This is a genomic window from Azospirillum sp. A23, assembly GCF_042938965.1.
GTDB classification, from domain to species: Bacteria; Pseudomonadota; Alphaproteobacteria; order Azospirillales; family Azospirillaceae; genus Azospirillum; species Azospirillum melinis.
Genome location: NZ_CP170667.1, coordinates 2,392,191 through 2,447,791, shown reverse-complemented (window position 1 = coordinate 2,447,791; position 55,601 = coordinate 2,392,191). Strand labels below are relative to the sequence as shown.

Below are 55,601 nucleotides of genomic sequence, written 5' to 3'. Positions count from 1 at the left end.
CGTCGCCGACGGCGCCACCATCCCCTATCCGCCGAGGACCGCCAACCTGCATCACGAGATCGAACTGGTGGTGGCGATTGGGACCGGCGGCCGCGACATTCCGGTCGACCGGGCGCTGGAGCATGTGTTCGGCTATGCCGTCGGGCTCGATATGACCCGGCGCGACCTGCAGAACGCGGCCAAGAAGGAAGGCAAGCCCTGGGATATGGGCAAGGGCTTCGACCAGTCGGCTCCCTGCTCCGCAATCCGCACCGTCGCCGACATCGGCCACCCGGCCAAGGGTGCCGTCACGCTGGAGGTGAATGGCGAGCCGCGGCAGAAGGGCGACCTGTCCGACCTGATCTGGTCGGTGGCGGAGACGATCTCCTACCTGTCCGGGCTGGTCGAACTGCAGCCGGGCGACCTGATCTACACCGGCACGCCGGAGGGTGTCGGCGCGGTGGTGGCCGGCGACGTGCTGGCCGGTGCGGTCGAGGGCGTCGGCACCCTGACCCTGACCATCGCCTGAGCCGCCGCCGATGCGCATCGCGACCTGGAACATCAATTCGGTCCGCATGCGTCTGGACCTCCTCCTCCGCCTGATGGAGGAGGAGCAACCGGACGTGATCTGCCTGCAGGAAACCAAGGTGGTGGACGCCGACTTCCCGCTCGGCCCGCTGGCGGAGCGCGGCTATGTCCACGCCCACATCCACGGGATGAAGAGCTACAACGGCGTCGCCATCCTGTCGCGCCTGCCCTTCTCTTCGCACGACGTCCAGCACTGGTGCGGCAAGCAGGATTGCCGCCACGCCCTCGCCCATCTGCCGGGAGGGATCGAGCTGCACAGCGTCTACATCCCGGCGGGCGGGGACATCCCCGATCCGGCGGTGAACGACAAGTTCGCCCACAAGCTCCAGTTCCTGGACGAGATGACCCACTGGCTCAGCACGGAACGGACGCCCGACCGTCCGATGGTGCTGGTCGGCGACCTGAACATCGCGCCCCTGGAGCAGGATGTCTGGAGCCACAGGGAACTGCTGTCGGTGGTCTCCCACACGCCCATCGAGGTCGAGAAGCTGGCGGCGATGCAGGCTTCGGCCGGTTGGGTCGACGCTCTGCGCCGCTTCGTTCCGCCGGAGGAGAAGCTCTACACCTGGTGGAGCTACCGGGCGAAGGACTGGGCCGCCTCCAACCGCGGCCGGCGCCTGGACCATATCTGGGTGACGCCGCCGCTCGAAGGCGCGCTGAAAGGCATCAAGGTGCTGCGCGATGCCCGCGGCTGGGAACCCAAGCCGTCGGACCATGTGCCGGTGATCGTCGATCTGAATGTCTGATGGCTGACTGCCTGACGGGGGGGGCGGTCGCGCCCCCTCGCTCCGGTAAAGCCTTACTTGAGCAGGCCGATGTTCAACCGCAGCAGTTCCGGCGTGCCGTCCCTGGTCAGCCGGAACAGGTGGGCGCAGCCGTTGTGCAGTTCCTCCGCCGGGTCGTCGCGCATGTCCCAGCCGGTGGCGAGCGAATAGAGTGCGCGCAGGATGCCGTTGTGTGCGACGGCACCGGTCGGATGACCCTCCGCCGCCAGATCGGCGAGCCAGGAGCGCAGGCGGTCTTGCACCTCGCGCGGGCTTTCACCGCCGGGTGCCTTGAAGTCCAGCCCCAGCCGGTCGTGGCGGACCGGCATGCGGCCGTCGGCCCGCAGATCCTCGGTGCGCTGGCCTTCCCACTCGCCCCAATCCATCTCGACGATCCGCGGTTCCGGTCTGGGATCGAGGCCGAGCAGCAGGGCGGTTTCCCAGGCCCGGCGCTTCGGGCTGGCGACCCAGCGCAGTCCGGCCGACTCGGACGGCAGGCGGTAGCGGGCGACCCGTGCGCGGCCGGCGTCGGACAGCGGCTCGTCGATGCTGCCCTGGATACGCCCTTCGGCGTTCCAGGCGGTCGGGCCGTGGCGGAGGATCAGCAGGGTGGTCATGACGGTACCGGGACGCGGATGACGGCGGGGATGCGCCGGCAGTTTAGCGCTTCGCCGTCTTCTGCACCGGCATTTCCTTCACCTGGGCCAGGGCCACGCGGACGCGCGACAGATCGGGCGGCGCGAGGGCGGCCGACTTCCCCGGAGCCTTGGCCGGCTTGGCCGGAGGTTTGCCCGCTTTCGCTCCCGCATCGGCCAGTTGGACGCGGCCCTTGCCGACGCTCTTCTGGGCCAGCGCCTGGGCCCTGGCGCGGGCACGGGCCTGCGCCTCCAGGATCTGCGGAGCGCGCGGATCGCCGGTCTTCGGCGTCCAGGTGCGGAAGGGGCCGGTGTCGACATGGACATGGCCGGTGTGGGCGTACATCGCGTAGCCGCCGCGCTGCATCGCCGCCGCCTCCTCCGCCAGACGCGACGGCGGGATGCCGGCGATGGAGAAGTCGGCCGCCTGTCCGCGCATGTGATAGGAGTTCTCGGCGACGTTCGGGTTGGTGCGGGCGAGGCTGGCGTTGCTGGCGCTCGACCGGTAGCCCGACGTGATGCGGATCGGCGACTCAGGGAGAGCGCCGACACGCTGGCGTAGTTCCACCAGCATGTCGACCAGGGCCGGATCGACCGGGATCACCTCGTCGCTGCGGCGGTCGCGGAACAGGACGGCGATCTCGCGCATCGCGGCCGGATCGTATCCGTCGCCGGGACGCCAGTAGGTGACGGACGTCGTCTCGCCGCTGGCGGGATGGTGCAGCACCACGCTGCGCGGGTCGCCGTCCAGCTTCGCGCTTTCCAGCGGCGGTGTGGTGGCGCAGCCGCCAAGCTGCGTCGCGACGGTCAGCACGGCAAGCATCCCCAAGGCACGACCGGTCATGCGCATCGCTTTCCCCCGAGCTTTGCACGCTTCAACGACCCCGCCCGCCCCAATCAAGGCGGGGTTGCACACCGATCTAATACCAAGATTGTCACAGGAGGCCAGTGTGACAAAGCAACCTGTGGCGTATTGAACACGCTCAAGCGCTTTTGCTCAGTAGATCGGATTGTTGAGGATTCAACCGGTAAGAACTATGCCGGTTCTTAGAGGGACAACTCCATCCCTTCGCGGGCGACCAGCGAACCGGGGCGCATCGCCTCCGCCTCTGCCGCAATGACGTCCAGCGCGTCGTCGGTGCGGGCGGGATCGTGGTGGAAGATCACCGCGCGGCCGACCCCGGCGGCCTCGGCCAGCCGCAGGCATTCCTGCCAGGTCGAATGGCCCCAGCCGACGCGCGACGGGTATTCGGCGTCGGTGTAGGTGCTGTCATACACCATCAGATCGGCACCGCGCAGCAGGTCCAGGATCACCGGATCGCGGCCCTCGGACGGATGCTCGGTATCGGTCAGGATGCACAGGCTGCGGCCGCCATGCTCCACCCGGTAACCGGTGGCGCCGTCGGGATGGTTGAGGCGGCAGGTGCGCACCACGACATCCGGTGCCAGCTCCAGCGTCTGCCCAGCCTGGAAATCGCGGAACTGGCAGTCGGCGCGGAAGATCTCGACCGGCACCGGGAACAGCGGTGCCGTCATCATGTCGGCCAGCACGGTGCGGAAGGGCCGCTCCGGCGGCAGATGGCCGGCCCACAGCCGAATCCGGCTGGCCGGATCGAAGGCCGGGGCGAAGAAGGGCAGGCCGCTGATGTGGTCGAGATGGCTGTGGGTTAGCAGCAGGTCGATGTTCACCGGTCCGCCCTCGCGCGACAGCGACTCGCCCAGCGGCCGGATGCCGGTGCCGCAATCGAAGACGATGTGGGTGCCGCCGCAGCGAACCTCGATGCAGGCGGTGTTGCCGCCATAGCGCACGGTTGCCGGGCCGGGCGATGCGATGCTGCCGCGCACCCCCCAGAAGCGCATGACAAAGGGGGAGACGCCGCCGGCCCCGTCCTGGGCTGGCGGTTGCGCGGGATTGATGGTGGAACGAACGGTCATGACGGCGCCATCGTGGCTGCCAAGCTTGTCCAAGTCTAGTAAATCTCTCCCGCCCTTTTCTCTTCCGGGCGACTCCCACGGATGGCGGCCAAGGCTTTCGAACGCGGCCTGTCGCGAGTCGCCACCCTACGAAGGGCATCTGTCCAAACCCATAAGATGTGGTAGGTTGGGGCCTCGTCGCGTGGTGCGCGGCATGACTTCTCCCAGGTCCCCGCGCGGGTGGGGACCGGCTCCGGCGGAACCCGACGCGGATGGATCCTGACAAGCTCGCCAAAGTCCTCGCCATGGCCGAGTCGGAGCATCAGGGCGAGGCGCTGTCCGCACTGCGCGCCGCCCGTATCATGCTGTCCCGTGCCGGGCTGTCCTTCCGCGATCTGGCGGAGCGCGCACGCACGCCGGTGCCGCCCGCTCCCGAACCGCCGCCGACCGTCCACCCGTCCGAACCCGCCCCCGCGCCGGCTCCGCCGCCGCCGCCGGACGAGCTGGTCCGCGGTCTGCGCCGGCAGGTGAAGGATCTGGAGCTGGAACTCGCCACCCTGCGCCGGCAGCTCGACAAGGCCGCGGGCGACGCCGACCGCCAGCGCGAGGAGGCCGACCGCTGGCGCACCCTGGCGCGCGAAACCGCGGAGAAGCTGTGGGACATGGGCAAGGCGCTGGAGCGCAAGCACTCCCGCCATGCCGACACCGACAAGCGGCGCGCCGTTCTGGAACTGCTGCAGGATCCCGGCAGCGCGCTGCTGTCGGATCGCGAGATCGCGCGCCGGGTCGGCGTTTCGCCGCATGACGTTGCCCATTGGCGCCGCCGGATGGCGATTGTCGGGCGCAAGCTGCGACTGCTGCCGGTGGTGCCGCGCGGCCGCGGGCTCTGGGTCGGTCCGTCTGCCTGCGGCCTGGGTGCCGCCCGGCTTAACCACCAGACGAAGTCTTATTCCAAACCCAATGCCAAGCCTCAGGCGGGCGAGCGTCACCGTTGGCTGGGTTTCTCCGGCGAGGTCACCATTGCCGAACGGGGAAGCCGGCGGGGGCTGGCCCCCGTCGGACGGTGAGCGGCGGCCTCAGTCGGTCGGCGGCCCCAGTTGATCGGTGGCTAGGGCACCAGACGATAGCCGCCGGGCTCCGTCACCAGGATGCGGGCATTCGACGGATCGGCCTCGATCTTCTGGCGCAGGCGGTAGACGTGGGTCTCCAGCGTGTGGGTGGTGACCGCGGCGTTGTAGCCCCAGACCTCCCCCAGCAGGGTTTCGCGCCCGACCACCAGATCGCCGGCACGGTACAGGTATTTCAGGATCGCCGTTTCCTTCTCGGTCAGGCGGATCTTGCGGTTGGCGGCCTCGTCCAGCAGCAGCTTGGCGCCGGGGCGGAAGCTGTAGGGGCCGATGGCGAAGACCGCGTCCTCCGTCTGCTCGAACTGGCGCAGCTGGGCGCGCAGTCGGGCGATCAGCACCCCCAGGCGGAAGGGCTTGGTCACATAGTCGCTGGCGCCGGACTCCAGACCCAGGATGGTATCGGCATCGCTGGCCGACGCGGTCAGCATGATGACCGGGCAGCGCACACCCTCGCGCCGCAGCAGCTTGCACACGTCGCGCCCGTCCATGTCCGGCAGTCCGACATCGAGCAGGATGGCGGAAAAGCCGATTCCCGCCCCGGCCGCCGCGCGGACCGCCTTCAGTGCGCCGGCGCCGTCGCCCGCCTCCTCGGTCTCGACCTCCTCCAGCAGCCGCAGCTGCTCTGCCAGCGACTGGCGCAGGGCGGTGTCGTCATCGACCAGGAGGATGCGCTTTGCGATGGTCATGGGCTGTATGGGGGCTGCACGGGGCTGCGGCACGGGACTGGGAGGCGGATGCCGTCGGCGGCAGTGCCGGGGCCGCGCCTTAGTAGCATGGCGCCGGTGGATTGTCGTGATGGCTTGTGGCGGGAGGGGCAGCGGCCCTCGCCGAGGCACTCAGAGGACCGCCAGCAGTGCCGCCGCCCCCTCCGCATTCGGGTCGGCACGGACGATCCGGTCGGGCTGAACGCCCAGTTCCCGCACGGTGGCGGCGACCGCGTCGTCCGGCACCGCGATGCGGCGCATCAGCGCCAGCGCCCCCTGTTCCAGATTGCGGCGGGCCGCGGCCTCGTCGGTGGGCAGCGCGGGGTCCGCCCAGTGCAGGCGCTCGACCAGCGCGGTGAAGCGCAGGCGTCGGCTGTCGGCCGTCAGGCTGGCGGCGAGATTGGCCAGGGCGTTGCCGTCCAGCAGGACCGGAGCGCCGTCGGGCAGCCGTGCCAGCGCGACGTCGGCCGCCAGGATCGCCGACGGATCGACCTGCGGGTGCGGGCCGGGCAGGGCATGGATGGTGATGCCGGCCCCGGCGGCGCGCAGAGCTTCGACCATGCGGCGGCCATAGGCGTCGGCCGGAAGATCGGCAGGCATCACCAGATGCACGGAGGCGGGCTGGTCAGGGGGCGTCGAACGGGTGGTCACGGGGGAGGGCTCCCGGTTGAAGGGCTGTGGCTGTCATCCTAACGCCCGCGGTTCCGGCGGCGGAGCACCCCGTTGGAGGTGCCGCCTCCGTCCGGCATTCTGTCCCGATCCGGTCTCAAAGGGCTTCTGGGCCGGGCAGGCTGGCGGGATCGTTGCGCCTTCGGCAACGGTGTGGCGCGCGGGAATCGCTGGACAGGGGCGCGCCACCTGCGCTTTGCTTCGCCCGCCGAACGCACCATGTCCCGTTTTTCGCGCCGGAGCCGGCGCACCCGCTACGCAAAGCCGCTGACGATGCAAGCCGAACACTCCTCCGCCACCACCACGGTCAACCTGTCCGCGCCCGCGGCAGCTCCCAAAGCGGCTCCGATCGACGAGGCCGCCGTGCGCGCCGTCGACCGGGCTCTGGCCGCCCTGCGCCGGGGCGAGGTGGTGGCGATCGAGACGGCCGACGGTACCGTCGGCGCCGCGGTCTCGGTGGAGTCGGTGGCGCTCGATACGGTGGACCGGCTGAAGGCGCTGACCGGCGGCACTCCCCGGCTGGCGGTCACCCGCCGCCGCGCCGTCGTGCTGGGGCTGGCCGCCGCCGGAGCGGCGCAGCCGGCGACCGACATCGCCGACGATCAGGCGCCCGGTGCGGCGGAGGCGTTCGGCGCCATGACCCTCGACCGGCCCGACGGGTTGACGGCCGACCAGGCCCATGCGCTGGCCGATCCCGAACAATATCCGCAGGCCCAGGATGCGCTGCCGGCTGGCTTGACCGCCACCGAGGCCTGCCCCGGCAGCCGCGAGGCCGCCGCGGTGGACCTCGCCCGGCTGGCCCGCCTGCTGCCGGCCGCCATCACCGCCGACCTGCCGTTGCCGGTGTCTGGTGGGCCGGTTTCCGGTGGGGCGGTCCCGGGTGAGGCAGCGGTCAGCGCCGCGGAGTGGGCGGCGGAGCATGACCTGCTGCTGGTGCGGGCGTCGGACGTCGCCGATTACCGCGTGCATGTGGTGCGGACCCTGCGCCGCGTCGCCGATGCGCGGGTGCCGCTGGTCGGGTCGGAGAACACGCGCATCTACGCCTTCCGCCCGGCCGACGGCGGGCCGGAGCATCTGGCCATCGTCATCGGCGAGCCCGATCCGACGCAGCCGGTGCTGGCCCGCCTGCACTCGGAATGCTTCACCGGGGACCTGCTGGGGTCGCTGCGCTGCGACTGCGGCGACCAGTTGCGCGGCGCCATCGCCGAGATCGCCCGGCAGGGCAGCGGCGTGCTGCTGTATCTGGCGCAGGAGGGGCGTGGCATCGGGCTGGTCAACAAGCTGCGCGCCTACCGCATCCAGGACCGTGGTTTCGACACGGTGGACGCCAACGAAATCCTCGGCTTCGAGGCCGACGAGCGCGTCTATCTGCCGGCGGCGGAGATGCTGCGGCAGCTTGGCTTCGACTCCGTTCGGCTGATGACCAACAACCCGGAAAAGCTGCGCCAGCTCGCCCGCTGTGGCATCGCCGTGGTGGAACGCGTGGCCCACATCTTCCCCGCCAACGGCCACAACGAGGCCTATCTCCGCACCAAGGCGGAACGCAGCGGTCACATGTTCTGAGCCTTCAGCCCAGCTTGAGCCGGTGAGGCAGGAATCGCCATGCCGGCCCGGCAGTTCTTGCCGCCCCTCTTACTGTTCATGCGGGGCTGGGAATCGGATTCCGGGTGCGACCGTCCGGATCCTCCCGAAACGGGTGATTCCGCCCCGGTTCGGGCATGGGGGCTTGGCACGGCGTTTGCTGTACCTGCCGTGACCACCGAGCCGGGAGACCGCCCATGGCCATCGACGCCACCACCATCGACAGCAGCGCCGTTCAGCGTCCGTTGCCGCGCGAGAAGGCGTCGCCGGTCATCAATGACGGCCACAATGGCGGTCCGGTGGAAATCCAGGGCGACATGTCCTTCTGGGACTTCCTGGACATCATCAACCCGCTGCAGCACATCCCGATCGTCAGCACCGTCTATCGCGAGATCACCGGCGACACCATCCAGCCGTCCATGCGGATCATGGGCGACATGCTGTATGGCGGCGTGATCGGCGGCATGGCCTCCATCGCCAACGCGGTGATGGAACAGGCGACGGGTCAGGATGTGGGTGAAACGGTCATGGCCTCGCTCGGCTTTGGGGGAGGTGACCATCCCGCCGCCTCCACCGCCGTTGCGGACGCCTCGGGGGGGCCGGCGGCGTCCGGTTCCCCCGCGGAGCCGCAGCAGGCGCCTGCCGCCGGGCTTGCCGCGGCGCTGGCCGCCGCCAAGCCGGCCGACCTCGCCTCCGCACCGTCGCCGGCTCCCGCCGCCACCGGACAGCCGATCCGGCTTGCCGCCGCGTCGCCGGCTGCTGCCAAAGCCGCATCCGCAGACGCCTCGCCGGCCCTCACCGCGCAGCTTGCCGCCGGCGCCGCCCCGCACCCCAGCAAGATGCCGGCGCGCGACACCCCGCTGGCGAGTTCGGCCCTGGCGAAGCACAGCGCCCCCCGCTATGCGGCGCCGGTACCGGGAGCGGTGACAGCCTCCGCCCGCGCCATCGGTGCCACGGCGGCCAATGGCGGCCAGCCGCAGGCCGGCGCGGGGCAGCCGGCCCCCGCCCAGCCGGGCGATGCCGCGCCGGCCGCTTCACCGGTTGCCGGATCGGCTCCGGTCACGCCGGACATGCTGTCGGAGACGATGATGCGCAATCTGGCCAAGTATGAGCAGTCGCGCAAAGCGGCGCAGGCGGCCACCAGCACCACGCGGGTTTCGGGATGAGCATCGAGATCGGTGTGACGCCGGATCGCCCCGGCACCGAGAAGGTCGGACCCGGCGGCGTCGGTCCGGTCACCACCGGCCGCCTGCGCTGGCCGGGCGGGGAGGCGCCCTGCGTGCTGGGCCGCGGCGGTGTCCGCCCCGACAAGCGGGAGGGCGACGGCGCCACCCCCGTCGGCCGGTTCCCGCTGCGCCGCGTGCTGTGGCGCGCCGACCGGCTGCCGCCGCCGGAGACCGGGCTGCCGCTCCACCCCATCGCCGAGCAGGATGGCTGGTGCGACGCGCCGGAGGATCCCGCCTACAACCGGCCTGTCGTCCGCCCCTATCCGGCCAGCCATGAGGAGATGTGGCGGGACGACCACGTTTACGACATCGTGGTGGTGATGGGGCACAATGACGACCCGGTGGTGCCGGGAATGGGCAGTGCCGTGTTCCTGCACCTCGTCCGCCCCGACCGGACGCCGACTGCGGGCTGCGTCGCGCTGGCGCCCGAGGACATGCTCCGGCTGCTGAAGGATTGCGGGCCGGGCAGCGCGCTCAGCGTTGCCGACCCGGGTGCCTGATGCTGCTGTCGAACCCCGGGCCGGGCCTTATTGGGCCGGGTAGGGACGCGCACCGAAGATCGCCGTGCCGACCCGCACATGGGTGGCGCCGAAGCGGACGGCGGTTTCGTAATCTCCGCTCATGCCCATGCTGATCTCCGGCAGACCCAGCCGTCGCGCCATTTCGGCCAGCAGGGCGAAATGCATGGCCGGCTCCTCGTCCACCGGCGGAATGCACATCAGCCCGGTGACCGGCAGCCCCAGCCGGTCGCGGCAGTCGGCCAGGAAGGCCTCGACCTCCGCCGGGGCGATTCCAGCCTTCTGCGGCTCCTCGCCGGTGTTCACCTCGATCAGGCAGCGCGGCCGGCGGCCGGACTTCGCCATTTCCTCCGCCAGCGCCTCGGCCAGCTTCAGACGGTCCAGGGTCTGGATCACGTCGAACAGGGCGACGGCGTCCTTGACCTTGTTGGTCTGGAGCGGCCCGATCAGATGCAGTTCCAGGTCGGGGAAGCGCTCCTTCAGCGCCGGGAACTTGCCCTTGGCCTCCTGCACGCGGTTCTCGCCGAACACGCGCTGGCCGGCGGCAAGCGCTTCCTCCACCGCGTCGGCCGGATGAGTCTTCGACACCGCGATCAGAGTGACGGCGTTCTTGTCGCGCCCGCAGGCGGACTCCGTCTCCGCAATGGCACGCCGCACCGAGTCGAGCCGTGCCGTCACGCTGTCCGCAACCGTGGAATCGCCTGCTTCGGCGCCGGTTTGCGTATCTTTGCCAGTGCCCTGCGTCATCGTCATGGCCGCCCCCAATCCGGTCGCTGCGGGTGTACAGCGCTTCCGCGGCGTGTTAGCGGACGGTCCGCGGAAACGCAAGCGCCCCAAGCGACCATGCCCGACGCATCCACATCGCCGGCGGATCGCCGGCGCGGGTATCGTCATCGTTTTGCATATCGAGGAGACCTCCGCATGCGGAGTCCGTTTCGTTCCCTGCTCTCCGCCCTGACGCCGGCCGTCCCTGCCGGCCTGCTCGCCGCCGCAGTGGCCGTCTGGTGCGTCGCCGTTCCCGCCAGCCCCGTCCATGCCGAAGAGCATCCGAAGCAGGCCCCCAAGGCCGCCGCCCCGGCGAAGCCCGGTGCCAAGCAAAGCAAGGCCAAGGTCATGCTGGGGTCGCCGATGACCAAGGTCCGCTTCAGCGAGCCGGCCTACCCGCTGACAGACGACGGCACCTATCGCAGCTTCATGGACAAGGTCCTGGACGAATACGGCCGCCGCTGCGTGCGGCAGGAACAGTTCGGCTGGGAGGTCGCGAAGGACGATCAGGAGCGGCTGGACTACATCTTCCAGGGGACCATGGCGAATTACGGCCGCATGGGCTACCTGCTGGGTGAGATCCATCCCAAGTCCGTCACCGATTCGGAGACGATCGTCTTCCTCGGCGACCGCGACAAGGAGCGCTACCTGCTGGTCTGGACGCCGCTGGAGTCGTCGGTGCTGTTCATGCTGTGCGACACAACCGACAAGGACGGCAAAACGGCTCCCAAGAAATAAGCCGGTCCCGGAAAACGACGAAGGGCGACGGATTGCTCCGTCGCCCTTTTCTTATCCGCCGTTGGAACCCTGCCGCTCAGAAGGCGAAGCGGGTATCCCACAGCACGATGTTGGTGTCGTTGTTCACGCCGCCGACCTTGTTGTCGAGATAGCTGTATTCCAGACCCGTGGTCAGGCCCGGCGCAACGGTGTAGGTCACACCGGCCTGCCAGACGTGGGCGCGGGAGTTCAGGCCGGCGAAGTTGCTGTCGATGCCCTTCGCGTCAGTGTAGGTGGCGGCCAGGATCACCGAACCGAAATCGTAGTTGGCGCCGACGATCCAGACCTGCTGGTCGTCCACGCCGCGGGTGCCCTTGGCATAGCCGCTGTCGCCGCTGAAGGCGTAGCTGCCGCCGACCTTGAAGCCGGCGTAGGATACGTTGGCGCCGACATGGACCGAGGACAAATCCTCAAGCTGGCTGGCCGCTTTGGCGAACTGATAGGCGGCGCTCGCCTCCAGGCCGAAACCGCCGAACTCGCCCTTGTAGGTGGCCTGGACCTCGCCCATGTCGCGATAAGCGGTGCTGTTCTTGCGACGGTTGATGTCGGTGTTGCTGCTGCCATAAACCGGCGTGTAGGCAGCGCCGACCTGGAAGCCGGCGAAGCTCGGCGTCAGGTAGATGATCTTGCTGCTGGCGTCTCCCGACTCCAGCGTGCGCAGGCTGCCCAGCGCATAGGGCGCGCCGTTGGCGTTCGCGTAATAGTTCAGGAACTGCGCGTCCGGCGAACCTTCGATGCCTTCGACGTTCGGGCCGATGATGCCGTATTCGTCCGACAGGCCGTTGATCACGCCGGCCTGGATGGTGCCGAAGCCGCCATTCACGAACATGAATGCACGGTCGCTGTCCGTGCTGCGGTTGTTGTTTGTGCCGCCGGCGGCGCGCAGACGCAGGCGCGCGCCGTATTCCAGGCCGTTGTCGGCCTTGGCCGTCGGGGTGATGGTCAGGCGGAAGCGGTTGGCGAACTCGGTCTTGCGCAGGCCGGTGTTGTCGTCCTGGTCGACATAGGCGCCCTGGAAATAGGCGTCGCCGCCCAGCAGGATGTCGAACTTGGACTGTGCAGAAGCGGTGCCGCAGCCGGCGGCGAGAGCAACGGCGGCGCAGCCAATGACGAGAGAACGCTTCATGGATGTCATCCTCGGTGCATGCGTCCCGTCAGATTGGGACGCGAGCGGTATCTTGTGACCCCAGACTTAGTCCTGCCACCGGCACTCCGACAAGTGGCGGCAGGGATGGAAGTCACCTCATTCCGAGAACAGTGGCGTGAAAAACACGGGACTCCGGATCATGTAAATGCATATATCAAATACTTGCCGATTTATTGGGTGTCGAGGTCAGCAGTTCTGTGCCAAGGGGTTACCCATTTCGGATGGGTTCAGGCGTGAGCCTGTTCTGCACGCTCCGGGCTGTTTGTCGACTGGGAAATGAACAAAAAAAAGAGGCGGCGGATTTCTCCGCCGCCTTCACGTTTGCTGCCAGGAACCCGTCCCTTAGAAGGAGAAGCGGGTGTCCCACAGGACGATGTTGGCGTCGTTGTTGCGGCCGCCGGACTTGTTGTCGACGTAGCTGTATTCCAGACCCGTGGTCAGGCCCGGAGCCACGGCGTAGGTCACGCCGCCCTGGTAGACGTGGGCGCGGGCGTAGTCAGCCGCGGAGAAGGCACCGGTGCCGACGTTGGCGCCCTTGGCGTCGGTGTAGGTGGCAGCCAGGATGACCGGGCCGATGGTGTACTGGGCACCGACCAGCCAGACCTGGTTGTCGTCGACGCCGGTGTGGCCCTTGCGGTAGCCGCTGTCGCCGCTGAAGGCATAGCTGCCGCCGATGGCGAACGGACCGAAGGTGACGGTGGCGCCGGTGTGGACCGACGACAGGTCTTCGAAGCCGGTCGGGGCCTGGGCGAACTGGTAGGCAACGCTGGCTTCCAGGCCAACGCCGCTGAAGGCGCCCTTATAGTAGGCCTGAACTTCACCCATGTCGTTGTAGGTGACGTTCTTGCGGCGCTCGATGTTGGTGTTGCTGCTGCCGTAGGTCGGGGTGTAGGCGGCGGTCAGCTTGAAGCCGGCGAAGCTCGGGGTCGAGTAGACGATCTTCGTGCTGGCGTCGCCCGACTCGAGCGTGCGCAGCGAACCGACAACGTACGGCAGCGAGGTCACGCCGTAGTAGTTAAACACCCAGCCGTCCGGGCTGCCCGAGATGCCGTCGACGTTCGGGCCGATGACGCCCGAGTCGTCCGACGGGCCGTTGACGACACCGGCCTGGATCGAACCGAACGAGCCGTTCACGAACATGTAGGCGCGGTCGGCGTCGGTCTGGCGGTTGTTGTTGGTGCCGCCCGAGGCGCGCAGACGCAGGCGGGCGCCGTATTCCAGGCCGTTGTCAGCCTTGGCCGTCGGGGTGACGGTCAGACGGAAACGGTTGGCGAATTCGGTCTTGCGCAGGCCGTTGTCGTTGTCCTGGTCGACATAGGCGCCCTGGAAGAAGGCGTCGCCGCCCAGCAGGATGTCGAACTTCGACTTGGACTGGGCCGAGGCGGTGCCGCAGCCGGCGGCGAGGGCAACGGCGGCGCAGCCGATGACGAGAGAGCGCTTCATGGATTATCCATCCTTATGCGTACGCCCCGTTTTGGCCGGGAGCGGTCGGTTGTCTTTGTAAGCAAGACTTAACCGCTCTCCAATTACTCCGGCAAGAGGCAAACTGCGGCGCGCTTTCGCATTCGCAACACAGTTGCAACAAAAACACACTCATAACTGGTTGGAATGATTAAAAAATCCTAGAGTGGCTGAATTCTGCTCTTTGGTTGGGCTGAAAATCAGGCGGCTTGCCTAGAAAGTTGGCAAGGGAAAGGCGTGGGCAAGAAAAAAGGCGGTGGCCGAAGCCACCGCCTTTTCCATCCGTTGCCGGACGTTCGATCGAAAGATCGATTAGAACGCCAGGATCGAGCGGACCAGGACGACGTCGCCCTTGTCGTCGCGGAGCGAGGCGTCGTTGTCCAGCTTGAAGTGGTCGTACTGAGCCTGGACGGTCAGACCCGGAGCGACGGTGTAGCCGACACCGATTTCGTAGACCTGCAGCTCGCGGTCGCCGGCGGTGAAGAACGAACCGGCGTCCTTGCCGTTCTTGTAGTTGGCGCCGACAACGATCGGGCCGGCGGTGTACTGAGCGCCGACAACCCAGTTGCGGGTGTTCTCGGTGGCAACGCCCGGACGCTTGTTCTGGCCCGACTTGCCGTAGTCGATGTAGCCGCCGCCGATGGCGAAGCCGGCGTAGCCAACCTGAGCGCCAGCCTGCCAGGCGTTCAGATCCTTGTAGTTGGAACCGACGACGTCGTCGACGGCGCGGCCCCAGTTGTAGCCGGCGCTGGCCTTAACGGTCACGCCGCCGAAGGTGTTGTTGTAGTTGGCGCCGACTTCGACGATGTCGGTGTAGGTGCCAGCGCCGCCAGCGGCGAACGTGCCAACCGGCTTGACGCGGTTGACGTCGGTGGCCGAGCTGTCGTTACGCGGGGTGTAGCTGGCGCCGATCTGCAGGCCGGCGAAGCGCGGCGAGAAGTACACGATCTTGGTCGAGTTGGCTTCCGCCACCAGCGACTGGGTGATGATCGTGTTGCCGTTGGTGACGGTGCTGGCGGCGCCGCTGTTCAGACCGTTGGCGGTCGTGCCGATCCAGGCCGGCAGGGCGTCGTAGATGCCGAGCGGCAGGTAGTCGAGCGGGGCGGTCGTATAGGTCTCGTCGTTGAACGAGTTGGTCACGCCGAGGCGGACCTGACCGAAGGAGCCCTGCGCGAAGATGTAAGCGCGGTCGGCGTCGGTGTTGCGGGCGTTGTTGGTGCCAGCGTTGGCACGCAGACGCATACGCGCACCGTACTCCAGGCCGTTGTCGGCCTTGGCGGACGGGATGATGTTGATGCGCATGCGGTTGCGGAATTCGGTCGAACGCAGGCCGGAGTCCAGATCCTGATCGACGTAGCCGGCTTCGAAGTAGGCGTCGCCGCCGATCTTGACTTCGAACTTGGCCTGGGCGTTGGCAGCGCCAGCGCCGAGGGCGAGAGCGGCGGCGGCAGCGCCGGCCAGCAGATAACGGGTCATGATTTTTGCCTCCATCCTGGCAGCAGATGTTTCAGCCTGGTTGACGTCCTGGCTGAGACTTTCGTACGCACCCCCGCCCTCGCCAGCAAGCGGCAAATCTCCGGGATTGCTGCATTGGGGGGACAGTGTGTCGCACGGAGCACACTAAGAAGGACCCCCTTGGCGAGCCCGCCGCAGTGCAACCCGGCAGGCTTCGCCTGTTGTCGTCCTGTTGTGACGGGGCGGGGCAAAGACGCTTCCGCTGTTGCGTGGTGCCGTCCACTTATGGTCTGTTCACCGGCATTCCGCGCGTGACTCGCGCGCGGCAACCCCTTTTCTAAACCGGGTTCCCGACCATGCGCCGTTCGACCGCCCTTCGCCTTGTCCCTGTACTGCTCGCGGCTTCCGTCTCGATCGCCGGCTGTGCGAGCTGGGGCGGCAAGACCGAAACCGTCGAAGAGCAGATGAAGAACAAGGACTACAAGTTCGGCAGCCTGCTCGGCACCGACGGCGGTCTGAACCTGTTCGGCAAGAACAAGCGTGGCGGCGACCAGGACACGGCCGGGGGCATCGGCGTGAACAGCTTCCTGTGGCGCGCCTCGCTCGACACCCTGTCCTTCATGCCGATCGCCTCGGCCGATCCGTTCGGCGGCGTGATCCTGACCGACTGGTACACCCCGCCCGATTCGCCGAACGAACGGTTCAAGGTCAACCTCTACATCATGGACCGCCAGCTGCGCGCCGACGGCGTCCGGGTGTCGGTGTTCAAGCAGCAGCGGACCGGCAACGACTGGCGCGACATCACTGTCGGGCCGGAAACCGCCGGCACCCTGGAGGACGCGGTGCTGACCCGCGCCCGCCAGCTTCGCGTGGCGCAGAACGCCGCCGCCCGCTGACACGGCCGGCCGGTCCGGGCCGGTATCCCGACCTTTCGAGCATCTGGTACAACGGAAAACGGCGTCGCGCTCATGTCGCGTTACAATGTCAAGGAAACCGAGGCGAAGTGGCAGGGCGTGTGGGACAGCAAGGGCTGTTTCACCGCGCGCGAGGACGCCTCCCGGCCCAAATACTATGTGTTGGAGATGTTCCCCTACCCGTCGGGGCGCATCCACATGGGCCACGTCCGCAACTATACCATCGGCGACGTGATCGCGCGCTTCAAGCGTGCCAAGGGCTTCAACGTCCTGCACCCGATGGGCTGGGACGCCTTCGGCCTGCCGGCCGAGAACGCCGCGCTTGAGAAGAAGGTCCATCCCGCCGCCTGGACGCGCGAGAACATCGCGACCATGCGCGGGCAGCTGAAGACGATGGGCCTGTCCATCGACTGGGACCGCGAAATCGCCACCTGCGACGTGGAGTATTATCGCCACGAGCAGAAGATGTTCCTGGATTTCCTGAAGGCGGGCCTCGCCTACCGCAAGGAATCCTGGGTGAACTGGGACCCGGTGGACAACACCGTCCTCGCCAACGAGCAGGTGATCGACGGCCGCGGCTGGCGCACCGGCGCGCTGGTGGAAAAGCGCAAGCTGTCGCAGTGGTTCCTGAAGATCACCGCCTATGCCGAAGACCTGCTGAAGGGCCTGGAGACGCTGGACCGTTGGCCCGAGCGCGTCCGCATCATGCAGGAGAACTGGATCGGCAAGTCCACCGGCGTCCGCTTCCGCTTCAAGATCAAGGGGCGCGAAGACGATCTGGAGGTTTTCACCACCCGCCCGGACACGCTGTTCGGCGCCTCCTTTGCCGCGATCTCCCCGAATCACCCGCTGGCGGCCGAGCTGGCCGCGTCCAGCCCGGAACTGGCCGAGTTCATCGCCGAGTGCAACCGGCTGGGCACCAGCGAGGAAGTGATCGAGACGGCGGAGAAGCGCGGCTTCGACACCGGGCTGACGGTCGTGCATCCCTTCGATCCGTCCTGGGAGCTGCCGGTCTACGTCGCCAACTTCGTGCTGATGGAATACGGCACGGGCGCCATCTTCGCCTGCCCGGCGCATGACCAGCGCGACCTGGATTTCGCCCGCAAGTACGGTCTGCCGGTCCGCCCGGTGGTGATCCCGGCCGATGCCGACCCGGCTGCCTTCGAGGTCGGGACCGAGGCCTACACCGGTCCCGGCGTGCTGCGGAACTCCGCCTTCCTCGACGGACTCGACACCGAGTCGGCGAAGGAGGAGGCCGGCAAGCGGCTGGAGGCGGCGGAGCAGGGCGAGCGCACCACCCAGTACCGCCTGCGCGACTGGGGCGTGTCCCGCCAGCGTTATTGGGGCTGCCCGATCCCGGTCATCCATTGCGAGTCGTGTGGCATCGTTCCGGTCCCTGACGACCAGTTGCCGGTCGTGCTGCCGGAGGATGTGACCTTCGACAAGCCCGGCAACCCGCTGGACCACCATCCGACCTGGAAGCACACCGGCTGCCCCCAGTGCGGCAAGCCGGCGCTGCGCGAGACGGACACCTTCGACACCTTCATCGAGTCGTCCTGGTATTTCGCCCGCTTCTGCTCGCCGAAGACCGAGGATGCGGCCTTCACCCGCGAGGCGGTCGATTACTGGCTGGGCGTCGACCAGTATATCGGCGGCATCGAGCATGCGGTCCTGCACCTGCTCTACAGCCGCTTCTGGACGCGCGCGCTGAAGACCTGCGGCTACCTGAACCTGGACGAGCCGTTCACCGGCCTGTTCACCCAGGGCATGGTCAACCACGAGACCTACAAGGACTCCGGCACCGGCGCCTGGCTGGCCCCGACCGACCTGACGAAGAACGACAAGGGCGACTGGGTCCGGGCCGACACCGGCGCGCCGGTCAATGTCGGCCGCGTCGAGAAGATGTCGAAGTCCAAGAAGAACGTGGTGGATCCGGCGCACATCATCGGCACCTACGGCGCCGACGCCGCCCGCCTGTTCATGCTGTCCGACAGCCCGCCGGAGCGCGATCTGGAATGGACCGAGGCCGGCATCGACGGTGCCTGGCGCTACATCAACCGCCTGTGGCGGATGATGACCGAGGCGGATCTGCCGGCCGCCGGCACGCCGAAGCCCGAGTCGCTCGGCCCGAAGGCCGAGGCTGCCCGTCGCCTGGTCCACAAGACCATCGCCGGCGTGTCTGAGGATCTCGACAAGTTCCGCTTCAACAAGGCGGTCGCCCGGGTTCGCGAGCTGTCCAACGCGCTCGGCGAGCTGGACGGCAAGGGCGACGGCGAAGGCTGGGTCCTGCGCGAGGGCTTCGAGTCGCTGGTCCGTCTCGTCGGTCCGATGATGCCGCATCTGGGCGAGGAGCTGTGGGCGCAGCTGGGCCACAGCAGCCTGCTGGCCGACCAACCCTGGCCGGAGGCCGACCCCGCCCTGGTGGTGGAGGACAGCGTCAAGGTCGCGGTCCAGGTCAACGGCAAGCTGCGCGCCACGCTGGAGCTGCCGCGCGACATGGACAAGGATGCGGCGGAGCAGGCGGCGCTTGCCGACGTCAACGTCCAGCGCGCCATGGACGGCAAGCCGGCGCGCAAGGTCATCGTCGTCCCGAACCGGGTGATCAATGTCGTCGTCTGATCCCAGATCGATCCGCCAGGGCCCGTTCCGCCGGAGCCCGCTCCGTCGGGCCCCGCTCCGTCAGGTCATGGCGCGGGGGCTTTTCGCCCTCGCGCTCGGCCTGTCCGCCGTGTCGCTGTCGGGCTGCGGGTTCCAGCCGCTCTATGGCGGCAAGGGCATCGGGGCCGCCGCATCCGAGCGGCTGATGGAGGTCGACATCGCGTCGATCCCCAACCGGGAAGGGCAGAAGCTCCGCAACCTGCTGATCGATAACTTCTATCCGTCGGAGCGGCCAGGAAATCCGCGCTACCGTCTGGATGTGTCGCTGTCGGCGTCGGAACAGAAGCTGGCCTTGCAGAAGGACGCCACCGCGGTACGCGCCCAGCTGCTGGTCAACGCCCCCTACCGGCTGACCGACACCCAGACCGGGCAGGTGGTGTTCCAGTCCAGCTCGCGCTCGATGGTCAGCTACAACACGCTGGAGCAGCATTACGCCGCCATCGCGACGGTGCAGAACGCCTATGATCGGGCGCTCGAAGACATCTCCAACGACATCACCACCCGCGTCGCCATGTTTCTCGGCCGCGGGTCCTGACCGGCCGGGGATGCACGGGTGAAGCTCCAGCCCAAGGCGATCGACGGTTTTCTGCGCAGCCCGGACCGCAAGGTTCGGGCGGTGCTGCTTTATGGCCCCGACTCGGGGCTCGTCCGCGACCGCGCCCAGACGCTGGGCAAGATGGTGGTGCCGGACCTGTCCGATCCCTTCCGCGTCGCCGAGTTCCAGGGGCGCGCTATCGCCGACGATCCGGCTCGGCTGGCGGACGAGGCGGCGGCGATCTCCTTCACCGGCGGCCGGCGCCTGATCCGCGTTCGCGATGCCGAGGACAACGCCACCGCCGCCTTTACCGCCTTTCTGGAAAATCCGCCGCCGGGCGACAGCCTGGTGGTGGTCGAGTCGGGCGACCTCTCGGCCCGATCCAAGCTGCGGCTTCTGTTCGAGGGAGACGATGCCGCCGCCGCCATCCCCTGCTATGTCGAGGAGGAGGCGTCGCTCGGCCGCGTCATCGCCGACATTCTGCAAGGCCATGGGCTGACCGCCGATCCCGACGTGCTGAGCTTCCTGGCCGGCAATCTCGTCGGCGACCGCATGGTGGCCCGCGGCGAGGCGGAAAAGCTGGCGCTCTACATGGGCAGCGAAAAGCGCGTGCGGCTGGAGGATGCCCAGGCCTGCATCGGCGACAGCGCCGCCCTGTCGATGGACGAGCCGGTGTGGGCGGCGGCGGAGGGCGACTTCGCCACGCTCGACCGTTCGCTGGCGCGCCTGTTCGCCGAGGGCACGTCGCCAGTGCCGATCCTGCGCGGCGCCCAACGCCATTTCCAGCGGCTGCAACTGCTCACCGCCCAGGTCGCTGCCGGCAAGTCGCCGGAGGCCGCCGTCGAGTCGCTGCGCCCGCCGGTCTTCTTCAAGCTGAAGACCCGGCTGGTCAGGCAGGCGCGCCACTGGTCGCCCAACCATGTCCGGCAGGCGCTGGAACGGCTGGTCGATGCCGAGGCCGACTGCAAGCGCACCAACATGCCGGACGAGACCCTGTGCGCCCGCGTGCTGTTCCAGCTCGCCTCGCTGGGAGCCCGGCGCTGAAGCATGGCGCTGACTTGACCGTTGGGGGCGGCGCGCTATCTGGCGGAGCATGAGCGACGCCACCTACACCGCGCCACCGCCCGCCCCCTTCCGGGTCCGCTGGTGGCAACCCCTGCTGTTCTGGGTCATCGTCAATGCCTGGGGCTTCGTCGAGCGGGGCGGACAGCCTTTCGCCGGACACCATCCGTCGCCCCTGCAGCCGCCGGGCTGGGTCTTCCCGGTGATGTGGTTCACGTTGAATGTGTTCCAGATCTGGGGCGACATCCGCCTGATCGACCCGGCGCGGCCACTCCGCAGCCGCGGGCTTCTGATCGGCCTCCAGGCGGTGACCTGGGTGATCTACGCCACCTTCAGCCTCGTCTATTTCACGCTGGGCAGCTCGATCCTCGCCGCGGCCTGGACGGTGTGCTTCTTCGTCATCACGTCGATCTGCATCGCGCTGGTGGGGCGGGACGACCGAAGCATCGCGCTGATCTGGACGCCGCTGATCTTGTGGACCGGTTTCGCCTCGGTGGTCGGCATCCACAACGCCCTCATCAACCCCGATCCGCTGTTCGGGACTCCGGCCCTTTGGGGATAATACCCGGATAAAAACCTTGCGCGGAATATCACCCGGATATAACCAGTCGGGACTGATAACCTGCGGGGGAGCGAAGACTATGGCGGCCACGGCTGGGAAAGAGAATCGCAAGGCGGCGCTGGCCGCCTACAAGGAGCGCAAAAGCGTGGCCGGCGTCTTCGCCGTCCGTTGCGGGGCCGCCGGTGCGGTATGGATGGGCGGCGCGCCGGACCTCGACAAGATCCAGAACCGCCTCTGGTTCCAGTTGAAGATGGGCGGTTGTCCGCACCGCAGCCTGCAAGCGGCGTGGAGCACCCATGGCGCCGAGTCGCTGGCGTTCGAAATCGTCGAGCCGTTGGAGGATGAAGAGCTTGCCTTCGCCCGCGCCGCCGCCCTGAAGGGGCGGGTCGCCCATTGGGTCGCGGCTTTGCGGGCGGAAGCGATCTGAGGGCGGGCGCTCAGCCGCGGTAGTCGTGAACGCGGCCGGTGAAGTCGGTCACGCGATAGCCGCCCTCGCCCTGCTCCTCGATCCAGGCCGGGGCGGCCGGGGCTTTGCCATGGCCGCCGGGAATGTCGAGCACGTAGGTCGGCTGGCACAGGCCGGACAGTTTCCCGCGCAGGCCGGTCACCAGCGCCTGACCCTCCGCCAGCGTCGGGCGGAAATGGCTGGTGCCGGCGGCAAGGTCGGGATGGTGCAGGTAATAGGGCTTCACCCGGTTGCGCACCATCCCGCGGAACAGAGCCTCCAGTGCGGCATGGCTGTCGTTGATGCCCTTCAGCAGCACGGTCTGGCCGACCAGCGGGATGCCGGCCTCGACCAGCCGGGCGAGGGCCGCCCGCACCGGCGGGGTCAGTTCGTCGGCATGGTTGATGTGGACGGCGACCCAGGTGGCGAGGTCCGGGGCGGTCAGCGCCTCCACCAGTTCCGGCGTGACACGGTCGGGATCGGCGGCGGGGATGCGGCTGTGCAGACGGACGACACCGACATGCGGCATGGCCGACAGCGCCTGGACGATCCCACGCAGCCGGCGCGGCGACAGCAGCAGCGGATCGCCGCCGGTGACGACGACCTCCCACACCTCCTCGTGATCGCGGATATAGGCCAGAGCGGCCTCCATCTCGTCGGGGGTCAGCGCCTCGCCGCCCGGGCCGACCATCTCGCGGCGGAAGCAGAAACGGCAATAGACCGCGCAGGCGTGCAGCGGCTTCAGCAGCACCCGGTCGGGATAGCGGTGGACGATGCCCTTCACCGGGCTGCGCGCCACGTCGCCGATGGGATCCTCGAGTTCCTCCGGCGTGCTGTACGCCTCGGCCGGGGAGGGGACATACTGGGCATAAAGGGGATCCTGCGGATCCATGCGTCCGGCCAGCGTCTCGCGCAGGTACGGGGTCAGCGCCACGGCATAGCGGTCGGCGACCGTACGCACGGCATCGCCGGCCTCCGGTGTCATCAGCCCGGCGGCCACCAGATCGGAAACGCTGTGCAGGGCCTTCATCGCTCTTTCCCGCTTCGACGGAATGGGTCATGTAGGAAAGCGACCGCTCTTACTCCTGCGAGACCCATGCTGTCGACTCTTCCCCGCCTGATCGGCCATCGCGGCGCCAAGGAAAGCGCCCCGGAAAACACCCTCGCCTCGATCCGCGAAGCCGCCCGCCAGGGCGCCCGCTGGGTCGAGGTGGACGTCATGCTGACCCGCGACCAGCGCCCTGTGCTGATCCATGACGACACGCTGGACCGCACCACCACCGGCAGCGGCGCCGTCCCGCTGCTGGAACTGGCGGATTTGCAGACGCTCGACGCCGGGCGCTGGTTCGATGCCGCCTTCGTCGGCGAGCGCGTGCCGACGCTGGAGGAGGCGGTGGCGCTGGTCCATGACCTGGGCCTTGGCCTGAATCTGGAGATCAAGCCCTATCCGGGGCATGAGGAGATCACGGCGGAGGTGGCGCTGAACACCCTGCGCCCGCTGTGGCCATCCGACCGGCCGCTTCTGCTCTCCAGCTTCGAGGTTCCCTGCCTGGAGGTGGCGCAGCGGCTGTGGCCGGAGATCCCGCGCGGCTATCTGCTGTGGGACCCGCCGGCAGACTGGGCTTCCATCGCCGACCGCATCGGCGCGGCGACGCTGAACGTCCACCAGGACCGCCAGACGGCCGACAGCGTGGCCGAGTACCGCGCCACCGGCCGGCCGGTGCTGGCCTACACCGTCAACGACGCGGAACGGGCCCGGACGCTGTTCGGCTGGGGCGTGTCGGCGGTCTTCACCGATGCGCCCGGCCGGCTGGCCGCCGAACTGGCGCATGATGCCTGATGGGGAGCCCGATGATCCGTCGGTGGACCGGTCGATACGCTGACGCTTCCGTTCGCGACTGCGGCAATTCGTGAACGTTTTTTGCGCGAGGGGATGAATCCGCTCGTCGGGCGCGCCAATTCCTCATATATAGAACCGCACTGGCGATCCCGCCGGAACCCACGCGGATTCCGGCGGAGCTTTTCGTCGTCCGGTAGTCCGCCGCTTTGGTCCGGCGTCCCACGGGATGCCACGTTCGGTCTTTGGAGGGTTCGTTGAAGGCGTTGAAGCCGTTGCCGATGTCCGGCCGGGAGGTTTTGCCGCTCGTCGAGGGTGGCAAGGGTATTGCCGTTTCCAACGGCGAAAGCTCCGGCGCCTGGGCGGCTGCCGGCGGGATTGGCACCTTCTCGGGTGTCAACGCCGACAGCTATGATGAGAACGGCAACCTTCTGCCGCAGATCTATAATGGCAAGACCCGGCGCGAGCGCCATAACGAGCTGATCGCCTTCGGCATCGAGGGCGGCATCGCCCAGGCGCGCATCGCGCACGAGACGTCGAACGGCCAGGGCCGTATCCACATGAACGTCCTGTGGGAGATGGGCGGCGCCGAGCACATCCTGCATGGCGTGCTGGAAGGCGCCCAGGGCATGATCCACGGCGTCACCTGCGGCGCCGGCATGCCTTACAAGGTTGCCGAGATCGCCGTGAGCTACGGCGTCCATTACTATCCGATCGTCTCGTCGGCCCGCGCCTTCCGCGCCTTGTGGCTGCGCGCCTACCACAAGTTCCGGGAACATCTCGGCGGCGTGGTGTACGAGGATCCGTGGCTGGCCGGCGGTCACAACGGCCTGTCCAACTCCGAAGACCCGCAGAAGCCGGAGGATCCGTTCCCCCGCGTCCTGGCCCTGCGCCAGATGATGAACAGCTTCGGGCTGAACGACACCCCCATCGTGATGGCGGGCGGTGTCTGGTGGCTGTCGGAGTGGGAGGATTGGATCGACAACCCCGACCTTGGGCCTGTCGCCTTCCAGTTCGGCACCCGTCCGCTGCTGACCCAGGAGAGCCCGATCTCCATGGCGTGGAAGCGCAAGCTGGTGGCGCTGCAACCGGGTGACGTCTTCCTGAACCGCTTCTCCCCCACCGGCTTCTACTCGTCGGCGGTGAAGAACCCCTTCCTGCTGGACCTGATGGCCCGGTCCGAGCGTCAGGTCGCCTACCTGTCCAAGCCGGTGGGCGAGCATTCGGCCGAATTCCCGGTCGGTCCGCGCGGCCGCCCGGTCTACGTGACCGAAAGCGACAAGCAGCGTGCCGAGGGTTGGCTGTCCCAGGGCTTCACCACCGCTCTGAAGACGCCGGACAGCACGCTGGTCTTCGTCACGCCCCAGCAGTCGGAAAAGATCCTCCACGATCAGGTCGACTGCATGGGCTGCCTGTCGGCCTGCGGCTTCTCCAACTGGGCGCAGAACGAGGAAGGCACGACGGGCAAGCGCGCCGATCCGCGCTCCTTCTGCATCCAGAAGACGCTCCAGGCGGTCAGCCACACCGACGACTGCGAAAACCAGTTGATGTTCGCGGGGCACAACGCCTACCGCTTCGCCAGCGATCCTTATTACAACGACGGCTTCATCCCCACGGTGAAGCAACTGATCGAACGGATCGCCACCGGCTATTGACCGGTCGCATCCACCGGATGGACAAGGCCGTCGGCGGGAAACCGTCGGCGGCCTTTGCATTGGGCCATTACGGGCATTCATCCGGTTTGGGCGGCTCTCCCAACCATGTCTCCATTGACGTCGCTGCGACAATGGCTTGCGTGAGCTTTCCGAATGGTTTTACTCTTAAACAGAATGCGGCCTAGTGCCGCGGTCCTGTTTTGGACTCCGTGTCCGATCCCACTGTCGACAGTACGGGTGCCTCGCCCATGATGACCGCCGAACGCCCCTTCAAGCGAGCCCTCGACCGGCTGAACGGCGCCGGACTGCGCCCGACCCGCCAGCGCCTCGGCCTCGCCCGCATGCTGTTCGAAGGTTGCGACCGGCATGTCACGGCGGAGCAGCTGCACTGCGAGGCGCTGGCCGCCGACCTGCCGGTGTCGCTGGCGACCGTCTACAACACGCTGAACCAGTTCACCACCGCAGGGCTTCTGCGCGAGGTGGTGGTGGAGGCGGGAAAATCCTACTTCGACACCAACACCAGCGACCACCACCATTTCTTCGTCGAATCCACCGGCCGGCTGGAGGACATCCCCGCCGACCGGCTGACGGTGCAGAACCTTCCGGCCGCCCCCGCCGGCACCCGCGTCGCCCGCGTCGACGTTATCGTCCGCCTGATCGAGGACGACGTCTGATCCTGCCCCCTTGCCGATTGTCCGGTGCTCAGCCCTCGTCTGGCTGCGCCGGAGCGGGGGCGCGGTCGACGAAGGGCCAACGGATGAAGGCGAAGGCCCAGACCGCCAGGACGTTGAGGTAGGGGAACAGCAGCAGCAGGATCCACAGCGGGCTGCGCCCGGCCTTGGCCAGAACCCAGCCGCCGGCGATCAGCATGTACATCGTGACGATGGAGCCGATCAGCAGTTCCCAGAAGCCGAGCTGGATCACGGTTTCCGTCATGCCGTCCTCCGTGCCTTGACCTTGCGCGCCTGCCGTGCCGGCAGCACCGGCCATCGGCTGTGCGCCATCACGCCGATGGGCACCACATGCCCGAGCGGCACCAGGGAGAACAGGGCCCACAGCGGCGAGAAGCCGGCCCGCCGCAGGATGCGCGACAGCGGCCAGACGATGGCGACCTGGAACAGCATCAACCCCAGGAGCGGCCCCTGGGACAGGCTATCGATGAAATCCTGCAGCATGCCCGACGGGATCCTCCTTCACATCGTCACCGGGCAGAGAAGCGCGGGCTGCGGGCTTTGTCGAGGCAAACTTTTCCCCAAGCTCTTCCCCCAAATCCTTCCCATGCACGACAGCCGGCCCCCGCATCTCTGATCCTGCCCGGATCAGGGGTAACCGAACGTGAAACTGCCCGCGCCGGCATGCTACAGTTCGTCGCGTCCGGCCGTTCCGGCTTGACGCCTCTCCAGCATTCAGACGCGGCGGACCATTTCCTTTGACGGATCTCTCCGAACCGGACGGTGGCGCACGCGGGACGTGGTGGCGCTTATCCTCTCTGCCGCCCGTCGCCGCGATGCGCATCGGCCTGCTTGTGGCGGTGGTCGCCGGTTTCTGGCTGGTCGCCTACGCCGACCTTGAGCGGGCGCGCGACCGGGCGATCCAGGATGGTCTGCGCCAGACCGCCAACCTCTCGACCCTCCTGGAGGAGGACGCCCGCCGCGTCATGGTCGTGGCCGGCTATACCCTGCGCGGCATGACGGAGAGCGGGCAGATTCCCGCCTACCTGCTGGGCGAAGCGCCCGATGCACCCGGCATGGACTCCGGACCGGGCTTGGCACTGCGGACCCTGCTGATCGTGGAGCCGGACGGGCGTGTCCGGCAATCTACCGGCCTGGACGCTCCGGCATCGGTTGCCGGAACCCCGCTGGCCCAGGCGGCGGCCGGTAGGTCGGCGTCCTTCATCGGACCCTATCAGGATCAGGGCGGCGGCTGGCGTGCGGCAATCGTCCGACCGCTGGCCGACGGCAGTGGCGCGGCGGTGGGGCTGCTCGACCTCGACCGCTTCGCCCGGCTTTACGCGACACAGAACATCGGGCCGCGCAGCATCATCCTGCTTTATGGCGAAGACGGGGTGGTCCTCGCCCATTCCCGGTTCAGCGCGCCTCTTGACCAGAACCGCGCCATCTTCGCCAATATCCTGCCCCGCCTGCCCGCGGGTGAGGCCGCGCGGACGCTGTCCGGCTTCGACCCGACCGAGGGTCGCGAGCGGATCGGCACCGTCCGCCGCGTGGGGGGGCTGCCCTTCTACGTCTATGTCCGCCTCCGGACCGACGACGTCCTGGCCGGCTGGTACAACGACCGCTGGAAGCGCGTCGTAGAAACCGCCGCGGTGTCGGTGGTGGTGGTGCTGCTGGCCTGGCTGGCGCTGCGGCAACTCGGTCGGCTGGAGACGACGACGCAGGCATTGCGCGCCAGCGAACGGCGCTCGCAGGCGCTGTTCGACAGCAGTTTCCAGATCATGGGACTGCTGTCGCCGGACGGCCGGGTGCTGGCGCTGAACCGGCCGGCCTGCGCCCTGGCCGGCCTGCCCGCCGAAGCGCTGGTCGGACACCGCGCCTGGGAGTTCCGCGGCTGGGCCCGCACGGACGAACTGGCGGCGGCTTTCCGCCAATCCATCGAAAAGGCGGCCTCGGGGCGCTTCGTCCGTTACGAGACCGATGTGGTCGCCGACGGGCTCACCCGCGTGATGGATGTGACGATCAAGCCGGTCTATGACGACGGGGGCGTCGTCACGGTGCTGGTGGTCGAGGCGCGCGACATCACCGAGCGGGTCGAGGCCGCCGAAAGGCTTGCCACGGCGCTCGATCAGGCGGAGGCCGCCAACCGGGCCAAAAGCGCCTTCCTGGCGACCATGAGCCACGAGCTGCGCACGCCGCTGAACGCCATCATCGGCTTTTCCGACATCATGCTGCACGAGCTGTTCGGTCCGCTGGGCAGTCCGCGCTATCGCGACTATGCCCGCCATGTGCAGAACAGCGGCCGCCACCTGCTGGACCTGATCAACGACGTGCTGGACATGTCGAAGCTGGAGGCCGGGCGCTACACGCTGGATGAAAGCTGGATGGAGCCGGCCGAGGCCATCGAGACCTGCCGGGCGCTGACCGCGGTGCCGGCCGATGTCGGTGGGGTGACGCTGGCGGTCGAATGCCCCCCCGACCTGCCCAATCTGCTGGCCGACGAGCGTGCCTTGCGCCAGGTGCTGCTGAACCTGCTGTCGAACGCGGTCAAATTCACTCCCCGCGGCGGCCGGGTGACGGTGAGTGCGGTGCGGGAAGGGGATGGCAGGATCGCCATCACCGTGCGCGATACCGGCATCGGCATCGCCGCCGACGCGCTGGCCCGCATCCTTGAGCCGTTCCAGCAGGCCGACAGCAGCATCTCCGGGCGGTTCGGCGGCACCGGGCTGGGCCTGTCGATCTGCCGCGACCTGATGGCCCTGCATGGCGGAAGCCTGTCCATCAACAGCGAACCGGGCCGCGGCACCGCCGCCACCATCCGCTTCCCCGTCGACCGTACTGGCCGGCCGGTTGCAGTGGATGGGCTGCCGGCGTAAGCCTGTCGGCGAGCAAGAGCATCGAAAGGCGGACGAGATGATCGGGAATGACGGGAAGCCGGTGTCCAAGGAGAAGCTGCGCGAGCACATCGCCGCCTACAACGGCCAGTCGCGCGGCTCCAAGGAATTCGCGGCGATCCCCCGCGCGCTGGTCACCATTCTGGACGGGCTGAAACCGGGTAAGACCGGCTATGTCAAATGCCTGGACGGGCAGGTCCAGCTGTCGCGCCGCAAGGACAACAGCGTCTCGGCCGGCTGACAACGGACCGGCTGACAACGGGAAGGCGTCCTTCCCCGGGTCTGGGGAAGGACGCCTTCCATTGAAGCGTCAGGCCGTTGGACCGTCAGGCGATCAGTGCTTGGCCGCGGCGGCGGCACCGATGCCGGTCTGGGAGCGGACGAACTGGTCCTCGAAGGCCTCGCGCTCGGCGCGGGCCGACGCGCTGCTGTCCAGCTTCGAGACGACGATGGTTACGAGGAAGGCCAGCGTCATCGAGAACAGGGCCGGCTGTTCGTAGGGGAAGATGGGGGCCGGGTTGTTCAGCACCACGACCCACACCGCGTTCGACAGGACCACCAGCGTGACGGCGGAGATCAGGCCGGCGATGCCGCCCGCCAGCGCGCCGCGCGTGGTCAGGCCTTTCCAGTACATCGACAGGATCAGCACCGGGAAGTTCACCGATGCCGCGACGCCGAAGGTCAGGCCGACCAGGAAGGCGACGTTCTGCTTCTCGAAGGCGATGCCCAGCACGACAGCCAGCACGCCCAGCACCAGCGAGGCGATCTTGGACACGCGCATCTCCTCGCGCTCCGTCGCTTCGCCCTTGCGGATGACACGGGCGTAGAGGTCGTGGGCGATGGCGGACGCGCCGGCCAGCGCCAGGCCCGACACCACCGCCAGGATGGTGGCGAAGGCGACCGCCGACAGGAAGCCCAGGAACAGGTCGCCGCCCAGCGCCTTGGCCAGATGCATCACCGGCATGTTGCCGCCGCCGATCAGCTTGCCGCCGACCTTGCCGCCTTCGAAGAACTGCGGGTCGGTGCCGACGATGGTGATCGCCGCCATGCCCAGCACGCAGACGAGCAGGAAGAAAAAGCCGATGAAGCCGGAGGCGTAGAAGACCGACTTGCGGGCCTCGCGCGCATTGGGGACGGTGAAGAAGCGCATCATGATGTGCGGCAGGGCGGCGGTGCCGAACAGCAGGCCCAGCGACAGCGACACTGCCGACACCGGGTCGGCCAGCAGCGTGCCCGGCCCCATAATCTTCACGCCGTCCTTGTGCGAGGCGATGGCGCTTTTGGCGATGGCCTCCAGGCTGAAGCCGAAGCGCGACAGCGCCAGGAAGGCCAGGACCATGCCGCCGCCCAGCAGAAGCACGGCCTTGATGATCTGCACCCAGGTGGTGGCGATCATGCCGCCGAAGGTGACATAGACCACCATCAGCACGCCGACGACGATCACCGCGACGTTGTAGTCCAACCCGAACAGCAGCTTGATCAGCTGGCCGGCGCCGACCATCTGGACGATCAGGTAGAAGCACACCACCGTCAGCGAGCCGATGGCGGCGAAGGTGCGGATCTTGCCCTGGTCCAGCCGGTAGGATGCAATGTCGGCGAATGTGAAATGGCCGAGGTTGCGCAGCCGTTCGGCCAGCAGGAACAGGATGATCGGCCAGCCGACGAAGAAGCTGATGGTGTAGACGAAGCCGTCATAGCCCTTGGCGAACACCAAGCTCGACAGGCCGAGCAGCGTCGCCGCCGACATATAGTCGCCGGCAATCGCCAGACCGTTCTGGAACCCGGTGATGCCGCCGCCCGCGGTGTAGAAATCGGAGGTGGACCGGGTGCGGCTGGCCGCCCAATAGGTGATGCCCAGCGTCATCAGCACGAAGGCGATGAACATGCCGATGGCCGACAGGTTGATCGGCTGCTTTTCCAGCTGACCGACATCGCCGGCGGCCAGTGCCGGCACAGCGGCCAGGGTGGCGAACAGGGAGACGGCAGCTGTCGCGAGGAGGATCCGGCGGGCGGTCATTGCAGCGTCTCCCGCGTGATCTCGTCGGTCAGGTCCTGGAAGCGGCCGTTGGCAAAATGGGAATAGACGCCGGTCAGCAGCCAGGACAGGATGATGATCGCGGCCCCGATCGGGAAGCCGACGCTGAGCGACGACTCGTCGGACATCGGCTTGTGCAGCAGGCCGGGCGCGAAGGCGACCACCATCATGAAGGCGTAGTAGCCGACCAGCACGACGGCCGACAGGACCAGGGCCAGCCGGCTGCGCTGGCGCACCAGCTCGTGGAATTTGGGGTTCCGGCGAACCCTCTCATAGACAGGAGTGTTGGCGGGGGAGTGCATGTTTCCTCCAGACGCTGAACGTCCTTGGTTTGCCCCGACCCGAATTGATGGGCTAGGCTTATGTCCTTCCGGCTAACAAAACACTGTTTCGCAAATTTCCCGGAAATATGACGAATTGTTTCAATGCAATTCAGGTAACAATCTCACCGATTCGCGTTGAGCCTCAGCGGTGAAGCTGGAATGATGGCGGGGATTCCACCGATCCCCGCATCCCGCCATCCCCGCCCGGAAAATGATCCGTTCGCCCCTGTTCCTCCGGCTGTTCTCGGCGATCCTAATCTCGCTCGGGCTGTTCTCCGCGGCGGCCTACGTCTTCTCGGTCCCCTTCATCGAGGAGAAGGCCTACGAGATCGAACGCGACGCCAGCCGGACCATCCTCGACAACGTGTTCGAACTGGTCAGCCGCATCCGCGGCGGGCTGGAGGAGCAGCGGGTGGCGACCGTCGACTCCTACAAGACCCGGCTGCGCGACGTGCTGGAACTGGCCGTCGGCTATATCGAGCATGTCTATGCCCGCGCCGACCGCGGCGAGATCACGATGGAGCAGGCGCGGCGCGAGGCGATGGAGGGGCTGCATGCCTTCCGCTACGGCAACGGCGACTATGTGTGGGCCATCGGCTACGATTCGGTGATCCTGTCGCATCCCTCGCCGGACTATCAGGGGCGTAAGGCCGACGATCTGCGCGACAATCTGGGCCGCCACATCCTGCCCACCATCGTCGCCACCGCCAAGCGCGAGGGGGAGGGGTTCCAGACCTATCCGTGGTGGCGGCCGAACGGCGACGAACGGGCGCCGAAGCTCAGCTTCTTCAAGGATCTGCCCAGGCGCGGCATCATCGTCGGCACCGGCGCCTATCTGGCCGACGTCGACGCCGAGGTGGAGCGGCGCAAGGCTGACGCCATCGAGGATCTGCGCCAGGCCCTGCGCAAGCTGCGCATCGCCCGCACCGGCTATCTCTACATCTTCGATTCGGCGAACCGGATGATCATCCACCCGAATTCGAACATCGAGGGCACCGTCTTCGGCGACCGGCTGAACTCCGCCACCGGCCGTCCCATCGCCGAGGATCTGAAGGTCGCCGCGGCGATGGGAGAGCCGCTGACCTACCTGTGGGACAAGCCCGACGATCCCGGCAACTACGCCTACGAGAAGATCAGCTGGGTCCGGCATTTCGAGGGGTTCGACTGGTACATCGCCTCGTCGGTCTATGTGGACGAGCTGCGGCGGTCGTCTGTGGTGCTGGGCAACCGCATCCTTGCCATCGGCATGGCGCTGATGGCAGCGGGAAGCCTGCTGGGCTACATCGCGGTCGGGCGGTTGGTGCGGCCGCTGCGCCGGCTGGCCGACACCGCGGTGCAGGTGAGGGCCGGCGACCTCGGCGCTCAGAGCGGCATCCGCCGCGGCGACGAGATCGGGCTCCTGGCCTCCGCCTTCGACGGCATGGTCCGGCAGTTGCGCGACACCGTCGCCACGCTGGACAGCCGGGTACGCGACCGCACCGCCGCATTGGCGGAGGCGGAGACCCGGCAGCGCGTGATCCTGGATGCGATCCCCGCCTGCATCGCCGGGCTGGACCGTGACGGCCGGCTGACCTTCGCCAATTTGCGCTGGGCCGAACTGGTCGGGCGCGACAAGGCGGCGGTCATCGGCCGCGATCTGGCGTCGGTCGTCGGCCGGCGGGCGATGGCGGCCCTCGCCCCCCACCTCGACCGCTGCCTGTCGGGGGAGGTGGTGACCTTCGAATATGCCTTCCCGCGCCATGGCGGCACCATGGTGACCAAGACCACGCTGATCCCGCATCGTGGCGAGGGGAGGGGCGAGGGCCGGGAAGAGGAGGGCGCGGTCACCGGTCTGTTCGTCCTGACCCTCGACGTCACCGACGAGAAGCAGACCGAGCGCCAGCTGGTGGAGGCGCAGCGGCTGAAGGCGGTCGGACAGCTGTCCGGCGGGCTGGCGCACGACTTCAACAACCTGCTGTCGATCATCATCGGCAACCTGTCGGCGGCGCGCGAGCGCTACGCGGCGGTGGAGGGGCTCGACGCCTATCTGGAGCCGGCCCAGCGCGCCGGCCGGCGCGGTGCCGACATCACCGCCCGCCTGCTCGCCTTCTCCCGTCAGCAGCCGCTGAAGCCGGAGCCGATCGAATTGTGCGGCCTCTTGCGCGACATGGCCGTTCTGCTGCGCCGGTCCTTCCCCAGCTCCATCGCCATCGGCGTGCCGGGGGAGGGGCGGGAATGCTGGACCATCGCCGACCAGACCCAGCTGGAGAACGCGCTGGTCAACCTCGCCATCAACGCACGCGACGCCATGCCGAACGGCGGGCGGCTCGACATCGCCGTCGGCATCCGCAAGGTGGAAGGCGACCAGTCCTTCGACGAGCCGGTCCGGCCCGACGATTATCTGGAGATCCGCGTCACGGACACTGGCACCGGCTTCACGCCGGAGGCGCTGGCCCGCGCCGTGGAGCCCTTCTTCACGACCAAGGCCCTCGGCTCCGGCCTGGGGCTGTCGATGGTCTACGGCTTCGTCAAGCAGTCGCGCGGCTATCTGCGCATCGACAGCCGGCCGGGAGAAGGGACCGCCGTCACCCTGCTGCTGCCGCGCGCCGAACCTGTGCCCCGCTCTCGGGAGGCCGATCCGGCGGCGGCGGCCGAACCGCAGCCCGGAGGCTGGTCCGGCCAGCTGGCGCTGGTGGCGGAGGACAATGACGATGTCCGGCAAGTGATGCGCCAGCAACTGGTCGACCTCGGCTTTTCGGTGGTGGAGGCGGCGAGCGGCGACGAGGCGGCGGATTTGGTGGAGCAGATCGACGGGTTGTCTCTGCTGGTCTCCGACATCGTCATGCCCGGCTTGTCCGGTGTGGAGCTGGCGCGGCGCGCCCGGCTGCTGCGGCCGGCCATGCGGGTGGTTCTGGTCAGCGGATTCGCTGTCGAGTATGGCGACGTCCCCGCCGATGCCGTCATACTGCGCAAGCCATGGGACAAGCGGGAGCTGGTGGCGGCCATCGGCCACGCCGCCGAACCCGCGCCGGCCTGGTAGGGTTGGGCCAACAGAACGCACCCAATAGAACGCACCTGGAAAAAGCAGGGCGACGAGTGCCGAGGGGAAACGCGCGTGGGACAGAAGAAGCGCATCTATGTGATCGAGGACGAGGCCAACATCCGGCGGCTGGTGACGGAGGTGCTGGAGAGCTACGGCTATGAGGTGACCGGCTGGGCCAACGGGCGGGAGGCGCGGACGGCGATCCAGCGCCTGGCCCCCGACCTCTGTCTGGTCGATCTCGGCCTGCCAGACATGGATGGGCTGACCCTGGTGCGCGAGCTGTGGGAGGATGTGCGCTTCGGCGTCATCATCCTGTCCGGGCGCGGCGGCACCTCCGACCGGGTGCTGGGGCTGGAGCTTGGTGCCGACGATTACATCGTGAAGCCGTTCGAGCCGCGGGAACTGGTCGCCCGCGTCAACAGCGCCATCCGCCGCCGCGAACAGCTGGCCGGCGCCACCGCCGCAGCGGAGACCGCGCGGGCGCGTTTCGGTCCCTGGGTGTTCGATCTCGGCAACCTGACGCTGACCGCCGACGACGGCCGGCAGGAGAGCCTGACCGCAGCGGAAGCCTCGCTTCTGCTCATGCTGCTGAAGGCGCCGAAGCGCGTGCTGTCGCGCGAGCATTTGCAGGGCCCGGATCAGGATCGCGACGATTTCCCCTACGACCGCAGCATCGACGTCCGCATCTCGCGCATCCGCAAGAAGATCGAGGAGGATCCCCGCGCGCCGCGGCTGATCAAGACGGTCTATGGCGCCGGCTATCTGTTCGCCGGCGACGTGAGCTGGTTGCGCTGAAAGTGGCGCCACCCCTGCGTTTGCGCCGCAACAACCTCAATAACAATTGGTCATAATCCTGAGAAAGTTGCGCAAAGCTGATCTGGTACAGGCTGTTTCCAACACCGCCGTGCCCAATGTCGGCGCGCAACAAAGAACCCCTGGGGAGAACGGTCCGATGAGTGAAACTGCCGCCGCAGCCGATGTCCGCGTCAATCCGTACGAGCGCGATCTCGGCCGCAATGCCGCCAATTTCGTCGCCCTGACGCCGCTGACCTTCCTGGAGCGTGCCGCCGCGGTGTGGCCCGACCGGCTGGCCGTCGTCCATGGACCGGTGCGCCGCACCTGGGCCGAGACCTTCGTCCGCGTGCGCCGTCTGGCCGCGGCGCTGGCCAATCTGGGCATCGGCACCGGCGACACCGTCGCCATGCTGGCCGCCAACACGCCGGAACTGTTCGAGGCCCATTTCGGCGTGCCGCTGGCCGGTGCCGTGCTGAACGCCGTCAACACCCGCCTGGACGCCGAGGCCATCGCTTTCATCCTGAAGCACGGCGAGGCGAAGATCCTGATCGTCGACCGCGAGTTCTCCGGCGTCGCCAAGAAGGCGCTGGCCCTGCTCGACGCGCCGATCCCGGTGGTGGACATCGACGATCCGACCTATACCGGCGGCGAGCTGATCGGCGACCGCGATTACGAGTCCTTCATCAGCGATGTCGGTGCCGAGCATTCCTGGACCCTGCCGGCCGACGAATGGCAGGCCATCGCGCTGAACTACACCTCCGGCACCACCGGCAACCCGAAGGGCGTCGTCTATCACCATCGCGGTGCTTACCTGAACGCGGTGTCGAACGCGCTGTCCTGGAACATGGGCGATGCGCCCGTGTATCTGTGGACGCTGCCGATGTTCCACTGCAACGGCTGGTGCTTCCCCTGGACCATCGCGGTCACTGCCGGCACCGCCGTCTGCCTGCGTCAGGTCCGCCCCGACACCGTTCTGAAGCTGATCCGCGACGAGCGGGTAACCAACTTCTGCGGCGCGCCCATCGTCCTCAACATGCTGAACAATGCCCCGGCCGAGCTGAAGCAGGGCATCGAGCAGACGGTCAAGGTGATGGTCGCCGGCGCTGCCCCGCCCGCCGCCGTCATCGCCGGGATGGAGCGCATGGGCTGGGAAGTCACCCATGTCTACGGCCTGACCGAATGCTACGGCCCGACCGTGGTCTGCGTCTGGCACGACCGCTGGGACGGCCTGTCGCTGGACGAGAAGGCGGCGATCAAGGCGCGCCAGGGCGTGCGCGGCCCGATGCTGGAGGCGGTGATCGTCGCCGATCCCTTCACGCTGGAGCCGGTGCCGAAGGACGGTCGCACGATGGGTGAGATCATGATGCGCGGCAACAACGTCATGAAGGGGTATCTGAAGAACCCCAAGGCGACCGAAGAGGCCTTCGCCGGCGGCTGGTTCCACACCGGCGACCTCGCTGTCTGGCATGAGGACGGCTATGTCGAGATCAAGGACCGCTCGAAGGACATCATCATCTCCGGCGGTGAGAACATCTCCTCCATCGAGGTGGAGGATGTGCTCTACAAGCATCCCGACGTACTGGAGGCGGCCGTCGTCGCCCGCCATGACGAGAAGTGGGGCGAGACGCCCTGCGCCTTCGTCACGCTGAAGGACGGCGCCACCGCAACCGAAGCCGACATCATCGCCTTCTGCCGGTCGCACATGGCCCACTTCAAGTGCCCGCGCACGGTGGTGTTCGGCCCGCTGCCGAAGACCTCCACCGGCAAGATCCAGAAATACGTCCTGCGCAAGCAGACCGAGGGGCTGTAAGGGGCGCTTTGCCCCACCCTGACCCTTTTTCCGCACATCGGCCGAAGCGCGCTCCTCCGTCCCCTGTCCAACGGGGAAGGAGGGGTGAGCAACGCCCTTCCATGCCTGCACGCCGCCCATTTCCAAAGGGACCCGCGCCATGAAGATCCTCTGCGCCGTGAAGCGCGTCGTCGACTACAACGTCAAGATCCGGGTGAGGACCGACCAGTCCGGCGTCGAGACGTCCAACGTGAAGTTCTCGATGAACCCCTTCGACGAGATCGCCGTCGAAGAAGCCGTGCGCCTCAAGGAAGCCGGCAAGGCGACCGAGATCGTGGTGGTCTCCGTCGGCCCGACCCAGGCGCAGGAGACGCTCCGCACCGCTCTCGCCATGGGCGCCGACCGCGCCATCCTGGTGCAGACCGACGTGACGACCGAGCCGCTGGCCGTCGCCAAGGTCCTGAAGGCGCTGGTCGAGAAGGAGGCCCCCGGCCTCGTCATCCTCGGCAAGCAGGCCATCGACGACGACTGCAACCAGACCGGCCAGATGCTGGCGGCATTGCTCGGCTGGGGCCAGGGCACCTTCGCCTCGAAGATCGCCGCCGGTGACGGCACGGTCGCCGTGACCCGCGAGATCGACGGTGGGCTTGAGGTCGTGTCGTTGAAGCTGCCGGCGGTGGTGACCGCCGACCTGCGCCTGAACGAGCCGCGCTACGCCTCGCTGCCCAACATCATGAAGGCGAAGAAGAAGCCGCTGGAGACCGTCACGCCGGACAGCCTCGGCGTCGACGTCACGCCGCGTCTGAAGACGGTGAAGGTCGCCGAGCCGCCGAAGCGTCAGGCCGGCATCAAGGTGCCGGACGTCGCCACCCTGGTCGACAAGCTGAAGACCGAGGCGCGGGTGATCTGAGCGCCGGCCCCGTGCCAGCACTCCCCGCACCCCGCCCGACAGAGGAGCCGCCCCATGCCCATCCTGATCCTTGCCGACCACGACAACGCCAGCCTGAAGCCCGCCACCGCCCATGCGGTGACCGCGGCATCCAAACTCGACGGCGACATTCATGTTCTGGTCGCCGGCCGCAACGCCGCCCCGGCCGCGGAGCAGTCCGCCAAGCTGGCCGGCGTCGCCAAGGTGCTGCTCGCCGACGATGCCGCCTATGAACACGCCCTGGCCGAGCCGGTCGCGGCCCTGCTGGTGTCGCTCGCCTCCGGTTACAGCCATGTCCTCGCCGCCGCCACCTCGGCCGGCAAGAACGTGCTGCCACGTGCCGCGGCATTGCTGGATGTCGCGATGATCTCCGACATCACCGCCGTGGTTGCCGCCGACAGCTTCGAGCGGCCGATCTATGCCGGCAACGCCATCGCCACCGTGCAGTCGGCCGACCCGGTGAAGGTGATCACCGTCCGCACCACCGCCTTCGCGGCGGTCGCCACCACCGGCAGCGCCACGGTCGAGAGCATCGCCGCCGTGGCCGACCCCGCCCTGTCGGGCTTCGTCTCGGCCGAACTGTCGAAGTCGGAGCGTCCGGAGCTGACCTCGGCCCGCATCGTCATCTCCGGCGGGCGCGGCATGCAGTCGGGCGACAACTTCCACCTGTTGGAGGGGATCGCCGACAAGCTGGGGGCCGCGGTCGGTGCGTCGCGCGCCGCCGTGGACGCGGGTTTCGTGCCGAACGACTATCAGGTCGGCCAGACCGGCAAGATCGTGGCGCCGGAGCTGTACATCGCCGTCGGCATCTCGGGTGCGATCCAGCATCTGGCCGGCATGAAGGACAGCAAGGTCATCGTCGCGATCAACAAGGATGAGGAGGCGCCGATCTTCCAGGTCGCCGATTACGGCCTCGTCGCCGACCTGTTCAAGGCCCTGCCGGAGTTGCAGCAGGCCGTTTGATCCCGTCCATTCTTTCCGTTACCCGAAGAGGTCCCCCATGACCGCCGCCGCGATCCCCTACACCCCGCCGCTGAAAGAGATCCGCTTCGTCCTCGACCACCTCGCCGGCATGGCCGAGGTGGCGGCTCTGCCCGGCTTCGAGGATGCCAGCCCCGACATGGTGGACAGCATCCTGGGCGAGGCGGCGAAGATTGCCGAGAACGTCCTGGCGCCGCTGAACCGCATCGGTGACGTGCAGGGAGCCCGGCTCGACGCCGACGGCGTCGCCCGCACGGCGGAGGGCTGGGGGACGGCATGGCAGGCTCTGGTCGAAGGCGGCTGGAACGGGCTGCCCTTCGACCCGGCGCGCGGCGGCATGGGTTTGCCCAATCTGCTGAACACCGCGGTGCAGGAGATGTGGCATTCCGCCAACATGGCCTTCGCACTCTGTCCGATGCTGACTCAGGGGGCGGTGAACGCGGTTCAGCTCTATGGCTCTGAGGCGCTGAAGGATCTCTATTTGCCCCGGATGATCTCGGGCGAGTGGACCGGCACCATGAACATCACCGAGCCGCAGGCGGGCAGCGACCTCGCCGCCACGCGGTCGCGCGCGGTGCCGAACGGCGACCATTACCTCGTCACCGGGCAGAAGATCTTCATCACCTACGGCGACCATGACCTGACGGAGAACATCGTCCATCTGGTGCTGGCCCGCCTGCCCGATGCGCCTCCGGGCGTGAAGGGCATCAGCCTGTTTGTCGTGCCGAAGTTCCTGGTCAACGCCGACGGCAGCCTGGGTGGCCGCAATCAGGTGAAGTGCGTGTCGCTGGAGCACAAGCTGGGCATCCACGGCAGCCCGACCGCCGTGCTGTCCTTCGGCGACGAGGGCGGGGCGACCGGCTTCCTGGTCGGCGAACCGAACCGCGGCCTGGAATACATGTTCGCCATGATGAACCATGCCCGGCTGAACGTCGCCATGCAGGGTCTGGCGATTGCCGAGCGCGCTTATCAGCAGGCGCTTGCCTATGCCCGCGACCGCGTGCAGGGCAAGCCGCTGGGCTGGACCGAGGGCCAATCGAAGGGCATCGTCAACCATCCCGACGTCCGCCGCCTGCTGATGGGCATGAAGGCGCGGATCGAGGCGATGCGCGGCATCCTCTACACCGCCGCCGCCGCGGTCGATGTGGCGCACCACCATGCCGACGAAGCCACCCGCGGCCGCGCCGCCCTGCTGGTCGATCTGCTGACTCCCATCGCCAAGGGCTGGTGCACCGAGACCGGCCAGCAGCTGGCGTCGGACGGCGTGCAGGTCCATGGCGGCATGGGCTTCATCGAGGAGACCGGCGCCGCCCAGCACCTGCGCGACGCCCGCATCACCACGATCTACGAAGGCACCACCGCCATCCAGGCCAACGACCTGATCAACCGCAAGCTCCTGCGCGACGGCGGGGCAACGGCCAATGGGTTGCTGGACGAGATCGCGGCGCTGGCTGGCGAGCTGTCAGGCCATACTGACGAAGCGTTGCGCGTCACCGGTGCCGAACTGGTCGGCGCGGTGCATGAGGCCAGGCAGGCGATTGCCTGGGTGCTGGCCGCGGCGAAGCAGGACCCGCGCCTGCCGGCCGCCGCGTCGGTGACTCTGCTGGAGCTGATGGGCGTGGTCGCCGGCGGCTGGCAGCTTGCCCGCGCCGGCAAGGTGGCGGCGGAGAAGCTGGCGGAGGGCGATGCCGACACCGCCTTCCTGTCGGCCAAGCCGCTGACCGCCCGCTTCTACGCCACCCATGTGCTGCCGAAGGCGGCGGCGCTGCGGGCGACCGTCGTCAACGGCTCCGCGAGCGTGATGGCGCTGAGCGAGGAGCAGCTGTTCGGCGCGGTTTGACGGGACCGCGCTTGCCGGTTGGTGCCGGGGCTCTTGGCCCTTTGCCGGGTGTCGCGGGCGGTTGGGGGACCTCCCGCCACTGCCCCGGCGCCAGCCCGTCCAGCGTCCAGTCGCCGATGGCCCAGCGGATCAGCCGCAGGGTGGGGAAACCGACCGCCGCGGTCATGCGGCGGACCTGCCGGTTGCGCCCCTCGCGGATGGTGAGCGCAATCCAGCCGGTGGGGATGGCGGCGCGGTAGCGCACCGGCGGATCGCGCGGCCACAGCGACTCAGGCTCGTCCATCCGCCGCACTTCGGCCGGCAGGGCGGGGCCGTCCTTCAGCATGACGCCGCGGCGCAGCGCCTCCAGCGCCTCCTCGGTCGGCACGCCCTCCACCTGCACCCAGTAGGTCTTCGGCATCTTGTTGGCCGGTGAGGCGATGCGGGCGATCAGGGGACCGTCGTCGCTCAGCGCCAGCAGCCCCTCGCTGTCGCGGTCGAGCCGGCCGGCGGCATAGACGCCCTTCACCGGAACCAGTTCCGCCAGGGTCGGGCGGCCCTGGTCGTCGGTGAATTGCGGCAGCACGCCATAGGGCTTGTTCAGCAGGATCAGGCGCGGCACTGGCTTGCTTCCTTGCGGAGTTCGGGAAAGGCGCTATCGTTCGCACCCCAACACTGACCTAGATAGCAGGGGTTCGGCCGTGACGCTTCTGTTCTGCTCCGCCAGCGACAGCGCCGAGGATTGGCGCCGGGAAATCGCCCGTCATCTTCCCGGCCTGGAGATGCGCGTCTGGCCCGAGACCGGCGACGTCGCCGACATCGAGGTCGCGGTGGTGTGGAAGCCGCCGGCCGGCATGCTGGCGACCCTGCCCAACCTGAAGCTGATCGTGTCGCTGGGCGCCGGGGTGGAGCCGATCCTGCTGGATCCGACCCTGCCGGACGTGCCGCTGGTGCGCATGGTCGCGGACGGGCTGACGGCCGACATGGCCGGCTACGTCGTCTTCCAGGTTCTGTACTGGCACCGGCTGATGGACCGGTATGACGCCCTCCAGGCCGAGACGCGGTGGGAGCAACTGGACCATCGTCCGGCGTCCGAGGTGACCGTCGGCTTCTTAGGCATGGGCGAGCTGGGAGCGGCGTCGGCCCGCACGCTGCGGACGCTGGAATACCGGCTGATGGGCTGGAGCCGCAGCCCCAAGAGCATCGAGGGGGTGGAGAGCTTTTCCGGTCCCGACGGGCTGGCGGCGATGCTGCCGCAATGCGATGTGCTGGTCTGCCTGCTGCCGCTGACCGAGGAAACCCGCGGCATCATGAATGCCGGCCTGTTCGCCGCCCTGCCCAAGGGGGCGGTTGTCATCAACGCGGCGCGCGGCGGGCATCTGGTCGAGTCGGACCTGCTGGATGCGCTGGAGAGCGGGCATCTGCGCGGTGCCAGCCTGGATGTCTTCGCGACGGAGCCGTTGCCGGCGGACCATCCGCTCTGGCGTCACCCGCGGGTCCGCATCACCCCCCATGTCGCCGGGGTCACCCATCCGTCGCTGTGCGCCGGGCAGGTGGCCACCGCGGTGACCGCGCTCCGCGAAGGCCGGCCGGTGCCCAATCTGGTGGACCGCAGCCGGGGCTACTGAGAGTTATTCTCTGCCCTCAATCGGCGGGCGCGGCCGTCCGGCCGCTTGCCTCCGAGAGGCATGTGCCTGCGGGGCCGCAGTCGCGGCCCTTACAGCATCTGAACGGCGATCACCGCCAGCAGGGCCGCGATCACCCACAGGGCGGCGCGGTCCGAGCGGCGGCGGGTTTCCCAGCCGTTCAGCATCTGGCGGACGGTCTGCGGGTGAAGGCGCACGCCGCCTTCCGAGATGTCGCGGGTCACCCGCTCCGCCTCGCTGACCAGGGCGGGGATGCGGCGGACAGTGCTCAGAATGGCGCCGGCATCGTTGATGAACTGCGCCTCCGGACCGCGGTTCTCGCGCATCCACTCCTCGATCAGCGGCCGGGCCAGCTCCCACATGTTGATGTTGGGATTCAGTAGCCGGCCGACGCCCTCCGCCGTCAGCATGCTCTTTTGCAGAAGAAGCAGCTGCGGCTGGGTTTCCATCTCGAACTGTTCGGTGACGGCGAACAGCTGGGCCAGCAGCCGGCCGACCGAGATGTCGGCCAGCGGCTTGTTCTGCAAAGGCTCGCCGATGGCGCGGCAGGCCTGGGTAAAGATCTCGATGGACTGGTGGCGCGGCACGTAGCCGGCCTCGAAATGCACGACGGCGACGCGGCGGTAGTCGCCGGTCAGGAAGCCGATCAGCATGTCGGCGAGGTAGTAGCGCGTCTCGCGGTCCAGCCGGCCCATGATGCCGAAATCGACGGCGGTGATGGTGCCCTGTTCATTGATGAACAGGTTGCCGGGATGCAGGTCGGCGTGGAAGAAGCCGTCGCGGAAGACCTGGTTGAAGAAGCTGGCCGAGGCCATCGCCAGGATCTCATCGCGGTCGAAACCGGCAGCGGAGATGCGGGCCGGCTCGTCGACCTTGAAGCCGCGGATGCGCTCCAGCGTCAGCACCCGGCCGCCGGTGCGCTCCCAATCGACCTTCGGCACGTTGAAGGTGTCGTCGTCCTTGAAGTTCGACGCCAGCTCCGACGCGGCGGCCGCCTCCATCCGCAAATCCATCTCCAGCCGCGAGGTGCGGGCGAAGGTGTCGACGATTTCGGTCAGACGCAGCCGCTTCAGCCTGGGCAGGACCCATTGGGCGAGCGCCGCCAGCCGGTAGAACAGGTCGATGTCGCGCTCGAAGGCCTGCTCGATGCCTGGACGCAGCACCTTGACCGCCACCTCCTGCCCATCGGCGGTGACGGCGAAATGGACCTGCGCGATGGAGGCGGCGGCGACCGGCTTGTCGTCGAAGCTCTGGAACAGCGCCTGGACCGGCTGGCCGAACTCCGCCTCGATGATGGCGCGGGCCTGATGGGCGGGGAAAGGCGGCAGCTTGTCCTGCAGCTCGGCCAGATCGACGGCCATCCGCTCGCCGACCAGATCGGAGCGGGTGGAGAGCAGCTGTCCCAGCTTGATGTAGGTGGGGCCGAGTTCGGCCAGCGCGCGGGCGAGCCGTTCGCCCTCGCGGCCGGGCACCCCCTTGCGGGCGACCCGGCGCCACAGCCAGAGCAGGCCGGGGGCGGTGCCGAGCAGGCTGGTGGGCAGGGCATCATGACGGGCGACCGTCCGGCCGATGACGGCCATCCGGATCAGGTTGCGCAGGATGCGGAACACGGGAGGTTAAATCCGCCAGCCGGAATGAATGGCGGCGATCCCGCCCGACAGGTTGCGCACCCGCACCGCACCGAAGCCTGCGGCCTCGATCCGCCTGGCCAGATCGGCCTGCTGCGGGAAGCGGCGGATGCTCTCGGCCAGATAGCGGTAGCTCGCCTCGTCCTTCGCCACCACGCGGCCCATGAAGGGCAGCACCTGGAAGGAATAGACGTCGTACAGCTCGCGCAGAACGGGCAGCACGACGTGGCTGAACTCCAGGCAGTAGAACTTGCCGCCCGGCTTCAGGACCCGGTGGGCCTCCTTGATCGCCTCGTCGATGCGGGTGACGTTGCGCAGACCGAAGGCGATGGTGTAGGCGTCGACCGAGCGCGGGGCGATGGGCAGCCGTTCCGCGTCGCCGACCGTCCATTGCACGCCGGACAGGATGTTGCGGTCGATGGCGCGGTCGCGGCCGACCCGCACCATCGCCTCGGTGATGTCGCAGACCACCGCGGCCCCGCCGCCCTTCTTGAGGAAGCGGAAGGCGATGTCGCCGGTGCCGCCCGCCACGTCGAGCAGGGTCATGTCCGGCTTGGGCGCCACCATCTCCATCAGCGTGTCCTTCCACAGCCGATGGATGCCGCCCGACATCAGGTCGTTCATCAGGTCGTAGTTGGTCGCCACGCTGTCGAAGACGGCGCGGACCAGCCCGGACTTGGCGGACGGATCGACGGGGGTGAAGCCGAACCAGTTGCCTTCGGCACCGGACGCGGGTTTTTGCGGGTCGGGGATGCGGTCGCTCATGGCCGGGAAGATAGCGCGGGCAGGGGCCATGCGCCAGCGGGGGCGTGCAATGCGGAAGGCGCTGCGGCGAATGGCGTAGGGCGGACAGGGCTGAAGGGCGGGAGGTGGGGGGATGGAACGGCATGGAACAGTTTTGCGTGTCTGTTCCATGGGGCGCGCTTGGGCGGCGTGCCGGCGACACGGTGGGGGATGGAACAGCGTGAAACAGTTTCCGGCTGATGTTTCATCTGACTCTCCATCGCATGGGACAGGTCTCAAATCCTAGCATAGGCAGCGTGTTCGCGGCAGGGGGGCCGGCAAAACAGGCGCTGCCTGAACGTCGCGGGAATGACGGCCGAAGAGGAGTCGTGGGTCCACTGCGTTGCAGAGGGTCTCTCCGCCACATCCCCCTTGCATCGCGCCGTCCCCGCGCGTATAAGCGCAGCCTTCCACGGGCGGCGAGGCTGGGCCGGAAGGCTCAGGGCATGCCCACCCGTCCGTTGGAATTCCGCCTCATTTCCACCCAGGAAACGAAAATGCCCAAGCTGAAGACGAAGAGCGGCGCCAAGAAGCGCTTCAAGGTGACCGCCACGGGTAAGGTCCGCGCTCAGGCCGCCTACAAGCGCCACTGCCTGGAACAGAAGTCCCCGAACATGAAGCGCAACGCGCGCGGCATGATGACCCTGTGCGACTCCAACGCCCGCACGGTGCTGAAGAACTGGCTGCGCAACGCCTGATCTCGGCACATTGTAGAATTCGGAAGGACTGAACCATGGCTCGTGTTAAGCGCGGCGTCACGACGCACGCCCGTCACCGCAAGATCCTGAAGCTCGCCAAGGGCTACCGGGGTCGCAACTCCAAGAATTTCCGCATTGCGGTCGAGAAGGTCGAGAAGGCGCTTCGTTATGCCTATCGCGATCGCCGCAACAAGAAGCGCGATTTCCGCGGCCTGTGGATCCAGCGCATCAACGCCGGCGTCCGTCAGTACGGCCTGACCTACTCGCGCTTCATCAACGGCATCAAGCTGGCCGGCATCGAGATCGACCGCAAGGTCCTGTCCGATCTGGCCGCGCGCGAGCCGGAGGCCTTTAAGACCTTGGTGGACCAGGCCCAGGCCGCGCTCGCCTCCAAGGCCGCCGCGTAACGCGCCTCGCGTTTCCCGAACTCAAGGGAACGCTTGCCGTCACGGCGTCAGTTGTAAGAGAAGGGAGCCGGGCCGCTGGGCCGGCTCCCTTTTTCTTTTTGCACCGTTTTCTTCCCCACGCTTGCCGGGAACCGCCATGCTCGACGCGCTGAAAGACGAACTTCTGTCGCAGGTCAACGCCGCCGCCGACCTCTCGGCGCTGGACGAGGTGCGGGTCTCCGCGCTCGGCAAGAAGGGGCGCATCACCGGCTTCATGAAGGAGCTGGGGAACCTCACGCCGGACGAGCGCAAGGAGCGCGGTCAGGCGCTGAACGCGCTGAAGGACGAGATCGCCGCCGCCATCGACGCGCGCAAGGCCGACCTCGCCGCCGCCCACCTGAAGGCGCGGCTGGAAGCCGAGCGCGTGGATGTCACCCTGCCGGTCCGCCCCGAGACCGAGGGGCGTATCCACCCGATCAGCCAGACGATGGACGAGATGATCGCCATTTTCGCCGAGATGGGCTTCTCGGTCGCCGAAGGGCCGGACATCGAGGACGATTTCCACAACTTCACCGCCCTGAACTTCCCGCCCGGCCACCCGGCGCGCGACATGCACGACACCTTCTATCTGCCGGATTCGGATGAGAAGAAGATGCTGCTGCGCACCCACACCAGCCCGGTGCAGGTCCGCACCATGCTGAACAACAAGCCGCCGATCCGCATCATCGCGCCGGGGCGCACCTACCGTTCCGACTACGACATGACCCACACCCCCATGTTCCACCAGATCGAGGGGCTGGTCATCGACGAGGCGACCAACATGGGGCACCTGAAGGGCTGCCTCGTGGAGTTCTGCCGCGCCTTCTTCGACGTGGACGACCTGCCGTTGCGCTTCCGCCCCAGCTTCTTCCCCTTCACCGAACCGTCGGCGGAAGTCGATATCGGCTGCTCCCGCAAGGGCGGCGAGCTGAAGCTGGGCAATTACGGCGACTGGCTGGAAATCCTCGGCTGCGGCATGGTCCACCCGAACGTGCTGGAAGCCTGCGGCATCGACAGCACCCGCTATCAGGGCTTTGCCTTCGGCATGGGGGTGGAGCGCGTCGCCATGCTGAAATACGGCATTCCCGACCTGCGCACCTTCTTCGAAGCCGACCTGCGCTGGCTGAAGCATTACGGCTTCGCCGCCCTCGACATTCCCAACATCGCCCACGGCCTGACGCGCTAAGGAGCCGGACCCATGAAGTTCACGCTGTCCTGGCTGAAGGACCATCTGGAGACCGACGCCTCGCTCGACCAGATCACGGAAAAGCTGACCGCCCTCGGGCTCGAGGTCGAAGGCATCCAAGACCGGTCGAAGGAACTGGCGCCCTTCCGCGTCGCCCATGTCGTCTCGGCCGAAAAGCATCCGGACGCCGACAAGCTGCGCGTGCTGATGGTCGATACCGGCGCCGGCACCTTGCAGGTCGTCTGCGGCGCCCCGAATGCACGCGCCGGCATGAAGGGCGTCTTCGCGCCGGAGGGGACCTATGTCCCCGGTTCCGACATCACGCTGAAGAAGGGCGTCATCCGCGGCGTCGAGTCGAACGGCATGATGTGCTCCAAGCGCGAGCTGAAGCTGTCGGACGAGCATGAGGGCATCATCGAGCTGCCGGACGACGCGCCCGTCGGCGCCGGCTTCGCCGATTATGCCGGGCTGAACGATCCGGTCATCGACATCAACCTGACGCCCGACCGCGCCGACTGCGCCGGGATCCGCGGCATCGCCCGCGACCTTGCCGCCGCCGGCATGGGCACGCTGAAGCCGCTGACCGAGGGGCGGCTGAACGCCACGCCGGTCGCGGGGGCCTTCGCCAGCCCGGTCGGGGTGAGCATCGATGTGCCCGAGGCCTGCCCGCTGTTCGTCGGCCGCTACATCCGCGGCGTGAAGAACGGCCCGTCGCCGAAGTGGCTGCAGGACAAGCTGGTGTCCATCGGCCTGCGTCCAATCTCGGCGCTGGTCGACATCACCAACTACCTGACCTTCGACGCCGCCCGTCCGCTGCACGTTTTCGATGCCGACACGGTGAAGGGCAACATCACCGTCCGCATGGGCCGCGAGGGCGAGACGCTGGCGGCGCTGAACGGCAAGGAATACGCGCTGGACGGCACCATGACCGTGGTGGCCGACGACGAGCGGGCGGAGGCTCTGGCCGGCATCGTCGGTGGCGAGCCGACCGGCTGCACCGAACAGACCGTCAACGTCTTCGTCGAGGCCGCGCTGTTCGACCCGGTGCGTACGGCGCAGACCGGCCGCCGGCTGGGCATCGACTCGGATGCGCGCTACCGCTTCGAGCGCGGCGTCGATCCGGCCGCCGTCTTCGCCGGCATGGAACGCGCCACCCGTCTGATCCTGGAGCTGTGCGGCGGCGAGCCGTCGGAACTGGTGGTCGCCGGGGCCGAGCCGGCCTGGAAGCGCAGCCTGACCCTGCGTCCGGGCCGCGTCGCCGCGCTGGGTGGCGTCGATCTGCCGCGCGAGCGTCAGGTTCAGATCCTGACCGATCTGGGCTTCACCATCGAGAGTGAGGATGCCGAGGGCCGCCTGGTCGTCGGCGTTCCGTCCTGGCGCGCCGATGTCCATGGCGAGGCCGATCTGGTCGAGGAGGTGCTGCGCGTCCATGGCTTCGACGCCATCCCGGCGACGCCGCTGCCGCGCGAGACGGTGCTGACCCGCCCGGCCCTGACGTTGAAGCAACGCCGCGTCGCGCTGGCCAAGCGCACGCTGGCCGCCCGCGGCCTGTCGGAGGCGGTGACCTGGTCCTTCCTGTCCGGCCCGGTCGCCGGGCTGTTCGGCGGTGGCGAGCCCGGCCTGCGGCTGGTCAACCCGATCAGCAGTGATCTCGACGTCATGCGTCCGTCGGTCCTGCCCAACCTGATCCAGGCCGCCGGCCGCAATGCCGACCGCGGTTTCGCCGACGTGCGCCTGTTCGAGGTCGGGGCGGCCTTCCGCACCCCGGCGCCGGACGGACAGGATACGGTCGCCGCCGGCATCCGCGCCGGTGCGGCTGTGCCGCGCCATTGGTCGGAGAAGGCCCGCAGCGTCGACGTGTTCGATGCCAAGGCCGATGCGCTGGCTGTGCTTGAGGCGGTCGGCGCCCCAGCCGGCAACCTGCAGGTCACCACCGATGCACCGGGCTGGTACCATCCCGGCCGTTCCGGCGTGCTGCGGCTCGGCCCCACCGTGATGGCCCGCTTCGGCGAGATCCATCCGTCGGTGCTGGACGCGCTGGGCGTCAAGGGGCCGGTCGTCGGCTTCGAGGTGATGCTGGACGCCGTGCCGCTGCCCAAGAAGAAGGGCGGCACCGCCAAGCCGATGCTCCAGCTCTCATCCTTCCAACCGGTGGAGCGCGATTTCGCCTTCGTCGTCGACCGCAGGGTGGAGGCCGACAAGATCCTCCGTGCCGTCAAGGGCGCCGACAAGGCGCTGGTCAAGGATGTCGCAGTCTTCGACATCTATGAAGGGCCGGGAGTGGGTGAAGGTCGCAAATCGGTCGCCGTGTCGGTCACCTACCAACCGACCGCCGCAACCCTGACCGACGAGGCAATCGAAGCCGTCGGCCAGAAAATCGTCGCCGCCGTGATAAAAGCGACCGGAGGAAATCTCCGCGCTTGAGAAAAGCCCTCCGGGGTTGAAATTACCGTTATGTAAGAGACAGGGCCTCCGCTTCGGCGGGGGCTCTTTTCGTTTGTCCTACCTGAAGGATTCACGAAAGGCTCCTTCACGATGGCCCACCGCGCGATCATATGATGAATTGCTGATTGATGAATCTCGAGTGCATTCGCTAAGGGAAATCCCTGAGGCTGTTTGTTGCAATTCAATGTTTGACGCCAGGACGTTGGTCTATGGGAAGATTGGGGATCAGGATTGTTTGCCCCCGGTGGACCTACGATGTGTTCGATGTCACGATTACGGCACAGGCGATGCGTGCATTGCCTTGGCAAGTCGAATGCCCATCACACTGCAAGCGACGAAGCGGGGGAAGTCTATGGTTGATCCAGAGGACGGTCAGGCAACCAAACCGGAGTCCGGCAGGCCACTCATCCTGGTGGTGGACGACGACCGCTCAATCGTCGAGGGGCTGGCGATCCTGTTGGACGGCTGGGGGTACGAGGTGGTCAAGGCGCTCAGCGCCGCCGCGCTGGAGGCACAGCTCGGTGGGTTGGGCCGGGTGCCGAACCTGATCATCGCCGACCATTACCTGCCGGCCGGCCGCACCGGACGCGAGGTGGTGGAGCGTGTCCGCACCGAAACCGGGCAGCAGGTCCCGGCCATCATACTGACCGGCGACAGCACGCCCGAACGCCGCGACGAGGCCCAACTCATGGGCTGCGAACTGCTGCTGAAGCCGGTTCAGGTCGGGCCGCTGCGCGAGGCGGTCGAAGCACTGTGCAGCCGGTAGGGCGGCGGCCGGTGGTGTTGCGGCCTGTAGGGCCGATTTATTCTGAGTGAAGGTAAGGTTGCTGCAACCGGCCTGTCAGGCGGCCGGTCCTGCTGCGGAACCGTGCAGGTCGATCTCCGGCAGCACGGCGAGGAAGGCATCGACCACCGCCGGGTCGAACCGCAGGCCGGCCAGCCGGCGGATTTCATCCACGGCGCGATCACGGCCCAGCGCCGGACGATAGGGCCGGTCACGCGTCATGGCGTCATAGGCGTCGGCAACGGCGACGATGCGGGCGCACAGCGGGATCGCCGCCCCGGTGCGGCCGTCGGGATAGCCGGTCCCATCCCAATTCTCGTGGTGCCAGCGTGCCACCGCCGCCCCCAGATGAAGATGGGTCGGGCCGTCGGCCAGATGGCTCGCCTGATTCAGCAGGCTGGCGCCGGCCACCGTATGGGCCTGCATGGCGCTGCGCTCCGCCGCATCGAGCGGGCCGGGCTTCGACAGGATCGCCGGGTTCACCGCGGCATTGCCGATGTCGTGCAGAATGGCCGCGAGGCCGATGATCTCCAGCGTCGATTCGTCCAGCGTGTCGGCGAAGAGACCGTCGGCATGCAGGCGGCGGGCGATCCGTTCGGTGATTGCGGCGATGCGCAGCAACCGGCAGAATCGGTTGCCCTCCGCCCCGTCCACTATCCCGTCCTCTGCCGCATCCGCGCCCATTTCAGTGCAGGCGGCCCCATCCTTGGCAGGCCCGTCGGGGGTCAGCGCGCCGCGGCCGCGCTCGGCCAGATCGGCCAGCGCCGCCAGCGTGCCCTGCTGGGCGCGGTAGAGCTGCTCGTAATGGTGCAGATTGTCGAACCCGACGGAAATCTTGCCGCAGAACACCTCGATCAGCTTGCGGTCCAGCTCCGACAGCGGCCGGTTGGAGCGCAGGTAGACCACCGTTTCCCGGTCGTTCGGCGTGCGGATGTAGAGCGTGCAATGGTCGCCGGCAAAGATGTGGGCCCGCCTTTCCAGGCAGGCGGTCACCGCGGCCAGCACCGCCGGGTCGACATGGCCGGCGGCCGGTTCGTTGATGAGATCCTCGAACCGGCCCGATCCGGCCAGCACATAAAGGCCGTTGCCGGTTGCCGCCCCGACCGCCGGGTTGCTGCTACCCTGGCTTCCGGCGCCGCCGCGCTGCACGCACAGGATGGCGTCCGGCCCCACCCCCAGCAGGCCCGACAGCTGGGTCAGCACGCCGGCCGCGAACAGCTTCATCGAGCGGGCGCGGAACAGCGACGATGACGCCTCGATGATCTTCTCCAGGCCACGGCGGTTGGCGTCGATCGCCACGATGTCCTCGTAGGAGCGGAGCGCCGCGACCGTAGTGGTGAACAGCTGCTGGGCGGTCAGCTGGGTCTTCGCCTTGTAGTCGTTGATGTCGTAATCGAGGATCACCGCCCGTTCCGGCGCCTGTCCCGGCTGGCCGGTGCGCAGGATGATGCGCACGTTGCGGTTCTGCAGCTCTTCGCGGATGTGGTGGACCAGCCGCAGGCCGGCATCCTCCGTCTCCATCACCACGTCGAGCAGGATCAGCGCGATGTCGCTCTCCCGTGCCAGGATCCGCCGGGCCTCCGCCGCCGAATGGGCGGACAGGAAGCGGGCCTTGCGGCCCTTGAAGGCGAAGTCGGACAGGACGAGCTTGGTGATCGCATGGACCTCCGGCTCGTCATCGACGATCAGCATGGTCCAGCGGCTGCCGGGCGCCTCCCCGATGGCGGTATCTTCGGGGGCGTCTTCCGGGGCGGCATCGTCGAGGAAGACCAGATCCTCATCGGCCGACTCGGGAGCCGACTCGGGGGCCGGCTCGGATGCCGGATCGGTGCGGGGGTCGTCCTCAGGTCCGGTCGGGTCGGCGTCGGTCATGGCTCTTCAATCGCGAAAGGGTCATGAGGACGGGCTTGGCCGGCCCGCATGGCGGTCACTCATCAAAACGTATCCAGCTCGATCACCGTACAATCGAGCGCGCGTTGCGCCAACGTGCCGCAGGCGGTGTCGACCTGCAAGCGCGTGAAAGGGGCGACGCCGACCTCGTACAGCAGCCGGCCCTTGCGGAACACCGGCCAGACCATCGCAGGCAGGTCGCGATAGGCGCTGCCCGGCCCGGCGGTGAACTCCTTCCAAGCGCGCAAGCCTTCGGCATAGCTGACATATTCGCCGAGCTTGATGCCGTAGAGCATGCCCGGCTCGACCGGCGGCATCCCCGGCAGCGGATAGGGGGCGGCCACCCCGACCAGCCCCTGGACCGGGGCCAGGGCGCGGGTGCCGGCGGGCAGGGCCAGCGTCGCCTCGCCATCGGCGGCACCGATCAGCGCCACCACGTCGCCCTTGCGCAGGGTGAAGCTGCGACGCTTGCGGTTGGCCAGGATCTCGGTCGCGGAAATCGGGCCGGCGGCGACGACATAGCCCTCCGCCGGGGTCTGGGCCGCCTTGTCCCAGGCCGCCCGCGGGACCACCGCGGCGCTGCGGTGGGGTGGGGTGGCGTCCGCCGGCTGGTTGGCGGCGGGCTTGGACGGCCGTGGCCCTTCGCCGCCGATTGCCGGCCGGCCGGTGACCATCAGCGCCGGGTCCAGCGAGTCGGCAGGGACATAGCCGATGGGCTGGCCGCCGATGGCGATCTCCGTCCAATAGGTGCCGCGCGGCGTGCCGAGAGCGTTGAGCGCCTTGCCCTGCTTCAGCGTCATGACGATGCGGGCATCCTCGCTGGGCCCGATCCGCACCTCGATGTCGCGGTTCAGCACCACCTCGCCGGTCAGCGGGGCGCCGATGGCGACGGGGCTCTGCGCCCAGGCCGGCGGGGTTGCTGCAACACTGCCGGCACAGGCGAGGACAAGGGCGAGCGCCGGGAGGAGGCAACGGGTCGGCATGGCGATCATTGGGTGGCTTCCTTGGCGGAGACCTGTGAGGCGGCGGGTGGTGAGGCAAGCGGCGGCTTCCGGCGGCCCAGCAACTGGCTGCCGACGAGGTCGTGGATCGCGTCGGCCAGCAGCTGCACCGGCTTGGGCGCCGTGCCGCGGGCGCGGTGCAGGGCGATGTCGACGTCCGGCAGGTCGGGAAAGCCCTCCGCCGCACCGATGCGGCGCAGGCTGGGCGGGACGGTGCAGGCCTCCATCGCGGTCACTCCCAGCCCGCCCATCACCGCGCCATGGACGGCGACGACGCTCTTGCTGGTGAAGGCGACGCGCCAGTCGCGCCCGATCCCGTCCAGGGCGGCGACGGCGATGTCGCGCACGACGCAACCCTTGGGAAACAGCGCCAGCGGCAGCGGGTCCAGACTTTCCACCGGGCGGTAGCCCGGTAGCGGCGACGCGGGGTCGAGCGGCGGGGCGACCCAGGACACCGGTTCCTGCCGCACCAGCTCGCCGCCGGCCTCGCCGGCCTTGCGGGTGATCAGCGCCAAGTCGTAGCGGCCCTTCTCGATCTCCGCCACCAGATCGGGGCTGTTGTCGCAGACGACCTCGACCATCACGTCGGGATAGGCGGCGTTGAAGCGGGCCAGGATCTCCGGCAGCAGCATGGTGGCGTAATCGTCGGGCGTGCCGATGCGCACGCTCGCCACCGTCGGGCTGCGGTGCATCAGCGCCAGCACCTCGTCGTTCAGGGTCAGCATGCGCCGGGCGTAGGCCAGCAGCACCTCGCCGTCGCGGGTCATGCGCACGCCGTGGGTGTCGCGTTCGAACACGCGCTTGCCCACCGTGTCCTCCAGCCGGCGCACCTGCTGGCTGACCGCCGCCTGGGTGCGGCCCAGCCTTTCGCCGGCGCGGGTGAAGCTGGCGCTGTCGGCCACGGCGACGAAGGCGCGCAGCAGGTCGGTGTCGAGATTGGCGGGCATGTCTGGAACCGGAAGTTGCCGCTTATTCAAGCAGAGCGCCGGGCCGTCCGCAACGGCGCGGTCATTACGAATCGTGATGACACCATAATGCCTATTCGTTTCCAAGGGATTGGCGCACCCCCCATTGTCGGCCTCCGACCCCTTTGGAGTTTCCGATCATGTCGCTGTTCGCCGCCTGGACCGGCACGGTTCTCGGTGCCGCCCGCCTGGAGCCGCCCGCCATCCCGACCCCGGCGGTGCCGGAGCCGCGGCGCTTCCGCCTCGCCTACAATCCGCTGCCGTCGGCCATGCCCGCGTTGGGTTATCGCCTGACCGCGGAGCATGCGCCGTCGTCTGTGAGGTCGTCGCTGGCAACTCCGGGCCGCCAGCGTCTTGAGAAGTAGGCGGGCCGCAGCCTATCCTGCCGCCGATAACTATGCGGGCAGGAGTGGGCGATGGGGCGGGTCTATGTGCTGTACACCGGGGGCACCATCGGGTGCGTGACCAATCCCAACGGGGCGCTGGCGCCGGTGCCGGGCATGGAGTTCGAAAAGCTGGCCCTGTCGGTGCCCGGCCTGTCGGACCACCGGGTGAAGGACTATCCGGACCTGGGCTGGACCATGGACTGGTTCGACCGCACGCTCGACAGTTCCAACATGACGCCGGCGGACTGGGTCGCCATCGCCCGGCGGCTGCTGTCGGTCTACGACCAGTATGACGGCTTCGTCGTGCTGCACGGCACCGACAGCATGGCCTACAGCGCGTCGGCCCTGTCCTTCCTGCTGCCCGGCCTGTCGAAGCCGGTGGTGTTCAGCGGATCGCAGGTGCCGCTGTCCTTCACGCTGAGCGATGCGCCGGCCAATCTGGTCGGCGCCATCGTGGCGGCCGGAACCCTGCCGGTGCCGGAGGTCTGCGTCTATTTCGACACCAAGCTGCTGCGCGGCAACCGGTCGTCGAAGGTCGACGCCAACCGCTTCGCCGGCTTCGATTCCCCCAACTTCCCGCCGCTCGCCACCGTCGGCAGCGTGGTCGCCCGCAACGAGCCGCATTGGCTGCCGATGCCGGACACCGGCGTCTCGCTCGCCGAGCCGGACAACCGGGCAAAGCGGATGGCGGCGCTGGACGCCCTGCCGGCGGCGCTGGCGGGCTTCTCCGTCGTCATGCTGTGGCTCTATCCCGGCATCCGCGCCAGCACGGTGTCGGCGATGCTGACCGGCACCAGCCCGGCGGCGAAGGGGGCGATCGTGCTGGCCTATGGCGAGGGCAACGGCTCGACCGATCCGGACTTCCTCGACACGCTGTCGGCGGCGGTGAAGGCCGGGGTCGTGCTGATGGACAACACCCAGGTGCAGCGCGGCGCGGTGCTGCCCGGCGCCTATGCGACGGGCCTCGGCGCCGTGGGTGCGGTCGGCGCCTATGACATGACGCCGGAAGCCAGCTACGCCAAGCTGGTCTGCCTGTTCGCCGCCGGGCTGGACGCTGCGGCGGTCAAGGCGGCGATGCCGGTGCCGCAGGCCGGCGAACTGACGGTGATCGAGGTCTGAGATCCGCCCGGCCGGAGGCGGGGCCGCGTGGGCCGTCCGCCTCCGGCACTGGCTTACTGGCCCGGCTTACTGGCCCATGCCGGGCTGGGCCGGGGCCATGGTGCCGCGGTTCATCGTGCCGTTGCCCATCGAACCCTGGTTCATCGTGCCCTGGTTCATCGAACCGGAGCCCATGCCGCCGTTCATTGAGCCGCCCATCGAACCGCTCCCCATCTGGCCGCCCATGGCGCCACCGGTCGAGCTGCCATAGCCGGTGTTGGCCTGGCTGCTGTACTGGGCGAGCTGCTGAAGCTCCATCTGGTCCTGCATGACGACGACCTGTTTGCCGCGCCGCTCGAAGGAGGCCGGGGGCAGCATCACCGACTGGCCGGACTTGGCCAGCTTCAGTTCGACCATGGTCTGGCCGTCGG

The 55,601-nt window shown here is 68.1% G+C and carries 53 protein-coding genes (2 of these 53 cut by a window edge); 32 read left to right on the top strand and 21 right to left on the bottom strand.

What is annotated here, in order from left to right; all coding sequences use genetic code 11:
- Together ABNQ40_RS29045 and xth are read left to right on the top strand one after the other, a co-directional pair.
- On the top strand, nucleotides 1–508 hold the 3' portion of the coding sequence (locus ABNQ40_RS29045; RefSeq protein WP_109047755.1) for a fumarylacetoacetate hydrolase family protein. 176 nt of this gene lie to the left of the window's left edge; the window shows 508 of its 684 coding nt (coding positions 177–684); its start codon lies off the left edge, out of view; the stop codon is at nucleotides 506–508.
- Between the two features lie 10 nt (nucleotides 509–518).
- Entirely contained in the window at nucleotides 519–1,313 is a 795-nt protein-coding gene (xth, locus tag ABNQ40_RS29040; RefSeq protein ID WP_109047754.1) for an exodeoxyribonuclease III, read from the top strand.
- A gap of 53 nt (nucleotides 1,314–1,366) precedes the next feature.
- Here the strand turns inward: xth and ABNQ40_RS29035 are convergent, their stop codons facing one another.
- The 3 genes from ABNQ40_RS29035 to ABNQ40_RS29025 form a co-directional block, all read right to left on the bottom strand.
- Nucleotides 1,367–1,948, bottom strand: coding sequence for a histidine phosphatase family protein (locus tag ABNQ40_RS29035; RefSeq protein WP_109047753.1), 582 nt, complete (start codon nucleotides 1,946–1,948; stop codon nucleotides 1,367–1,369).
- Nucleotides 1,949–1,991: 43 nt separating this feature from the next.
- Entirely contained in the window at nucleotides 1,992–2,810 is an 819-nt protein-coding gene (locus ABNQ40_RS29030; RefSeq protein ID WP_247879531.1) for a DUF882 domain-containing protein, read from the bottom strand.
- Nucleotides 2,811–3,013: 203 nt separating this feature from the next.
- Nucleotides 3,014–3,901: an MBL fold metallo-hydrolase gene (locus ABNQ40_RS29025; RefSeq protein ID WP_109490690.1), complete on the bottom strand. Its 888-nt coding sequence runs from the start codon at nucleotides 3,899–3,901 to the stop codon at nucleotides 3,014–3,016.
- A 251-nt stretch (nucleotides 3,902–4,152) separates the two neighbouring features.
- Between ABNQ40_RS29025 and ABNQ40_RS29020 the strand changes: the two genes are divergently transcribed.
- Nucleotides 4,153–4,947, top strand: coding sequence for a hypothetical protein (locus tag ABNQ40_RS29020; RefSeq protein ID WP_109047751.1), 795 nt, complete (start codon nucleotides 4,153–4,155; stop codon nucleotides 4,945–4,947).
- A 41-nt stretch (nucleotides 4,948–4,988) separates the two neighbouring features.
- Here ABNQ40_RS29020 and ABNQ40_RS29015 read toward each other — a convergent pair whose 3' ends face one another.
- Together ABNQ40_RS29015 and ABNQ40_RS29010 are read right to left on the bottom strand one after the other, a co-directional pair.
- Nucleotides 4,989–5,693, bottom strand: coding sequence for a response regulator transcription factor (locus ABNQ40_RS29015; RefSeq protein ID WP_109047750.1), 705 nt, complete (start codon nucleotides 5,691–5,693; stop codon nucleotides 4,989–4,991).
- A 150-nt stretch (nucleotides 5,694–5,843) separates the two neighbouring features.
- The gene (locus tag ABNQ40_RS29010; RefSeq protein WP_247879530.1) at nucleotides 5,844–6,362 is read right to left on the bottom strand and encodes a glycosyl transferase; all 519 of its coding nucleotides are present in this window, start codon (nucleotides 6,360–6,362) and stop codon (nucleotides 5,844–5,846) included.
- Nucleotides 6,363–6,653: 291 nt separating this feature from the next.
- On the opposite strand from ABNQ40_RS29010, the gene ribA reads away from it, so the two are divergent.
- From ribA to ABNQ40_RS28995, 3 genes are all read left to right on the top strand, one after another.
- Nucleotides 6,654–7,943 (top strand): GTP cyclohydrolase II, encoded by a 1,290-nt coding sequence (gene ribA, locus ABNQ40_RS29005; RefSeq protein WP_391349103.1) that lies wholly within the window; start codon nucleotides 6,654–6,656, stop codon nucleotides 7,941–7,943.
- Between the two features lie 215 nt (nucleotides 7,944–8,158).
- A complete protein-coding gene (locus tag ABNQ40_RS29000) occupies nucleotides 8,159–9,127 on the top strand; it encodes a hypothetical protein (protein ID WP_109047749.1) in 969 nt (322 codons plus the stop codon).
- A complete protein-coding gene (locus ABNQ40_RS28995; RefSeq protein WP_109047748.1) occupies nucleotides 9,124–9,687 on the top strand; it encodes a L,D-transpeptidase in 564 nt (187 codons plus the stop codon). The genes ABNQ40_RS29000 and ABNQ40_RS28995 overlap by 4 nt, the downstream gene beginning before the upstream one ends.
- Before the next feature lie 27 nt (nucleotides 9,688–9,714).
- Here the strand turns inward: ABNQ40_RS28995 and ABNQ40_RS28990 are convergent, their stop codons facing one another.
- Nucleotides 9,715–10,458 (bottom strand): YggS family pyridoxal phosphate-dependent enzyme, encoded by a 744-nt coding sequence (locus ABNQ40_RS28990; RefSeq protein WP_247879529.1) that lies wholly within the window; start codon nucleotides 10,456–10,458, stop codon nucleotides 9,715–9,717.
- A 168-nt stretch (nucleotides 10,459–10,626) separates the two neighbouring features.
- On the opposite strand from ABNQ40_RS28990, the gene ABNQ40_RS28985 reads away from it, so the two are divergent.
- Nucleotides 10,627–11,208 carry a hypothetical protein gene (locus tag ABNQ40_RS28985; protein WP_109047747.1) on the top strand — a complete coding sequence of 194 codons (582 nt, stop codon included), beginning with the start codon at nucleotides 10,627–10,629 and terminating at the stop codon, nucleotides 11,206–11,208.
- A 76-nt stretch (nucleotides 11,209–11,284) separates the two neighbouring features.
- On the opposite strand, the gene ABNQ40_RS28980 is transcribed toward ABNQ40_RS28985, so the two are convergent.
- The 3 genes from ABNQ40_RS28980 to ABNQ40_RS28970 form a co-directional block, all read right to left on the bottom strand.
- Nucleotides 11,285–12,373, bottom strand: coding sequence for a porin (locus ABNQ40_RS28980; RefSeq protein ID WP_109047746.1), 1,089 nt, complete (start codon nucleotides 12,371–12,373; stop codon nucleotides 11,285–11,287).
- A gap of 363 nt (nucleotides 12,374–12,736) precedes the next feature.
- Nucleotides 12,737–13,837, bottom strand: coding sequence for a porin (locus ABNQ40_RS28975; protein WP_109047745.1), 1,101 nt, complete (start codon nucleotides 13,835–13,837; stop codon nucleotides 12,737–12,739).
- Nucleotides 13,838–14,167: 330 nt separating this feature from the next.
- Nucleotides 14,168–15,331 (bottom strand): porin, encoded by a 1,164-nt coding sequence (locus ABNQ40_RS28970; protein WP_109490686.1) that lies wholly within the window; start codon nucleotides 15,329–15,331, stop codon nucleotides 14,168–14,170.
- A gap of 335 nt (nucleotides 15,332–15,666) precedes the next feature.
- Between ABNQ40_RS28970 and ABNQ40_RS28965 the strand changes: the two genes are divergently transcribed.
- The 6 genes from ABNQ40_RS28965 to ABNQ40_RS28940 all read left to right on the top strand — a co-directional run bounded on the left by ABNQ40_RS28965 (nucleotide 15,667) and on the right by ABNQ40_RS28940 (nucleotide 21,468).
- A complete protein-coding gene (locus tag ABNQ40_RS28965; RefSeq protein ID WP_098740706.1) occupies nucleotides 15,667–16,206 on the top strand; it encodes a DUF3576 domain-containing protein in 540 nt (179 codons plus the stop codon).
- 72 nt (nucleotides 16,207–16,278) lie between these two features.
- On the top strand, nucleotides 16,279–18,843 hold the full coding sequence (gene leuS / locus ABNQ40_RS28960) for a leucine--tRNA ligase (RefSeq protein ID WP_109047744.1): 2,565 nt from the start codon (nucleotides 16,279–16,281) through the stop codon (nucleotides 18,841–18,843).
- Between the two features lie 67 nt (nucleotides 18,844–18,910).
- A complete protein-coding gene (gene lptE / locus ABNQ40_RS28955; protein WP_109047743.1) occupies nucleotides 18,911–19,417 on the top strand; it encodes an LPS assembly lipoprotein LptE in 507 nt (168 codons plus the stop codon).
- Nucleotides 19,418–19,435: 18 nt separating this feature from the next.
- Nucleotides 19,436–20,461: a DNA polymerase III subunit delta gene (gene holA, locus ABNQ40_RS28950; protein ID WP_109047742.1), complete on the top strand. Its 1,026-nt coding sequence runs from the start codon at nucleotides 19,436–19,438 to the stop codon at nucleotides 20,459–20,461.
- 49 nt (nucleotides 20,462–20,510) lie between these two features.
- Nucleotides 20,511–21,041 (top strand): tryptophan-rich sensory protein, encoded by a 531-nt coding sequence (locus ABNQ40_RS28945; protein WP_109047741.1) that lies wholly within the window; start codon nucleotides 20,511–20,513, stop codon nucleotides 21,039–21,041.
- Between the two features lie 79 nt (nucleotides 21,042–21,120).
- A complete protein-coding gene (locus ABNQ40_RS28940) occupies nucleotides 21,121–21,468 on the top strand; it encodes a GIY-YIG nuclease family protein (protein WP_109047740.1) in 348 nt (115 codons plus the stop codon).
- Between the two features lie 10 nt (nucleotides 21,469–21,478).
- On the opposite strand, the gene ABNQ40_RS28935 is transcribed toward ABNQ40_RS28940, so the two are convergent.
- Nucleotides 21,479–22,516, bottom strand: coding sequence for a lysine-2,3-aminomutase-like protein (locus tag ABNQ40_RS28935; protein ID WP_109047739.1), 1,038 nt, complete (start codon nucleotides 22,514–22,516; stop codon nucleotides 21,479–21,481).
- 66 nt (nucleotides 22,517–22,582) lie between these two features.
- Between ABNQ40_RS28935 and ABNQ40_RS28930 the strand changes: the two genes are divergently transcribed.
- From ABNQ40_RS28930 to irrA, 3 genes are all read left to right on the top strand, one after another.
- The gene (locus tag ABNQ40_RS28930) at nucleotides 22,583–23,326 is read left to right on the top strand and encodes a glycerophosphoryl diester phosphodiesterase (protein WP_109047738.1); all 744 of its coding nucleotides are present in this window, start codon (nucleotides 22,583–22,585) and stop codon (nucleotides 23,324–23,326) included.
- Nucleotides 23,327–23,604: 278 nt separating this feature from the next.
- Nucleotides 23,605–24,978, top strand: a complete 1,374-nt coding sequence (locus tag ABNQ40_RS28925; RefSeq protein ID WP_109047737.1) for a nitronate monooxygenase — start codon at nucleotides 23,605–23,607, stop codon at nucleotides 24,976–24,978.
- A gap of 251 nt (nucleotides 24,979–25,229) precedes the next feature.
- Nucleotides 25,230–25,652, top strand: coding sequence for an iron response transcriptional regulator IrrA (gene irrA, locus ABNQ40_RS28920; protein WP_199235459.1), 423 nt, complete (start codon nucleotides 25,230–25,232; stop codon nucleotides 25,650–25,652).
- Between the two features lie 28 nt (nucleotides 25,653–25,680).
- Here the strand turns inward: irrA and ABNQ40_RS28915 are convergent, their stop codons facing one another.
- Both ABNQ40_RS28915 and ABNQ40_RS28910 read right to left on the bottom strand, forming a co-directional pair.
- Complete coding sequence (locus tag ABNQ40_RS28915; RefSeq protein WP_109047735.1) at nucleotides 25,681–25,914, bottom strand: hypothetical protein; 234 nt, start codon at nucleotides 25,912–25,914, stop codon at nucleotides 25,681–25,683.
- Nucleotides 25,911–26,153 carry a hypothetical protein gene (locus ABNQ40_RS28910; RefSeq protein ID WP_109047734.1) on the bottom strand — a complete coding sequence of 81 codons (243 nt, stop codon included), beginning with the start codon at nucleotides 26,151–26,153 and terminating at the stop codon, nucleotides 25,911–25,913. Before ABNQ40_RS28910 ends, ABNQ40_RS28915 begins: the two co-directional genes overlap by 4 nt.
- 254 nt (nucleotides 26,154–26,407) lie before the next feature.
- Here ABNQ40_RS28910 and ABNQ40_RS28905 point away from each other — a divergent pair, with 254 nt between their 5' ends.
- Complete coding sequence (locus ABNQ40_RS28905) at nucleotides 26,408–28,525, top strand: ATP-binding protein (protein ID WP_391348139.1); 2,118 nt, start codon at nucleotides 26,408–26,410, stop codon at nucleotides 28,523–28,525.
- A gap of 37 nt (nucleotides 28,526–28,562) precedes the next feature.
- The gene (locus ABNQ40_RS28900; protein ID WP_098740694.1) at nucleotides 28,563–28,784 is read left to right on the top strand and encodes a hypothetical protein; all 222 of its coding nucleotides are present in this window, start codon (nucleotides 28,563–28,565) and stop codon (nucleotides 28,782–28,784) included.
- A 93-nt stretch (nucleotides 28,785–28,877) separates the two neighbouring features.
- Here the strand turns inward: ABNQ40_RS28900 and ABNQ40_RS28895 are convergent, their stop codons facing one another.
- Nucleotides 28,878–30,560, bottom strand: a complete 1,683-nt coding sequence (locus tag ABNQ40_RS28895) for a cation acetate symporter (RefSeq protein WP_109047732.1) — start codon at nucleotides 30,558–30,560, stop codon at nucleotides 28,878–28,880.
- Nucleotides 30,557–30,880, bottom strand: a complete 324-nt coding sequence (locus ABNQ40_RS28890) for a DUF485 domain-containing protein (RefSeq protein WP_109047731.1) — start codon at nucleotides 30,878–30,880, stop codon at nucleotides 30,557–30,559. The genes ABNQ40_RS28895 and ABNQ40_RS28890 overlap by 4 nt, the downstream gene beginning before the upstream one ends.
- Nucleotides 30,881–31,112: 232 nt before the next feature.
- Here ABNQ40_RS28890 and ABNQ40_RS28885 point away from each other — a divergent pair, with 232 nt between their 5' ends.
- The 6 genes from ABNQ40_RS28885 (at nucleotide 31,113) to ABNQ40_RS28860 (ending at nucleotide 40,256) form a co-directional block, all read left to right on the top strand.
- On the top strand, nucleotides 31,113–33,920 hold the full coding sequence (locus tag ABNQ40_RS28885) for a cache domain-containing protein (protein ID WP_109047730.1): 2,808 nt from the start codon (nucleotides 31,113–31,115) through the stop codon (nucleotides 33,918–33,920).
- A gap of 75 nt (nucleotides 33,921–33,995) precedes the next feature.
- Entirely contained in the window at nucleotides 33,996–34,718 is a 723-nt protein-coding gene (locus ABNQ40_RS28880; protein ID WP_109047729.1) for a response regulator transcription factor, read from the top strand.
- 157 nt (nucleotides 34,719–34,875) lie between these two features.
- Nucleotides 34,876–36,528: an acyl-CoA synthetase gene (locus ABNQ40_RS28875; protein WP_109047728.1), complete on the top strand. Its 1,653-nt coding sequence runs from the start codon at nucleotides 34,876–34,878 to the stop codon at nucleotides 36,526–36,528.
- Between the two features lie 139 nt (nucleotides 36,529–36,667).
- On the top strand, nucleotides 36,668–37,417 hold the full coding sequence (locus ABNQ40_RS28870) for an electron transfer flavoprotein subunit beta/FixA family protein (protein WP_391348133.1): 750 nt from the start codon (nucleotides 36,668–36,670) through the stop codon (nucleotides 37,415–37,417).
- 54 nt (nucleotides 37,418–37,471) lie between these two features.
- On the top strand, nucleotides 37,472–38,398 hold the full coding sequence (locus tag ABNQ40_RS28865; protein ID WP_391348130.1) for an electron transfer flavoprotein subunit alpha/FixB family protein: 927 nt from the start codon (nucleotides 37,472–37,474) through the stop codon (nucleotides 38,396–38,398).
- Nucleotides 38,399–38,435: 37 nt separating this feature from the next.
- Nucleotides 38,436–40,256: an acyl-CoA dehydrogenase C-terminal domain-containing protein gene (locus tag ABNQ40_RS28860; RefSeq protein ID WP_109049675.1), complete on the top strand. Its 1,821-nt coding sequence runs from the start codon at nucleotides 38,436–38,438 to the stop codon at nucleotides 40,254–40,256.
- On the opposite strand, the gene ABNQ40_RS28855 is transcribed toward ABNQ40_RS28860, so the two are convergent.
- The gene (locus ABNQ40_RS28855) at nucleotides 40,198–40,857 is read right to left on the bottom strand and encodes a pseudouridine synthase (RefSeq protein ID WP_109049676.1); all 660 of its coding nucleotides are present in this window, start codon (nucleotides 40,855–40,857) and stop codon (nucleotides 40,198–40,200) included. The two genes, ABNQ40_RS28860 and ABNQ40_RS28855, sit on opposite strands and share 59 nt — an antisense overlap.
- Before the next feature lie 79 nt (nucleotides 40,858–40,936).
- Between ABNQ40_RS28855 and ABNQ40_RS28850 the strand changes: the two genes are divergently transcribed.
- Complete coding sequence (locus ABNQ40_RS28850) at nucleotides 40,937–41,863, top strand: glyoxylate/hydroxypyruvate reductase A (protein ID WP_109049677.1); 927 nt, start codon at nucleotides 40,937–40,939, stop codon at nucleotides 41,861–41,863.
- Between the two features lie 89 nt (nucleotides 41,864–41,952).
- Here ABNQ40_RS28850 and ubiB read toward each other — a convergent pair whose 3' ends face one another.
- Entirely contained in the window at nucleotides 41,953–43,491 is a 1,539-nt protein-coding gene (gene ubiB / locus ABNQ40_RS28845) for a 2-polyprenylphenol 6-hydroxylase (protein ID WP_109049678.1), read from the bottom strand.
- A gap of 6 nt (nucleotides 43,492–43,497) precedes the next feature.
- Nucleotides 43,498–44,274, bottom strand: a complete 777-nt coding sequence (locus tag ABNQ40_RS28840; RefSeq protein ID WP_109049679.1) for a class I SAM-dependent methyltransferase — start codon at nucleotides 44,272–44,274, stop codon at nucleotides 43,498–43,500.
- A 515-nt stretch (nucleotides 44,275–44,789) separates the two neighbouring features.
- On the opposite strand from ABNQ40_RS28840, the gene rpmI reads away from it, so the two are divergent.
- From rpmI to ABNQ40_RS28815, 5 genes are all read left to right on the top strand, one after another.
- Nucleotides 44,790–44,990, top strand: coding sequence for a 50S ribosomal protein L35 (rpmI, locus tag ABNQ40_RS28835; RefSeq protein WP_012975158.1), 201 nt, complete (start codon nucleotides 44,790–44,792; stop codon nucleotides 44,988–44,990).
- 35 nt (nucleotides 44,991–45,025) lie between these two features.
- Nucleotides 45,026–45,397, top strand: coding sequence for a 50S ribosomal protein L20 (gene rplT, locus ABNQ40_RS28830; protein ID WP_098740681.1), 372 nt, complete (start codon nucleotides 45,026–45,028; stop codon nucleotides 45,395–45,397).
- A 136-nt stretch (nucleotides 45,398–45,533) separates the two neighbouring features.
- Nucleotides 45,534–46,601 (top strand): phenylalanine--tRNA ligase subunit alpha, encoded by a 1,068-nt coding sequence (pheS, locus tag ABNQ40_RS28825; RefSeq protein WP_109049680.1) that lies wholly within the window; start codon nucleotides 45,534–45,536, stop codon nucleotides 46,599–46,601.
- A gap of 12 nt (nucleotides 46,602–46,613) precedes the next feature.
- Entirely contained in the window at nucleotides 46,614–49,025 is a 2,412-nt protein-coding gene (gene pheT, locus ABNQ40_RS28820) for a phenylalanine--tRNA ligase subunit beta (protein WP_109049681.1), read from the top strand.
- A 373-nt stretch (nucleotides 49,026–49,398) separates the two neighbouring features.
- Nucleotides 49,399–49,812 carry a response regulator gene (locus ABNQ40_RS28815; RefSeq protein ID WP_109049682.1) on the top strand — a complete coding sequence of 138 codons (414 nt, stop codon included), beginning with the start codon at nucleotides 49,399–49,401 and terminating at the stop codon, nucleotides 49,810–49,812.
- A 75-nt stretch (nucleotides 49,813–49,887) separates the two neighbouring features.
- Here ABNQ40_RS28815 and ABNQ40_RS28810 read toward each other — a convergent pair whose 3' ends face one another.
- From ABNQ40_RS28810 to ABNQ40_RS28800, 3 genes are all read right to left on the bottom strand, one after another.
- On the bottom strand, nucleotides 49,888–51,702 hold the full coding sequence (locus ABNQ40_RS28810; protein ID WP_109049683.1) for a DUF3369 domain-containing protein: 1,815 nt from the start codon (nucleotides 51,700–51,702) through the stop codon (nucleotides 49,888–49,890).
- A 62-nt stretch (nucleotides 51,703–51,764) separates the two neighbouring features.
- Nucleotides 51,765–52,712: an SH3 domain-containing protein gene (locus ABNQ40_RS28805; RefSeq protein WP_109049684.1), complete on the bottom strand. Its 948-nt coding sequence runs from the start codon at nucleotides 52,710–52,712 to the stop codon at nucleotides 51,765–51,767.
- Entirely contained in the window at nucleotides 52,709–53,668 is a 960-nt protein-coding gene (locus tag ABNQ40_RS28800; RefSeq protein WP_247879761.1) for a LysR substrate-binding domain-containing protein, read from the bottom strand. Before ABNQ40_RS28800 ends, ABNQ40_RS28805 begins: the two co-directional genes overlap by 4 nt.
- Before the next feature lie 158 nt (nucleotides 53,669–53,826).
- On the opposite strand from ABNQ40_RS28800, the gene ABNQ40_RS28795 reads away from it, so the two are divergent.
- A complete protein-coding gene (locus tag ABNQ40_RS28795) occupies nucleotides 53,827–54,051 on the top strand; it encodes a hypothetical protein (protein ID WP_146255482.1) in 225 nt (74 codons plus the stop codon).
- A gap of 51 nt (nucleotides 54,052–54,102) precedes the next feature.
- Complete coding sequence (locus ABNQ40_RS28790) at nucleotides 54,103–55,191, top strand: asparaginase (RefSeq protein WP_109049686.1); 1,089 nt, start codon at nucleotides 54,103–54,105, stop codon at nucleotides 55,189–55,191.
- A gap of 66 nt (nucleotides 55,192–55,257) precedes the next feature.
- Here the strand turns inward: ABNQ40_RS28790 and ABNQ40_RS28785 are convergent, their stop codons facing one another.
- Nucleotides 55,258–55,601, bottom strand: the 3' portion of a protein-coding gene (locus ABNQ40_RS28785) for a hypothetical protein (RefSeq protein WP_109049687.1). Its footprint extends 241 nt past the window's final position; the window shows 344 of its 585 coding nt (coding positions 242–585); its start codon lies beyond the right edge, outside the window — the gene reads right to left on this strand; it ends in the stop codon at nucleotides 55,258–55,260.

Coding starts and splice junctions, on each gene's coding strand:
- xth (WP_109047754.1), top strand. CDS start 519: ATGCGCATCGCGACCTGGAACATCAATTCGGTCCGCATGCGTCTGGAC.
- ABNQ40_RS29035 (WP_109047753.1), bottom strand. CDS start 1,948: ATGACCACCCTGCTGATCCTCCGCCACGGCCCGACCGCCTGGAACGCC.
- ABNQ40_RS29030 (WP_247879531.1), bottom strand. CDS start 2,810: ATGACCGGTCGTGCCTTGGGGATGCTTGCCGTGCTGACCGTCGCGACG.
- ABNQ40_RS29025 (WP_109490690.1), bottom strand. CDS start 3,901: ATGACCGTTCGTTCCACCATCAATCCCGCGCAACCGCCAGCCCAGGAC.
- ABNQ40_RS29020 (WP_109047751.1), top strand. CDS start 4,153: ATGGATCCTGACAAGCTCGCCAAAGTCCTCGCCATGGCCGAGTCGGAG.
- ABNQ40_RS29015 (WP_109047750.1), bottom strand. CDS start 5,693: ATGACCATCGCAAAGCGCATCCTCCTGGTCGATGACGACACCGCCCTG.
- ribA (WP_391349103.1), top strand. CDS start 6,654: ATGCAAGCCGAACACTCCTCCGCCACCACCACGGTCAACCTGTCCGCG.
- ABNQ40_RS29000 (WP_109047749.1), top strand. CDS start 8,159: ATGGCCATCGACGCCACCACCATCGACAGCAGCGCCGTTCAGCGTCCG.
- ABNQ40_RS28995 (WP_109047748.1), top strand. CDS start 9,124: ATGAGCATCGAGATCGGTGTGACGCCGGATCGCCCCGGCACCGAGAAG.
- ABNQ40_RS28990 (WP_247879529.1), bottom strand. CDS start 10,458: ATGACGATGACGCAGGGCACTGGCAAAGATACGCAAACCGGCGCCGAA.
- ABNQ40_RS28985 (WP_109047747.1), top strand. CDS start 10,627: ATGCGGAGTCCGTTTCGTTCCCTGCTCTCCGCCCTGACGCCGGCCGTC.
- ABNQ40_RS28980 (WP_109047746.1), bottom strand. CDS start 12,373: ATGAAGCGTTCTCTCGTCATTGGCTGCGCCGCCGTTGCTCTCGCCGCC.
- ABNQ40_RS28975 (WP_109047745.1), bottom strand. CDS start 13,837: ATGAAGCGCTCTCTCGTCATCGGCTGCGCCGCCGTTGCCCTCGCCGCC.
- ABNQ40_RS28970 (WP_109490686.1), bottom strand. CDS start 15,331: ATGACCCGTTATCTGCTGGCCGGCGCTGCCGCCGCCGCTCTCGCCCTC.
- ABNQ40_RS28965 (WP_098740706.1), top strand. CDS start 15,667: ATGCGCCGTTCGACCGCCCTTCGCCTTGTCCCTGTACTGCTCGCGGCT.
- leuS (WP_109047744.1), top strand. CDS start 16,279: ATGTCGCGTTACAATGTCAAGGAAACCGAGGCGAAGTGGCAGGGCGTG.
- lptE (WP_109047743.1), top strand. CDS start 18,911: ATGGCGCGGGGGCTTTTCGCCCTCGCGCTCGGCCTGTCCGCCGTGTCG.
- ABNQ40_RS28945 (WP_109047741.1), top strand. CDS start 20,511: ATGAGCGACGCCACCTACACCGCGCCACCGCCCGCCCCCTTCCGGGTC.
- ABNQ40_RS28940 (WP_109047740.1), top strand. CDS start 21,121: ATGGCGGCCACGGCTGGGAAAGAGAATCGCAAGGCGGCGCTGGCCGCC.
- ABNQ40_RS28935 (WP_109047739.1), bottom strand. CDS start 22,516: ATGAAGGCCCTGCACAGCGTTTCCGATCTGGTGGCCGCCGGGCTGATG.
- ABNQ40_RS28930 (WP_109047738.1), top strand. CDS start 22,583: ATGCTGTCGACTCTTCCCCGCCTGATCGGCCATCGCGGCGCCAAGGAA.
- ABNQ40_RS28925 (WP_109047737.1), top strand. CDS start 23,605: ATGTCCGGCCGGGAGGTTTTGCCGCTCGTCGAGGGTGGCAAGGGTATT.
- irrA (WP_199235459.1), top strand. CDS start 25,230: ATGACCGCCGAACGCCCCTTCAAGCGAGCCCTCGACCGGCTGAACGGC.
- ABNQ40_RS28915 (WP_109047735.1), bottom strand. CDS start 25,914: ATGACGGAAACCGTGATCCAGCTCGGCTTCTGGGAACTGCTGATCGGC.
- ABNQ40_RS28910 (WP_109047734.1), bottom strand. CDS start 26,153: ATGCTGCAGGATTTCATCGATAGCCTGTCCCAGGGGCCGCTCCTGGGG.
- ABNQ40_RS28900 (WP_098740694.1), top strand. CDS start 28,563: ATGATCGGGAATGACGGGAAGCCGGTGTCCAAGGAGAAGCTGCGCGAG.
- ABNQ40_RS28895 (WP_109047732.1), bottom strand. CDS start 30,560: ATGACCGCCCGCCGGATCCTCCTCGCGACAGCTGCCGTCTCCCTGTTC.
- ABNQ40_RS28890 (WP_109047731.1), bottom strand. CDS start 30,880: ATGCACTCCCCCGCCAACACTCCTGTCTATGAGAGGGTTCGCCGGAAC.
- ABNQ40_RS28885 (WP_109047730.1), top strand. CDS start 31,113: ATGATCCGTTCGCCCCTGTTCCTCCGGCTGTTCTCGGCGATCCTAATC.
- ABNQ40_RS28875 (WP_109047728.1), top strand. CDS start 34,876: ATGAGTGAAACTGCCGCCGCAGCCGATGTCCGCGTCAATCCGTACGAG.
- ABNQ40_RS28870 (WP_391348133.1), top strand. CDS start 36,668: ATGAAGATCCTCTGCGCCGTGAAGCGCGTCGTCGACTACAACGTCAAG.
- ABNQ40_RS28865 (WP_391348130.1), top strand. CDS start 37,472: ATGCCCATCCTGATCCTTGCCGACCACGACAACGCCAGCCTGAAGCCC.
- ABNQ40_RS28860 (WP_109049675.1), top strand. CDS start 38,436: ATGACCGCCGCCGCGATCCCCTACACCCCGCCGCTGAAAGAGATCCGC.
- ABNQ40_RS28840 (WP_109049679.1), bottom strand. CDS start 44,274: ATGAGCGACCGCATCCCCGACCCGCAAAAACCCGCGTCCGGTGCCGAA.
- rpmI (WP_012975158.1), top strand. CDS start 44,790: ATGCCCAAGCTGAAGACGAAGAGCGGCGCCAAGAAGCGCTTCAAGGTG.
- rplT (WP_098740681.1), top strand. CDS start 45,026: ATGGCTCGTGTTAAGCGCGGCGTCACGACGCACGCCCGTCACCGCAAG.
- pheS (WP_109049680.1), top strand. CDS start 45,534: ATGCTCGACGCGCTGAAAGACGAACTTCTGTCGCAGGTCAACGCCGCC.
- pheT (WP_109049681.1), top strand. CDS start 46,614: ATGAAGTTCACGCTGTCCTGGCTGAAGGACCATCTGGAGACCGACGCC.
- ABNQ40_RS28815 (WP_109049682.1), top strand. CDS start 49,399: ATGGTTGATCCAGAGGACGGTCAGGCAACCAAACCGGAGTCCGGCAGG.
- ABNQ40_RS28810 (WP_109049683.1), bottom strand. CDS start 51,702: ATGACCGACGCCGACCCGACCGGACCTGAGGACGACCCCCGCACCGAT.
- ABNQ40_RS28805 (WP_109049684.1), bottom strand. CDS start 52,712: ATGATCGCCATGCCGACCCGTTGCCTCCTCCCGGCGCTCGCCCTTGTC.
- ABNQ40_RS28800 (WP_247879761.1), bottom strand. CDS start 53,668: ATGCCCGCCAATCTCGACACCGACCTGCTGCGCGCCTTCGTCGCCGTG.
- ABNQ40_RS28795 (WP_146255482.1), top strand. CDS start 53,827: ATGTCGCTGTTCGCCGCCTGGACCGGCACGGTTCTCGGTGCCGCCCGC.
- ABNQ40_RS28790 (WP_109049686.1), top strand. CDS start 54,103: ATGGGGCGGGTCTATGTGCTGTACACCGGGGGCACCATCGGGTGCGTG.